Annotated in this window: 54 protein-coding genes (2 of these 54 only partly in view); 38 read left to right on the top strand and 16 right to left on the bottom strand. The window is 71.7% G+C overall.

The window, feature by feature from the left end:
* Positions 1 to 866, top strand: partial view of an ABC transporter ATP-binding protein gene (locus ACFW6B_RS12340; protein ID WP_386594861.1) — the 3' portion only. It extends 121 nt beyond the left edge of the window; only the last 866 of its 987 coding nucleotides appear in the window; its start codon lies off the left edge, out of view; its stop codon occupies positions 864 to 866.
* The gene (locus ACFW6B_RS12345) at positions 847 to 1908 is read left to right on the top strand and encodes an ABC transporter ATP-binding protein (RefSeq protein ID WP_386594864.1); all 1062 of its coding nucleotides are present in this window, start codon (positions 847 to 849) and stop codon (positions 1906 to 1908) included. Before ACFW6B_RS12340 ends, ACFW6B_RS12345 begins: the two co-directional genes overlap by 20 nt.
* Positions 1909 to 2076: 168 nt before the next feature.
* Here the strand turns inward: ACFW6B_RS12345 and ACFW6B_RS12350 are convergent, their stop codons facing one another.
* On the bottom strand, positions 2077 to 4206 hold the full coding sequence (locus ACFW6B_RS12350) for a prolyl oligopeptidase family serine peptidase (protein ID WP_386594866.1): 2130 nt from the start codon (positions 4204 to 4206) through the stop codon (positions 2077 to 2079).
* Positions 4207 to 4392: 186 nt separating this feature from the next.
* Between ACFW6B_RS12350 and ACFW6B_RS12355 the strand changes: the two genes are divergently transcribed.
* The 9 genes from ACFW6B_RS12355 to cas2e all read left to right on the top strand — a co-directional run bounded on the left by ACFW6B_RS12355 (position 4393) and on the right by cas2e (position 14579).
* Positions 4393 to 4587, top strand: a complete 195-nt coding sequence (locus ACFW6B_RS12355) for a hypothetical protein (protein WP_089098958.1) — start codon at positions 4393 to 4395, stop codon at positions 4585 to 4587.
* A gap of 760 nt (positions 4588 to 5347) precedes the next feature.
* A complete protein-coding gene (gene cas3 / locus ACFW6B_RS12360) occupies positions 5348 to 8125 on the top strand; it encodes a CRISPR-associated helicase Cas3' (protein WP_386594868.1) in 2778 nt (925 codons plus the stop codon).
* Entirely contained in the window at positions 8118 to 9857 is a 1740-nt protein-coding gene (gene casA, locus ACFW6B_RS12365; RefSeq protein WP_386594871.1) for a type I-E CRISPR-associated protein Cse1/CasA, read from the top strand. The genes cas3 and casA overlap by 8 nt, the downstream gene beginning before the upstream one ends.
* Entirely contained in the window at positions 9854 to 10543 is a 690-nt protein-coding gene (gene casB / locus ACFW6B_RS12370) for a type I-E CRISPR-associated protein Cse2/CasB (RefSeq protein ID WP_386594873.1), read from the top strand. Before casA ends, casB begins: the two co-directional genes overlap by 4 nt.
* Positions 10540 to 11733 (top strand): type I-E CRISPR-associated protein Cas7/Cse4/CasC, encoded by a 1194-nt coding sequence (gene cas7e / locus ACFW6B_RS12375; protein ID WP_386594875.1) that lies wholly within the window; start codon positions 10540 to 10542, stop codon positions 11731 to 11733. The genes casB and cas7e overlap by 4 nt, the downstream gene beginning before the upstream one ends.
* Entirely contained in the window at positions 11730 to 12452 is a 723-nt protein-coding gene (gene cas5e, locus ACFW6B_RS12380) for a type I-E CRISPR-associated protein Cas5/CasD (RefSeq protein ID WP_386594877.1), read from the top strand. Before cas7e ends, cas5e begins: the two co-directional genes overlap by 4 nt.
* Positions 12452 to 13234, top strand: coding sequence for a type I-E CRISPR-associated protein Cas6/Cse3/CasE (gene cas6e / locus ACFW6B_RS12385; RefSeq protein WP_386594880.1), 783 nt, complete (start codon positions 12452 to 12454; stop codon positions 13232 to 13234). Before cas5e ends, cas6e begins: the two co-directional genes overlap by 1 nt.
* Positions 13231 to 14199, top strand: a complete 969-nt coding sequence (gene cas1e, locus ACFW6B_RS12390; RefSeq protein ID WP_386594882.1) for a type I-E CRISPR-associated endonuclease Cas1e — start codon at positions 13231 to 13233, stop codon at positions 14197 to 14199. The genes cas6e and cas1e overlap by 4 nt, the downstream gene beginning before the upstream one ends.
* Positions 14196 to 14579: a type I-E CRISPR-associated endoribonuclease Cas2e gene (cas2e, locus tag ACFW6B_RS12395; RefSeq protein WP_386594884.1), complete on the top strand. Its 384-nt coding sequence runs from the start codon at positions 14196 to 14198 to the stop codon at positions 14577 to 14579. The genes cas1e and cas2e overlap by 4 nt, the downstream gene beginning before the upstream one ends.
* Positions 14580 to 14816: 237 nt before the next feature.
* Here the strand turns inward: cas2e and ACFW6B_RS12400 are convergent, their stop codons facing one another.
* Positions 14817 to 15014 (bottom strand): DUF397 domain-containing protein, encoded by a 198-nt coding sequence (locus ACFW6B_RS12400; protein WP_386594886.1) that lies wholly within the window; start codon positions 15012 to 15014, stop codon positions 14817 to 14819.
* Complete coding sequence (locus tag ACFW6B_RS12405; protein ID WP_386594888.1) at positions 15011 to 15883, bottom strand: helix-turn-helix domain-containing protein; 873 nt, start codon at positions 15881 to 15883, stop codon at positions 15011 to 15013. The genes ACFW6B_RS12400 and ACFW6B_RS12405 overlap by 4 nt, the downstream gene beginning before the upstream one ends.
* Positions 15884 to 16035: 152 nt before the next feature.
* Between ACFW6B_RS12405 and ACFW6B_RS12410 the strand changes: the two genes are divergently transcribed.
* Together ACFW6B_RS12410 and ACFW6B_RS12415 are read left to right on the top strand one after the other, a co-directional pair.
* A complete protein-coding gene (locus ACFW6B_RS12410; RefSeq protein ID WP_386594890.1) occupies positions 16036 to 16473 on the top strand; it encodes an ATP-binding protein in 438 nt (145 codons plus the stop codon).
* Positions 16474 to 16774: 301 nt separating this feature from the next.
* Complete coding sequence (locus tag ACFW6B_RS12415; protein ID WP_386594893.1) at positions 16775 to 20311, top strand: AAA family ATPase; 3537 nt, start codon at positions 16775 to 16777, stop codon at positions 20309 to 20311.
* A gap of 8 nt (positions 20312 to 20319) precedes the next feature.
* Here ACFW6B_RS12415 and ACFW6B_RS12420 read toward each other — a convergent pair whose 3' ends face one another.
* Positions 20320 to 20619: an NIPSNAP family protein gene (locus ACFW6B_RS12420; protein WP_386594895.1), complete on the bottom strand. Its 300-nt coding sequence runs from the start codon at positions 20617 to 20619 to the stop codon at positions 20320 to 20322.
* A gap of 310 nt (positions 20620 to 20929) precedes the next feature.
* Here ACFW6B_RS12420 and ACFW6B_RS12425 point away from each other — a divergent pair, with 310 nt between their 5' ends.
* The 10 genes from ACFW6B_RS12425 to ACFW6B_RS12470 all read left to right on the top strand — a co-directional run bounded on the left by ACFW6B_RS12425 (position 20930) and on the right by ACFW6B_RS12470 (position 30335).
* Positions 20930 to 21901: a helix-turn-helix domain-containing protein gene (locus tag ACFW6B_RS12425; protein WP_386594897.1), complete on the top strand. Its 972-nt coding sequence runs from the start codon at positions 20930 to 20932 to the stop codon at positions 21899 to 21901.
* A 110-nt stretch (positions 21902 to 22011) separates the two neighbouring features.
* Positions 22012 to 22299, top strand: coding sequence for a type II toxin-antitoxin system Phd/YefM family antitoxin (locus ACFW6B_RS12430; RefSeq protein WP_386594899.1), 288 nt, complete (start codon positions 22012 to 22014; stop codon positions 22297 to 22299).
* Positions 22292 to 22744, top strand: coding sequence for a PIN domain-containing protein (locus ACFW6B_RS12435; RefSeq protein WP_386594901.1), 453 nt, complete (start codon positions 22292 to 22294; stop codon positions 22742 to 22744). Before ACFW6B_RS12430 ends, ACFW6B_RS12435 begins: the two co-directional genes overlap by 8 nt.
* 97 nt (positions 22745 to 22841) lie before the next feature.
* Positions 22842 to 23747, top strand: a complete 906-nt coding sequence (gene mshB, locus ACFW6B_RS12440) for an N-acetyl-1-D-myo-inositol-2-amino-2-deoxy-alpha-D-glucopyranoside deacetylase (protein WP_386594902.1) — start codon at positions 22842 to 22844, stop codon at positions 23745 to 23747.
* Entirely contained in the window at positions 23747 to 24172 is a 426-nt protein-coding gene (locus ACFW6B_RS12445; protein ID WP_386594904.1) for a DUF6113 family protein, read from the top strand. Before mshB ends, ACFW6B_RS12445 begins: the two co-directional genes overlap by 1 nt.
* Before the next feature lie 160 nt (positions 24173 to 24332).
* Positions 24333 to 26513 (top strand): hypothetical protein, encoded by a 2181-nt coding sequence (locus tag ACFW6B_RS12450; protein ID WP_386594905.1) that lies wholly within the window; start codon positions 24333 to 24335, stop codon positions 26511 to 26513.
* A 252-nt stretch (positions 26514 to 26765) separates the two neighbouring features.
* The gene (locus tag ACFW6B_RS12455; protein WP_386594908.1) at positions 26766 to 27761 is read left to right on the top strand and encodes an ABC transporter ATP-binding protein; all 996 of its coding nucleotides are present in this window, start codon (positions 26766 to 26768) and stop codon (positions 27759 to 27761) included.
* Positions 27758 to 28498, top strand: a complete 741-nt coding sequence (locus ACFW6B_RS12460) for an ABC transporter permease (protein WP_386594910.1) — start codon at positions 27758 to 27760, stop codon at positions 28496 to 28498. The genes ACFW6B_RS12455 and ACFW6B_RS12460 overlap by 4 nt, the downstream gene beginning before the upstream one ends.
* Before the next feature lie 5 nt (positions 28499 to 28503).
* Complete coding sequence (locus ACFW6B_RS12465) at positions 28504 to 29724, top strand: sensor histidine kinase (protein ID WP_386595022.1); 1221 nt, start codon at positions 28504 to 28506, stop codon at positions 29722 to 29724.
* Positions 29721 to 30335: a response regulator gene (locus ACFW6B_RS12470; RefSeq protein WP_386594912.1), complete on the top strand. Its 615-nt coding sequence runs from the start codon at positions 29721 to 29723 to the stop codon at positions 30333 to 30335. Before ACFW6B_RS12465 ends, ACFW6B_RS12470 begins: the two co-directional genes overlap by 4 nt.
* Positions 30336 to 30387: 52 nt before the next feature.
* Here the strand turns inward: ACFW6B_RS12470 and ACFW6B_RS12475 are convergent, their stop codons facing one another.
* Together ACFW6B_RS12475 and ACFW6B_RS12480 are read right to left on the bottom strand one after the other, a co-directional pair.
* Positions 30388 to 31239 carry a tetratricopeptide repeat protein gene (locus ACFW6B_RS12475; protein ID WP_386594914.1) on the bottom strand — a complete coding sequence of 284 codons (852 nt, stop codon included), beginning with the start codon at positions 31237 to 31239 and terminating at the stop codon, positions 30388 to 30390.
* A 17-nt stretch (positions 31240 to 31256) separates the two neighbouring features.
* A complete protein-coding gene (locus ACFW6B_RS12480; RefSeq protein WP_386594916.1) occupies positions 31257 to 32288 on the bottom strand; it encodes a GNAT family N-acetyltransferase in 1032 nt (343 codons plus the stop codon).
* 141 nt (positions 32289 to 32429) lie between these two features.
* On the opposite strand from ACFW6B_RS12480, the gene fdxA reads away from it, so the two are divergent.
* Together fdxA and ACFW6B_RS12490 are read left to right on the top strand one after the other, a co-directional pair.
* Entirely contained in the window at positions 32430 to 32750 is a 321-nt protein-coding gene (fdxA, locus tag ACFW6B_RS12485; RefSeq protein WP_019058397.1) for a ferredoxin, read from the top strand.
* A gap of 163 nt (positions 32751 to 32913) precedes the next feature.
* On the top strand, positions 32914 to 34008 hold the full coding sequence (locus ACFW6B_RS12490; RefSeq protein WP_386594918.1) for a bifunctional succinyldiaminopimelate transaminase/glutamate-prephenate aminotransferase: 1095 nt from the start codon (positions 32914 to 32916) through the stop codon (positions 34006 to 34008).
* 341 nt (positions 34009 to 34349) lie between these two features.
* On the opposite strand, the gene ACFW6B_RS12495 is transcribed toward ACFW6B_RS12490, so the two are convergent.
* Both ACFW6B_RS12495 and ACFW6B_RS12500 read right to left on the bottom strand, forming a co-directional pair.
* Entirely contained in the window at positions 34350 to 34796 is a 447-nt protein-coding gene (locus ACFW6B_RS12495) for an ATP-binding protein (protein WP_386594920.1), read from the bottom strand.
* Positions 34797 to 35080: 284 nt separating this feature from the next.
* Positions 35081 to 36109 carry a heavy metal transporter gene (locus tag ACFW6B_RS12500; RefSeq protein WP_386594921.1) on the bottom strand — a complete coding sequence of 343 codons (1029 nt, stop codon included), beginning with the start codon at positions 36107 to 36109 and terminating at the stop codon, positions 35081 to 35083.
* 128 nt (positions 36110 to 36237) lie between these two features.
* Here ACFW6B_RS12500 and dapE point away from each other — a divergent pair, with 128 nt between their 5' ends.
* Both dapE and ACFW6B_RS12510 read left to right on the top strand, forming a co-directional pair.
* Positions 36238 to 37317 (top strand): succinyl-diaminopimelate desuccinylase, encoded by a 1080-nt coding sequence (dapE, locus tag ACFW6B_RS12505; RefSeq protein ID WP_386594923.1) that lies wholly within the window; start codon positions 36238 to 36240, stop codon positions 37315 to 37317.
* A 149-nt stretch (positions 37318 to 37466) separates the two neighbouring features.
* On the top strand, positions 37467 to 38225 hold the full coding sequence (locus ACFW6B_RS12510) for a TIGR00730 family Rossman fold protein (protein WP_386594926.1): 759 nt from the start codon (positions 37467 to 37469) through the stop codon (positions 38223 to 38225).
* An 88-nt stretch (positions 38226 to 38313) separates the two neighbouring features.
* Here ACFW6B_RS12510 and folP read toward each other — a convergent pair whose 3' ends face one another.
* On the bottom strand, positions 38314 to 39174 hold the full coding sequence (gene folP, locus ACFW6B_RS12515) for a dihydropteroate synthase (protein WP_386594928.1): 861 nt from the start codon (positions 39172 to 39174) through the stop codon (positions 38314 to 38316).
* A gap of 185 nt (positions 39175 to 39359) precedes the next feature.
* Between folP and ACFW6B_RS12520 the strand changes: the two genes are divergently transcribed.
* Positions 39360 to 39710: a DivIVA domain-containing protein gene (locus ACFW6B_RS12520; protein ID WP_386594930.1), complete on the top strand. Its 351-nt coding sequence runs from the start codon at positions 39360 to 39362 to the stop codon at positions 39708 to 39710.
* Entirely contained in the window at positions 39707 to 40288 is a 582-nt protein-coding gene (locus tag ACFW6B_RS12525; protein ID WP_386594932.1) for a DNA-3-methyladenine glycosylase I, read from the top strand. Before ACFW6B_RS12520 ends, ACFW6B_RS12525 begins: the two co-directional genes overlap by 4 nt.
* Positions 40289 to 40357: 69 nt before the next feature.
* Here the strand turns inward: ACFW6B_RS12525 and ACFW6B_RS12530 are convergent, their stop codons facing one another.
* Positions 40358 to 41173 carry an enoyl-CoA hydratase/isomerase family protein gene (locus tag ACFW6B_RS12530; RefSeq protein WP_386594934.1) on the bottom strand — a complete coding sequence of 272 codons (816 nt, stop codon included), beginning with the start codon at positions 41171 to 41173 and terminating at the stop codon, positions 40358 to 40360.
* Positions 41174 to 41538: 365 nt separating this feature from the next.
* Here ACFW6B_RS12530 and ACFW6B_RS12535 point away from each other — a divergent pair, with 365 nt between their 5' ends.
* Complete coding sequence (locus ACFW6B_RS12535) at positions 41539 to 41706, top strand: DUF3117 domain-containing protein (protein ID WP_003966491.1); 168 nt, start codon at positions 41539 to 41541, stop codon at positions 41704 to 41706.
* Positions 41707 to 41841: 135 nt separating this feature from the next.
* Here the strand turns inward: ACFW6B_RS12535 and ACFW6B_RS12540 are convergent, their stop codons facing one another.
* Entirely contained in the window at positions 41842 to 42543 is a 702-nt protein-coding gene (locus tag ACFW6B_RS12540; protein WP_386595024.1) for an O-methyltransferase, read from the bottom strand.
* Positions 42544 to 42770: 227 nt separating this feature from the next.
* Here ACFW6B_RS12540 and sigE point away from each other — a divergent pair, with 227 nt between their 5' ends.
* From sigE to ACFW6B_RS12565, 5 genes are all read left to right on the top strand, one after another.
* Positions 42771 to 43469: an RNA polymerase sigma factor SigE gene (gene sigE / locus ACFW6B_RS12545; RefSeq protein WP_386595026.1), complete on the top strand. Its 699-nt coding sequence runs from the start codon at positions 42771 to 42773 to the stop codon at positions 43467 to 43469.
* Positions 43466 to 44380 (top strand): anti-sigma factor family protein, encoded by a 915-nt coding sequence (locus ACFW6B_RS12550; RefSeq protein ID WP_386594936.1) that lies wholly within the window; start codon positions 43466 to 43468, stop codon positions 44378 to 44380. Before sigE ends, ACFW6B_RS12550 begins: the two co-directional genes overlap by 4 nt.
* A gap of 140 nt (positions 44381 to 44520) precedes the next feature.
* Positions 44521 to 46506, top strand: coding sequence for a trypsin-like peptidase domain-containing protein (locus ACFW6B_RS12555; RefSeq protein WP_386594938.1), 1986 nt, complete (start codon positions 44521 to 44523; stop codon positions 46504 to 46506).
* 220 nt (positions 46507 to 46726) lie between these two features.
* On the top strand, positions 46727 to 47173 hold the full coding sequence (locus ACFW6B_RS12560; protein WP_386594940.1) for a sec-independent translocase: 447 nt from the start codon (positions 46727 to 46729) through the stop codon (positions 47171 to 47173).
* Between the two features lie 223 nt (positions 47174 to 47396).
* Positions 47397 to 48059 carry a hypothetical protein gene (locus ACFW6B_RS12565; RefSeq protein ID WP_386594943.1) on the top strand — a complete coding sequence of 221 codons (663 nt, stop codon included), beginning with the start codon at positions 47397 to 47399 and terminating at the stop codon, positions 48057 to 48059.
* A gap of 189 nt (positions 48060 to 48248) precedes the next feature.
* Here the strand turns inward: ACFW6B_RS12565 and ACFW6B_RS12570 are convergent, their stop codons facing one another.
* Genes ACFW6B_RS12570 through ACFW6B_RS12580 form a run of 3 tightly spaced genes read right to left on the bottom strand, consistent with a single transcriptional unit; the run spans position 48249 to position 51458 of the window.
* On the bottom strand, positions 48249 to 49382 hold the full coding sequence (locus ACFW6B_RS12570; protein ID WP_361688763.1) for an Mrp/NBP35 family ATP-binding protein: 1134 nt from the start codon (positions 49380 to 49382) through the stop codon (positions 48249 to 48251).
* 44 nt (positions 49383 to 49426) lie between these two features.
* Positions 49427 to 50023: a DUF1003 domain-containing protein gene (locus tag ACFW6B_RS12575; RefSeq protein ID WP_386594945.1), complete on the bottom strand. Its 597-nt coding sequence runs from the start codon at positions 50021 to 50023 to the stop codon at positions 49427 to 49429.
* Positions 50007 to 51458: a magnesium transporter MgtE N-terminal domain-containing protein gene (locus ACFW6B_RS12580; RefSeq protein WP_386594947.1), complete on the bottom strand. Its 1452-nt coding sequence runs from the start codon at positions 51456 to 51458 to the stop codon at positions 50007 to 50009. Before ACFW6B_RS12580 ends, ACFW6B_RS12575 begins: the two co-directional genes overlap by 17 nt.
* A gap of 187 nt (positions 51459 to 51645) precedes the next feature.
* Between ACFW6B_RS12580 and ACFW6B_RS12585 the strand changes: the two genes are divergently transcribed.
* The gene (locus tag ACFW6B_RS12585; protein WP_386594949.1) at positions 51646 to 52401 is read left to right on the top strand and encodes a hypothetical protein; all 756 of its coding nucleotides are present in this window, start codon (positions 51646 to 51648) and stop codon (positions 52399 to 52401) included.
* Between the two features lie 94 nt (positions 52402 to 52495).
* Here the strand turns inward: ACFW6B_RS12585 and ACFW6B_RS12590 are convergent, their stop codons facing one another.
* Together ACFW6B_RS12590 and ACFW6B_RS12595 are read right to left on the bottom strand one after the other, a co-directional pair.
* Positions 52496 to 53038, bottom strand: coding sequence for a hypothetical protein (locus tag ACFW6B_RS12590; RefSeq protein WP_386594951.1), 543 nt, complete (start codon positions 53036 to 53038; stop codon positions 52496 to 52498).
* A gap of 24 nt (positions 53039 to 53062) precedes the next feature.
* The gene (locus tag ACFW6B_RS12595; protein ID WP_386594953.1) at positions 53063 to 54175 is read right to left on the bottom strand and encodes a magnesium and cobalt transport protein CorA; all 1113 of its coding nucleotides are present in this window, start codon (positions 54173 to 54175) and stop codon (positions 53063 to 53065) included.
* Between the two features lie 615 nt (positions 54176 to 54790).
* Between ACFW6B_RS12595 and ACFW6B_RS12600 the strand changes: the two genes are divergently transcribed.
* Both ACFW6B_RS12600 and ACFW6B_RS12605 read left to right on the top strand, forming a co-directional pair.
* Entirely contained in the window at positions 54791 to 55375 is a 585-nt protein-coding gene (locus ACFW6B_RS12600) for a suppressor of fused domain protein (RefSeq protein WP_386594955.1), read from the top strand.
* A gap of 347 nt (positions 55376 to 55722) precedes the next feature.
* Positions 55723 to 56252, top strand: the 5' portion of a protein-coding gene (locus ACFW6B_RS12605; protein ID WP_386594957.1) for a DUF6758 family protein. Its footprint extends 112 nt past the window's final position; 530 of the gene's 642 nt are visible here — the first part of the coding sequence; its start codon is at positions 55723 to 55725; the stop codon falls past the right edge of the window.

Consider the following 56252-nt stretch of genomic DNA (forward strand, 5'->3'; position numbering starts at 1 on the left):
CCGGCTCCGGCAAGTCGGTGACCGCCCAGGCCGTCATGGGCATCCTCGACATGCCTCCGGGGAAGATCACCGGCGGCGAGATCCTCTTCCAGGGCAAGGACCTGCTGAAGTTCAAGGAGGAGGAGCGGCGCAAGGTGCGCGGCGCCGAGATGGCGATGATCTTCCAGGACGCGCTGTCGTCCCTGAACCCCGTCATCAGCGTCGGCGACCAGCTCGGCGAGATGTTCACCGTGCACCGCGGGATGAAGCGCAAGGAGGCCCGCGCCAAGGCGGTCGAGCTGATGGAGCGCGTGCGCATCCCGGCCGCGGCCGAGCGCGTGCGGGACTATCCGCACCAGTTCTCCGGCGGCATGCGCCAGCGCATCATGATCGCCATGGCGCTGGCCCTGGAACCCGCCCTGATCATCGCCGACGAGCCGACCACCGCGCTCGACGTCACCGTGCAGGCCCAGGTCATGGAGCTGCTCGCGGAACTGCAGCGCGAACTCCACATGGGGCTCATCCTCATCACCCACGACCTCGGCGTGGTCGCGGACGTCGCCGACAAGATCGCCGTGATGTACGCGGGCCGGATCGTCGAGAACGCACCCGTCCACGACATCTACAAGGCGCCCGCCCACCCGTACACCAAGGGGCTGCTGGACTCGATCCCCCGGCTCGACCAGAAGGGCGAGGAGCTGTACGCCATCAAGGGGCTGCCGCCCAACCTGATGCGCATCCCGCCGGGCTGTGCCTTCAACCCGCGCTGCCCGATGGCCCAGGACATCTGCCGCACCGAGGTGCCGCCGCTCTTCGAGGTCGACGAGGACCGCGGGAGCGCCTGCTTCTTCTGGAGGGAGTGCCTCGATGACACAAGCCGCGACTGAACCGCTGCTGGAGGTCAGAGGACTGGTCAAACACTTCCCCCTCACCCAGGGGATCCTGTTCAAGAAGCAGGTCGGGGCCGTCAAGGCGGTCGACGGCGTCGACTTCCACCTCGGCCGCGGCGAGACCCTCGGCATCGTCGGCGAGTCCGGCTGCGGCAAGTCCACGGTCGCCAAGATGCTGGTCAACCTGGAGAAGCCCACCGAGGGGGCGATCAGGTACAAGGGCGAGGACATCACCCGGCTGTCCGGCAAGGCGCTCAAGGCCGTGCGCCGCAACATCCAGATGGTCTTCCAGGACCCGTACACCTCGCTCAACCCGCGCATGACCGTCGGGGACATCATCGGGGAGCCGTACGACATCCACCCCGAGGTCGCCCCGAAGGGCGACCGGCGGCGCAGGGTCCAGGAACTGCTGGACGTGGTCGGGCTCAACCCGGAGTACATCAACCGCTATCCGCACCAGTTCTCCGGCGGCCAGCGCCAGCGCATCGGCATCGCCCGGGGCCTGGCGCTGCGGCCCGAGATCATCGTCGCCGACGAGCCGGTCTCCGCGCTCGACGTCTCCGTGCAGGCGCAGGTGATCAACCTGCTGGACCGGCTCCAGGCCGAGTTCGAGCTCAGTTACGTCTTCATCGCGCACGACCTGTCGATCGTGCGGCACATCTCCGACCGGGTCGGGGTGATGTACCTCGGGCGGATCGTGGAGACCGGCAAGGACGTCGAGATCTACGACCACCCGACGCACCCCTACACCCAGGCGCTGCTGTCCGCCGTGCCCGTGCCGGACCCGGAGGCCCGGGAGCACCGGGAGCGGATCATCCTCCACGGGGACGTGCCCTCGCCCGCGAACGTCCCCTCCGGCTGCCGGTTCCGCACCCGCTGCTGGAAGGCGCAGGAGCGCTGCACGCTGGAGGTGCCGCTGCTCGCGGTGCCGGCCGAGTTCCGGCTCGTCGAGGGTCCGGCCGCCCACGACTCGGCCTGTCACTTCGCGGAGGAGAAGCAGGTCGTGCCTCCGGAGGAGTCGTCCGACGGGCCGGAATAGTGGCACAAATGCGAACGAACTTCGTTAACACACAGGCAACTTGACGGAAGCGGTACCGATATACGGACGCGTCAGGGTGTACAACGTACGGCCGTGCGGGTGCCGTGAACGAGCCGGGGTGTCGCCATGTCACCCCGGCTCGTTGCTTTCCCGGCGGGCCGGGGCGGATCAGCCCAGCCCGAGGGAGCGCTTCAGGAAGTCCACCTGGAGCAGGAGCAGGTTCTCGGCGACCGTCTCCTGCGGGGTCATGTGGGTGACCCCCGACAGCGGCAGCACCTCGTGCGGGCGGCCCGCGGCCAGCAGGGCCGAGGAGAGCCGCAGGGCGTGCGCCACCACCACGTTGTCGTCCGCGAGGCCGTGCACGATCATCAGCGGCCGGTGCGTGTCCGCGGGCGCGGACAGCCCCTCGTCGGTGACCAGTGAACTCCTCGCGTACGCGGCCGGGTTCGTCGACGGGTCGCCGAGGTACCGCTCCGTGTAGTGGGTGTCGTACAGCCGCCAGTCCGCCACCGGGGCCCCCGCGATGCCCGCGTGGAAGACATCGGGGCGGCGCAGCACGGCGAGTCCCGCGAGCCAGCCGCCGTACGACCAGCCGCGGATCGCCACCCGGGACAGGTCGAGCGGGAAGCGCCCGGCGAGCGAGTGCAGCGCCTCCACCTGGTCGTCGAGGGACGGCGTCAGGTCGTCGCGGAGCGCCTTCTCCCAGGCGGGGGAGCGGCCCGGCGTGCCGCGGCCGTCGGCGACGACCACCGCGAAGCCCTGGTCGGCGAACCACTGCGAGGTGAGGTGCGCGTTGTGCGCGGCCAGCACCCGGGGGCCGTGCGGGCCGCCGTAGGGGTCCATGAGGACGGGCAGGGGGTCGTCGCCGTCATAGCCAGTGGGCATGAGCACGGCGCATGGGATTTTCTGTGCGCCCCCCTGTGTGAGCGTCACGCGCGGGGACAAACCAGGATCTTCGGCGTACGAGGGGATGGTCGCCAGACGCTTCCCGTCGCGCAGCACCCGCACCTGGGCTCCAGGCCGGTCGAGCACCGACGACACGAGCACGGTCACGCCCCCGGCGCGCACGGCCGAGTGCACGCCCGGCTCCTGCGAGACGCGCTCCAGGCCGAGTTCGTTCACCCGGTACACGTGCACTTCACCCGTTTCGGGCGAGCTCGCGCCCTCGCCCGCCGAGGCCGCGACCAGCACGTCGCCGGCCGACACGTCGAGCACCGCGCGGACGTGCAACTGGGCTCCCGTCAGCGGACGTTCGCCGAACGCCAGGACCCGCGCGCCGCCCTCGTCGGCGATCCGCACGAGCTGTCCGCCCGGGCTCCAGCACGGCACACCAGGGAAAAGATCAAGCCAATTCGGATCTTGATCAGCATGCACCATCCGGGTCGCCCCGGAATCCGGGTCCACGGCCAGGAAGAGCTGGCTGCGCTGGTCCCTCGCCTGCACGAGAAGCAGTGGCGCACCCCCCGCTGACCAGTGCACATGTGCCAGATACGGGTAGCGCGCCCGGTCCCAGGACACCTCGGTGCGCACCCCGTCGAGCCCGAACACGAAGAGCCGCACCTCCGCGTTGGCGCTGCCCGCCACCGGATAGGCGACCCGCTGCGGATCGGCTTCCGGGCGCGCCGGATCGGAGATCCACCAGCGCTGCACCGGCGTGTCGTCCACCCGCGCGACGAGCAGCCGGTCCCCTTCGGGCGACCACCAGAAGCCGCGCGAACGCCCCATCTCCTCGGCCGCGATGAACTCGGCCAGTCCGTAGGAGACCGTGCCCGGGCCCGCCGGCCGCTCCGGTTCCACGAGGGCCCGGTCGTCCTCGCCCTCGGCCCCGACGACGCGCAGCGCGCCCTGGGAGACGTACGCCACGAGCGTGCCGTCCGGAGAGGGGCGCGGGTCGATCACCGGCCCGGGGACCGGGAGTTCACGTGCCGTGCCGGCCCGCAGCTCGGCCGTGAACAGCCGCCCTGACAAGGTGAAACAGGCCAATTCCGCGGCCGCGTCGGTGGCGTACCCGACGATGCCCGCGCCGTCCTCGCGGCTGCGCTCGCGACGCGCCCGCTCCTGGGGGGAGAGGTGCTCGGCGGCCCCGCCGAGCAGGGCGGACGGGTCGGCCACCACCCGCTCGCGGCCCTCCGGCACGTCGAGGACCCACAGCCGGTTCGCCCGCTCCGTACCGGACGGGGACCGCAGGAAGACCACGCGGGAGCCGTCGGGGGACACGGTGAACGCGCGCGGCGCGCCGGAGGTGAACCGCTGGGTGCGGGCGTACCGTCGCGGGAAGGAGAGGGGCTCGTTCGTCATGGGTCGACCATATTGGCCATGCGCCCCCTTGTGCGGCCGTGCGCCGATCGATGCGCGCGTACGGATAGTTATGATCACTAGCGCAGTGTGGGTAGGGAACAGCTGACTGCTGTTCGGATGTACCGACCCTCGTGTCCGACCCCGTACCGGACCCCAAGTCCCTGGGAACTTTGGAGGTGAGCCGCCGTGGCACTCTCGATTTCGGCGGTGGTGCTGCTGGCGATCATCGTCTTTCTTCTGATCAAGAAGTCAGGACTGAAAGGCGGGCACGCGGTCGTCTGCATGCTGCTCGGCTTCTATCTCGCCTCCTCCACCATCGCGCCCACGATCAGCGATCTGACCACGAACGTGGCGAGCATGATCGGCAGCATCAAGTTCTGATCCGCTGCTGAGCTGCCGCCGGCCTGCGCGGTGACGAGGGCTCAGGGGGCTCCGGGACACGCCTGCCCGGAGCCCGCACCCGCGGCTTGTTTCGGCTCTCTTTCCGGCGCCTGGCTCCCGTCACAGCGCCGGGTGTGTCGGAGCCCCCTCGGCCCGGGGCCGGTCCGCATGCTTCGATCCGGGCCGTGACCCGCTCTGCCCGGCCGACGGCCGTGGAGCATGCCTGAGTCGGCGACTCCGCATGGGGCAGGACCCGCTGTCGGGTGAGCGGACCTCAATGACGGGCGAGCCGGTCGATCCTGACGGTGACGAGCCATGCGGTGGCCGGGGGATCCCCGCGGGTGCGGGGAGCAGCGTGCGTCACCTGCGAGTTTCTCTCAAAGGGGGCAGGTTTTTCGGCACTTTTGTTGACTCTCGCATTCTTCTCAAAGTGTCGCAATCGGTGACACCTGGTCTATAGGCGTCATCGGGTCCGTGCATGCCGGGACCATACCCGCGGACACCGGCACGAGGAGCGGTTGGCAGTCCTTGGAGGCGTGGGCTGGGGCAGGTATGTGTGACGGGGTGGTCAGCGGCAGTCTCGTGGGTTTATGCCGGAACAAGGCACTTCGTGCTGCCAATTGCTGTATTCGTCGAGGCACGACGTACGCAGGGGGCACGTTTGCAGACGGAGTTGAGCAGGCGACTCGCAAGGCCGGCCCGGTCGGTGTGGGCCAAGCATGATCGTGACACCGATGGCTGGCTGCCACTGTGGCGGCACATGGAGGACAGTGCCGCTGTCGCCGGACTGTTGTGGGATGAGTGGCTTCCGGCCGGTGTGCGGCGGTTGATCGCCGAGGCGCTGCCTGCGGGGGAGGCGGATGGGCGGAAGCTGGCTGTATGGCTCGCCGGTGTGCATGACATCGGCAAGGCGACACCGGCTTTCGCCTGTCAGGTGGATCAACTCGCCGACGTGATGCGGACGCAGGGGTTGGAGATGCGGTCCCGTCAGGCGATGGGGCCGGACCGGCGACTGGCACCGCACGGACTGGCCGGTCAGATACTGCTGGGGGAGTGGCTCCAGGAGCGGCACGGGTGGGCGGCGAGGCAGACGGGCCAGTTCACCGTCGCTGTGGGCGGGCATCACGGAGTCCCGCCGGAGAACGGGCAGATCAAGGCGCTTTACGACCATGAGGAGTTGCTGCGCACGCCGGGCCCCAGCAGCGGAGTGTGGCGGCAGGCCCAGACCGAGTTGCTGGACGCTTGCGCTGACGTCTTCGGCGTGCGGGGCAAGCTCCAGTCATGGCAGACGGTGAAGGTGCCGCAGCCGGTGCAGGTGCTGCTGACGGCTTTGGTGATCGTCTCCGATTGGATCGCGAGCAATCCTGATCTCTTTCCGTACTTCCCGGATGCCGGTTCCCGGGACGGCGAGGAGCGGCTGGTCGCGGCGTGGCGTGGGCTGGATCTTCCGCCCGCGTGGCGGGCTGTGGAGCCCGCAGAGGATGCGCAGGAACTGTTCGCGTCCAGGTTCGGGCTTCCGGCGGGGGCGAAGGTCCGCCCGGTGCAGGAGGCAGCGGTGGGGCTGGCGCGGGAGATGGACGCGCCGGGGCTGATGGTCATCGAGGCGCCGATGGGTGAGGGCAAGACGGAGGCGGCGCTTGCCGTGGCGGAGGTTTTCGCAGCACGTTCGGGTGCGGGCGGGGTGTTCTTCGCGTTGCCGACCATGGCGACGGGTAACGCCATGTTTCCGCGGTTGCTGGAGTGGCTGAAGCGGCTGCCCGGTGAGGGCGGTGGGCGGCACTCGGTGCACCTTGCGCATTCCAAGGCGGCGCTGAACGAGGCTTTCGCGGGGCTGCTGGCTGGTGGCGGGCGGGTGGCGGCCGTGGACGTGGATGCGGATGCTCCGGGGCCCGGGGCGGCGGGTGCCGAACTGGTGGCGCACGCCTGGCTGCGGGGCCGTAAGAAGGCGATGCTGGCGTCGTTCGTGGCCGGCACTGTCGATCAGCTGCTGTTCGCGGGGCTGAAGAGCCGCCATCTGGCGCTTCGTCATCTGGCGGTGGCGGGCAAGGTCGTCGTGATCGACGAGGCGCACGCCTACGACACCTACATGAGTGTCTACCTGGACCGGGTGCTGACCTGGCTGGGTGCGTACCGGGTGCCGGTGGTGGTGCTGTCGGCGACGCTGCCTGCCGGGCGCCGACGGCAGCTGGTCGAGGCGTACGCCGGAGTCCGTGACGAGGCGGCCGGGAGCGCGCCGGACGAGGCGGTGTATCCGCTGCTGACTGCTGTGGTGCCGGGAGGCAGGCCCGTGGCGCGCTGTCCGGCCGCGTCGGCCCGCAGCACGGATGTCCGCGTGGAGCGCCTGGCAGACGGGCCGGACGTGCTGGCAGACCGGCTTGAGCGGGAACTGGTGGACGGCGGATGCGTGCTGGTCGTGCGGAACACGGTCAAGCGGGTGCTGGAGACCGCTCGGGTGCTGCGGGAGAAATTTGGCGAGCAGGATGTCACGGTGGCGCACTCGTGCTTCGTCGATGTCGACCGGGCGGCGAAGGACAGCGACTTGCTGCGGCGGTTCGGTCCGCCGGGCAAAGCGACGGCCCGACCCGCAGGGCGGCACATCGTGGTGGCCAGCCAGGTGGCCGAGCAGTCCCTGGACGTGGACTTCGATCTGCTGGTCAGCGATCTGTGCCCGGTGGACCTGCTGCTGCAGCGGATGGGCCGGCTCCACCGGCATCAGCGCGGTGCGGGCCAGTCGGAGCGGCCTGCGCGGCTGCGGACGGCCCGGTGCCTGCTGACCGGGGCGGACTGGGAGGCACCCGTGCCCGTCCCCGTGCGGGGGTCGGTCGCGGTGTACGGGGCGTACGCGCTGCTGCGGTCGGCTGCCGTGCTGTTGCCCCATCTGGAGGGCGGGCCGCGGCGACCGGTGCGGCTGCCTGCCGATATCAGCCCGCTCGTGCAGGGCGCTTACGGGGATGCCCCGGTAGAGCTGGAGGGGTGGGCGCCGACGGTGGAGGAGGCGCGGGAGCGGTTCGAGCGGCACCGTGCCGATCAGGAGGAACGGGCGGCGGCGTTCCGGCTTGGCGAGGTGGGCCGTGCGGGCAGGCCGCTGTTCGGATGGGTGGCGGCCGGGGTGGGCGACACCGATGACACCCGTGCCGGGCGGGCGCAGGTCCGTGACAGCCGGGAGAGCCTGGAGGTCGTGGTCGTGCAGCGGCGCGCAGACGGCACACTCACCACGCTGCCGTGGCTGGGCACCGACACGAGAGGCCGCGAGCGCGGCGGGCTGGAACTGCCCCAGGATCAGACGCCGGGACCGTTCACGGCCCGTGTGGCGGCGAGTTGCGGGCTGAGACTGCCCATCCAGTTCTCCTACGCCGAGACGATGGACCGGGCGATCGGAGAACTGGAGCAGCTGTATGTGTGCGCATGGCAGGGCAAGGACAGCCCATGGCTGTCTGACCAGCTGATTCTTGCGCTCGATGAGGATTGTCAGACCCGACTGGCAGGCTTTGCACTTCACTACAGCCCGCTGGACGGCCTGGAGGTGACCCGTGTCTGAACCGACCGGCAACAGCGCGGCTCCTGCCCCACAGTTCGACCTGACGAGCCGACCGTGGATCGAGGTCCTCGGCCCTGACGGCGTGCAGGAAGAGCTGTCACTGCGTGAGGTGTTCGACCGGGCCGGTGAGGTGCGCCGGATCGTGGGGGAGCTGCCCACCCAGGAGTTCGCTCTGCTGCGGCTGCTGCTGGCCGTTGCTCACGATGCCCTCGACGGCCCGCGCGACATCGAGCACTGGGCGGACCTGTGGGCCGACCAGGATTGCTTCGCCGATGTCGCCGCCTATCTGGACGCCCACCGTGAACGCTTCGATCTGCTTCACCCGGTTCAACCGTTCTTCCAGACGGCCGAGTTGCGCACGGCGAAGGACGAGGTGTTCTCCCTCAACCGGATCGTGGCCGACGTGCCCAACGGTGAGCCGTTCTTCACCGCCCGGATGCCCACTGTGGAGAGGCTCACCTTCGCCGAGGCGGCCCGCTGGGTCGTTCACGCCCATGCCTACGACACCTCCGGGATCAAGTCCGGCGCGGTGGGCGACGACCGGGTCAAGGGCGGCAAGGTGTATCCGCTGGGTACCGGGTGGGCCGGAGGTCTCGGCGGGGTCTTCGTGGAGGGCGACACACTCCGCGAGACGCTGCTGCTGAATCTCGTGGCAGCCGACACCGACGAGATGGAGTTCACGGCTGGCGACCGGCCGGCCTGGCGGCGTGAACCGTGCGGCCCCGGCGGCGGCGAACGCACCCCCACCGGTGTGCGCGACCTGTACACGTGGCAGTCGCGTCGGCTGCGGCTGCACCACGACGAGAGCGGCGTCCACGGAGTGGTCCTCGGCTACGGTGATCCGCTCGCCTCCCGCAACACGCACCGCCGGGAGCCGATGACCGCCTGGCGGCGCAGCCCGGCCCAGGAGAAGAAGCTGCGCCGGTCACCGATCTACCTCCCCCGCGAGCATGATCCGGCCCGCTCCGCCTGGCGGGGCATCGCCTCGCTCGTCGCAGACCGATCGGAGACCACCCAGGGCACGGAAGCCGCCCCGTACCTGCGACCGGGGATTCTGGAGTGGATCGCCAGGCTGGTCACCGACGGGGAACTGCCGCGGGGCTTTCTGGTCAGGGCCCGGATCATCGGCGCCGCGTACGGGACGCAGCAGTCCGTGATCGACGAGGTCGTCGACGACCGGCTGACCATGCCCGTGGTGCTGCTGCACCGGCAGGAGCGTACGTGTGCCCGGCAGGCGATCGGCGCGGCCGAGGACGCCGACCTCGCGGTCCGCGCGCTCGGTGACCTGGCCACCGATCTGGCGCGCGCGGCAGGTTCCGAGGGGGAGGGGCAGCGGTCGGCAGCCCGGGAACTGGGCTTCGCCGCTGTGGAGAACCCCTACCGCGTCTGGCTCGCGGCCCTCGCACCGGACGACGATCCGTTCGAGCGACGTCGTGTCTGGCAGCGCGACGTGCACCGTCTGGTCGGCGAGCTCGGTGAGCGGCTTATCGAGCAGGCGGGGGACGCTGCCTGGCAGGGCAGGACGGTCACCGACAAGAAGAGCACGCAGTGGCTCAACGCTGGCCTGGCCGACCGGTGGTTCCGCGCCCGTCTGGCCCGCGTCCTGCCCGGCGCGTACGCCTCGGGCCCAGAGCCCCAAGGCGGCCCCCTGCCGCCCCGCCCAACCTCTCCCGGCACGTCCGAACCGGTGGAGCCCGGCTCCCCCGTGACCGACCCGAAGGTGCCCGTATGACCACCACCACGACCGCCGTGCCGACTGTTCGTACACGGGTCGCCGAGCTGGCTGCCGCACAGATCACCGGATGGCAGGAGGGCTACCTCGACGACCGGTCCACGGCCGTCGCGGCGCTCGCCCGGCTGCGCCGCGGCGCAGGCCGCGATGCAGCCGACCTGCCCGATCTGTGGACGCTGATCGACACCTCACCCCTGCACACCCGCGTCGAAGGCGTTCGGCCTCTCAGAGAGGAGGAACTCGTGCGGGCGGAGAACGCCGTGCACGTGGCCCTCACCCTGTGGGCGCTGCACCAGCAGTCCCGAGGCGCGCGCATGCACCGCCCGCACTCTCCGCGGCGTCCGGCCGGACTGGGCGCGGCCGCCCGGCGCCTCATGCCGCCGGGCGGCATCGACGAACCCGTACGCAAGCGTCTGGTGCGGGCCGGTACCGCAGCAGACCTGACCACCCTGTCCCAGCGGCTGCGCGAACTCGTCGTCCTGCTGCGCCGCGAGGACATCCCGCTCGACTACGGCCTGCTCGCGGGACAGCTTTACGCGTGGCAGTGGCCCGGCGGCGACGGCGCCGTCCGCCGCGAATGGGGTCGGTCCTTCCACGCCTGGCAGGAAGCGGACGCGAACCCGCCGCGCGAGAACACCGACGACGACACCTCCCGCCCCACGGACCGAGACAAGGACGCCTCGTGAACCGCATCTTCCTCGACGTGCACGCCCTGCAGACCGTCCCGCCCAGCAACCTCAACCGCGATGACACCGGCGCACCGAAGACGGCCGTGTACGGGGGCGTGTCCCGAGCCCGCGTCTCCAGCCAGGCGTGGAAGCGGGCCACCCGCACCTACTTCGACGACGAACGCCTCCTCGACCCGGGCGAACTCGGTGTGCGGACGAAGAAGGTCGTGGAGGTGCTCGCCGAGCGGATCGCCTCGCTGGACGAATCCTTGCGCGGGCAGAGGGCGCTCCAGCTCGCCGACGAGACGGTGAAGGCCACCGGGCTGAAGACGGAGGTGCCCAAGCGGAAGGCCGACGCCGCCAAGGAGAGCGGGGCGGCCGTGGCACCCGAGGCGAAGTACCTGGTCTTCCTCAGCTCCCGTCAGCTCGACGGCCTGGCCCGCCTCGCCGTCGACGGCGCCGCCGACATCACCGCGTACCTGAAAGAGAAGGCGAACAAGGACAAGGCCAAGGAGATCGCGGACAGCCGCCACTCCGTCGACATCGCGCTCTTCGGACGGATGGTCGCCGACGCCGCCGACTTCAACGTCGATGCCGCGGTCCAGGTCGCCCACGCGCTCAGCGTCCACCGGGTGGAGAACGAGTCCGACTACTACACCGCGGTCGACGACGAGAACACCGAGGAGGAGACCGGCGCCGGAATGATCGGCACCGTCGACTTCAACTCCGCCACCCTCTACCGCTACGCCGCCCTGGGCGTACACCAGCTCGCCGCGAACCTCGGCCAGGGACTGCGTGAGGACGAACCTCGCACCGAGCCCGTGCGCCGCGCCGTGGAGGCGTTCGTGCACAGCTTCGTCGCCTCACTGCCCACCGGAAAGATCAACACCTTCGGTCACCACACCTTGCCCGACGCCGTCGTCGTCAAGCTCCGCACCACCCGCCCGATCAGCTTCGTCGCCGCCTTCGAAGAGCCTGTCCGAGGCGACCAGGGCGGCCATGTCCGCGAGGCTTCCGACCGGCTCGCCGCCTACATCCCCGACATCGAACGCGCCTACGGTGACCAGGAATCCACCCTCACCTGGGTCCTGCGCGTCGGCCCCAACACTCTCAAGCTCGCCGGCCTCGGCCCCGAGTCCGACACCCTGGGCGATCTCGTCACCGCCGTCGGCCGCGCCGTCGCCGAACGGCTGGAGCAGCCCGTATGAGTGGTGTGCTCGTCCTGCGTCTGGCAGGCCCCCTGCAGTCCTGGGGGGCCTCCTCCCGTTTCACCCGCCGCACCACCGAGTCCGCCCCCACCAAGAGCGGCGTCATCGGCCTGCTCGCCGCCGCAGCGGGAATCGAACGCGGCGACGACACGGCACTCGCGCCCTTGGCGGCTCTGCGGTTCGGCGTCCGGATCGACCAACCCGGCACCCGCATCAGGGATTTCCACACCGCACACCATGGAGTCAGCGGCAAGTCGATGCCGCTGTCGGAGCGCTTCTACCTCGCGGACGCCGTGTTCGTCGCCGCCCTGGAAGGCGAGCACACACTGCTGGCGCAGTCGTACGCAGCCCTCAAGTCCCCGGTGTACGCGCCGTTCCTCGGCCGTCGCTCCTGCCCACCGGCCGAACGACTCGAACTCGGCCTGTACGAAGACGCCCGGCTGGAGAGCGTGTTGGCACAGGTGCCCTGGCAGGCGTCCTCCTGGTACCGCAGACGGCATCGTCACCAGGCCCCGGAAGGACTGACCGTGCTGCGCGAGGCGGCAGCCTCCGAACACACCGCCGCGGACACCCTGCGCGATCAGCCGCTCAGCTTCACCGCCGCACACCGCCGCCACGCCCTGCGCACCGTCGTCACCACCACAGTGCCCCTGCCCGGCGTTCCGGCCGAAGTCCCGCGCCACGACCCGTTCGATGCTCTGGAGGATGAGAGCAGCTGATGTTCCTCTCCCGCTTCCGCGTGAACACGGCGCGGCCCGGCGCCCGGCGCCTGCTGTCCTCGCCGCAGGTCATGCACGCGGCCGTGATGTCCTCGTTCCCCACGCTGCTGCCCACCGACATCCCCGATCCGGACGTCCCGCGCGTGCTGTGGCGCCTGGACCACCAGGCCCGCGCCGAGGTGATCCTGTACATCGTCAGCCCCGAGCCCCCGGACCTGACCCACCTGGTCGAGCAGGCAGGCTGGCCGGCCGTCGCCGGTCCTGACGCCCCCGGCTGGCAGACCAAGCCCTACGCTCCGCTCCTCGACAAGCTGTCCACGGGCGACCGCTGGGCCTTCCGACTGACCGCCAACCCGGTCCACACCATCCGCCGCAAGGACAACGAACCTCGCAAGGTCACCGCCCACCTCACCCCCGTGCACCAGATGCGATGGCTCCTCGAACGCCAGGAGCGCTGCGGTTTCCGCATCCTGGAGAAGGGCGACGACAAGCGACTGCTGCCGCACGGCACGACCTACCACGGCAAAAACCAGCACCACGGAGACCAGTACGAACTGTCCGTCCGCAACCAGAACAGCCGCTCCTTCGACAAGTCCAGGAGTGCGGAAGGAAGCAGGCGCGGCAAACCCGTCACCCTTGTCGCCATAACCTTCGACGGCCGCCTGGAAGTCACCGACCCCGCTGCCCTGCGCCGTACCCTCACCTACGGCATCGGACGCGCCAAGGCTTACGGCTGCGGCCTCATCACACTCGCCCCCCTTGCCCGACCGGCCACCGCGTGAGCACGGTCTCCCAGCGCCAGGCGCTCACACCCCGACACCTCACCCGGACCGCCGAACGTCTGTCTTTCGTCTATCTGGAACGCTGCATCGTCCACCGTGACGCCAACGCCATCACCGCCCAGGACGCCGAAGGAACCACTCACATCCCCTCCGCCACCATCGGAACCCTCCTCCTGGGCCCTGGCACCCGCATCACCCACCAGGCGATGAGCGTCCTCGGCGAAACCGGCGCCGCCGTCGCCTGGGTGGGTGAACACGGCGTGCGCTACTACGCCTCCGGCCGCGCACTCACCCGCTCCTCCTCCCTGATGGAGGCCCAGGCCCTGCAATGGGCAAACCCCCGCACCCGCCTGGCCGTCGCACGCGAGATGTACCGTCTGCGCTTCCCCGACGAGGACCCCGCCGGCCTCACCCGACGCGAACTCCTCGGCCACGAAGGCAAACGCGTCAAGGACTGCTACCGAGCCCAGGCCGCCCGCACCGGTGTCCCCTGGCACGGCCGCCGCTACACCCCCGGCGACTTCACCAGCGGGGACGCCGTCAACCAGGCCATCACCGCCGCAGCCCAGTGCATGTACGGCATCGCCCACGCCGTCGTCACGTCACTGGGCTGCAGCCCCGCTCTCGGTTTCGTCCACTCCGGCCACGAACTCTCCTTCGTCCTCGACATCGCCGACCTCTACAAGACCCGGATCGGCATTCCCCTCGCCTTCGACGTCGCCGCCCTGGGCGACGAAGACGTCGGCTCCCGCACCCGCCGGGCTCTACGTGACCGCATCAACGAGGCCTCCCTCCTCAACCAGTGCGTCGACGACATCAAGCAGCTCCTGCTGCCGGAGGCGACCGACTCCACTGCCGCAGACGGCGACCGGGACACGGTCACGCTCCAGAGCGACGGCGGCCACCACGTCGCTTCCGGGATCAATTACGACGGGCCCCACGACTACGAGGACAGGCTCTGGTGACCGTCATCGTCCTCACCAACTGCCCCGTCGGCCTCCGGGGTTTCCTCACTCGCTGGCTCCTCGAAATCTCCGCAGGCGTGTTCGTCGGCAACCCCTCCGCCCGCGTCCGCGACGTCCTCTGGGACGAAGTCCGGCAATACTCCGGCCAAGGCCGCGCCCTGCTCGCCCACACCACCAACAACGAACAGGGCTTCACCTTCCGTACCCACGACCACGCCTGGCACCCCACCGACCACGAAGGCATCACCCTGATTCGCCGCCCCGCCCCGAACACCCCCGCGCCCCAACCAGCGCCGGGTACCACCTCACCTGCCAGCGCCCAGAGCCCACCGACCGGCTGGAGCAAAGCCTCCAAACGCCGACGCTTCGGCAGAATCTGACAGCATTTGCCCGCTATGAATCTTTCGCCGGAATCAGAGAAAGTGGTCGGAAAGCAGCGCCGACCACGGTAAAGCTGCAGGTCGTGCAGTCTGCTCCCCGCACCCGCGGGGATGGTCCCTGGACGATCATTTTTCCGATGTCCAGGCCGTACTGCTCCCCGCACCCGCGGGGATGGTCCCGGGGTGGTCCGCGAGTACCACATCGCCGACCCCTGCTCCCCGCACCTGCAGGGATAGTCAGCCCTCGGCCACGTACGACACGAAGTCGGACCAGGACCCCGGCGCCAGAGCCAGCTGAGGGCCAGCGGTGTTCTTGGAGTCGCGAATGTGCACGGTGCCGGGAGTAGTAGCGATCTCGACGCAGGAATCGCCTTCGTTGCCGTCGCTGTAGCTGCTTTTGAACCACGCCAATTCGGAGGAGGCTTTGTAGTTCATGTCTCTCCCAGCAGTTGCTCGATGAAGGCCAGAGACTCTCGTGGTGGAAGAGCCTGTGCCCGGATGGTGCCATAGCGCAGTTCGAGGATGCGGAGCTGCCTAGGGTCGGAGATCGGTCGACCGTTGAACGCTCCGTCGGCGCGCCCCATCGCCGTTCCATCCTCAAACTTCAGCAACTCGATCCTGCCGTCCAGGCCTGGGTGGACCTCACAGCGCGTCGGCATCACCTGAAGCGTGACGTTGCGCAACAAGCCCACCTCCAGCAGCCGTTCGAGCTGCTGCCGCCACACCATTGTGCCTCCGAGCGGACGCCGTAGCGGTGCTTCCTCCAGTACGAAGCTGAGCGAAGGTGCGGGCTTCCTTTCGAAGATGGACTGCCGGGCCACACGAGCAGCCACCATCCGTTCCACTTCATCCTCTGAATAAGGAGGTTGCCGAGACTCGAATACGACCCTGGCATGTCCCGCAGTCTGCAACAAGCCGCTGATGCTGTGGCACACGTACACCCCGAGCTCGACGGACCGCGCCTCCATCTGCGCCAGATCCCGCACTTTCTTCGGATAGCGAACCCTCTTCACGTCCTCCTTCATTGCCGACAGCAACCCACCCGCCCCCAGTACCTCGTCCGCCCTGTCCAGGTACTCGGGTCGAGGGATCCGCTTGCCCGCCTCGATTTTGTAGATCAGGTCCTCGCCGTATCCAACGGCCTCGCCGAAGTCGGCGGCCCGCATCCCCGCCGCCTCCCGCCGTAGTTTCAGTTGACGTCCGACGGTGGTGACAACCGCGACACCCCAGTCGTCGTCCGGGTCCACCTCCCACCCCGGCTCGTCCGCCTTGCTCTTGAGCTGCTCCACGTTGTCCGCCGACATCCCGCACCCCTCCGCCGTACCGTTGTGCCTTACGCGCCTTACCCGTACGACGGTTCCGGACAGCCCGGACACGGCCGGACAACCTCCGGACAGTCACCGTACGCAGTCGCATAGTCACCGTTTACGGTAAGTGTGCCGCCACTCTGAGTGACGTGATCCGCGAAACCTCCACCCCCGAGACCCGACTCGACCACTCCATCCGCAATTTCAGCGTCCGCCTGTCTCCCACGCCCCGCGGTGCCCACCTGCTCGCCGCCGAGCAACTCCATTCCTGGGGAATCCTCTTGGACCCGGCCCGCCAGATCGTTGCCGAGCTCGCGGCGAACGCGGCCGTCCACGGTCGAGTTCCCGGCCGGGACTTCCGTCTCACCCTGTACGTCGTCGCGAACACTCTGCGCATCGAGGTGACCGACACCCACGGTGACCGTCTGCCGTGTCTCGGGGAGGCGGCCCATGATGCCGAGTCCGGTCGGGGCCTGCTTCTCGTCGAGGCGCTCGCCGACCGTTGGGGCGTGATTCCCGGGCTACGCCCGCGCAAGACGGTCTGGGCAGAGGTCGTACTCCCGCCGGAGGGTGCGCCGCACGTCTGACCGATGAGAGGGGCGAGAGGGGAAGCAGTAACGCCCCGTGACCTTGCCCGGTTGCCCACCGTTCTCCGTGCATGCCGGACCGGGAGTGAGCGACGGCCGCGTATGGCCGAAACCCGTACACACCGTTGAATGCCTCCGTGAAGCCTCAGAAGATGGTCATGAGCGTCCGGCCCGACCGGTCGGCGGCGAGGCGGGCGGAAGACACGGTGCCGGTGTTCCACAGTCGGCGGAACGGGGGCTGAGCGGTGTCGACAGGCGGCGACACGGTCGTGAGCGGTGCTGGATGAGGAACCGTTTGCAGGTGGCGCTCCAGATCATGCTGGCGCTGGTCGCCTGCTTACTGGGGATCGCCACCAACTACGCGACCAGTACCGACGAGGCTCCCTGGGTGCTGGAAGCGATTCAGCGGTTCTCCGTTCCGGCCATCGGAGTGCTGATTCTGGCGCTCGTGGTCGGTCAGGCCGTCGTCTATCGGCTGGAGAATCCCGCGCCGCCTCGGATCGAGTGGCCGCGTGATCGGGTTCCGTACCCGGGTCTCGACGCGTTCGACGAGGACGAGGCGCCCGCCTACTTCGGCCGGGAGGCGCAGGCCGCCGAACTGACGCGAAGGCTGCACTCCACCGCGACCCGCCCCGCGGAGCGGTTCCTGGTGCTGGTCGGGGCTTCCGGGAGTGGCAAGTCCTCGCTGGTCAGAGCCGGGGTGATGCCCCGGCTCCGGGAACGTCGCTGGACCGTCGTACCGGCTTTCGCTCCCGGCCCCAGCCCGCTGGGCGCCCTGGCGAGTGCGCTTGCGGCTGCCGCTGGCGGACAGGAAGCGGCGAGCGCCGTACTGCGCAGGCTGCGCCAGGGGCCGGACGCGTTGCGAGCCGAGCTGTCGCGGCTGCGCGGCGGCCGGTTCCGGCGGACTCTTCTCGTGGTCGACCAGTTCGAGGAGATCGTCACGCTGGCAGGTGAGCGTGAACGTGCCCAGTTCCTCGAAGCGTTGCGTACCTGTGTGGAGCAGGAGCCGGCGGTTCGGGTGCTGGTCACCGTCCGTGTGGACCTGCTCGGTCGCCTTCTCGGAACCGGACACGCGGAGCTCCTTCAACAGCCTGTCGTCATCGGCGCGCTGGGCAGGGAGCAGCTTGCCGAAGTCGTGGAGAGACCTGGTGCTCTCGTCGGCCTCCGCTTCGAGCCCGGAGTCGTCGACACCATCGTGAGCGAGACCGGGACGGACGACGCCCTGCCGCTGCTCGCCTACCTCCTCCAGGAGCTGTATTTCGCCTCCGGCCCAGGTGGGACCGTCACCGGGGAGCTGTACAGGCGGCTCGGCGGGGTGCCTGGCGCGCTGGCACGTCAGGCGGACAACACCGTGACCGGGCTCGGTGCGGGCGTGGGCATCGACTTCGTCCTCCGCGTCCTGCTCCGATTCGTCACGATCGAGGGGCAGGACGTGGCCCGCCGCCATGTGCCGCTGTCTGAGATGGATGAAGAGGACCGCCACGTCGTCGACGCCTTTGTCGAGGCGCGGCTGTTGTCCACCGGCGTCAGGGGCGGTGTCACCGCGACGAGCAGCGAGCCCTGCGCGCAGGTGACGCACGAGGCCCTGTTCCGTCAATGGGCCCCGCTGCGGCAGGAGGTCGAGGCGCGGGCCGAACAGCTTCGCGAGCGGGCCGAACTGGAGCGGTGGGCGGCGGACTGGGAGCGAGCCGGACGCAGCGACGACTATCTCCTCACCGGGGAACGCCTCACGGCCGCTCAGCGCTGGCTCGACGCGTTGGAGGAATCCGGGCAGGCGTCCCCACCCGCTCGCGCGCTCGTCGAATCCTCGCAGCGCCGCGACCTGACCTTCCTGAACCGGGTCTCCGACAGTATCGGCCGACAGGTCCTGCTGAGCGCGGAGAGCGAGCCGGAGCGCTCCCTGCTGCTCTCGCTCGCCGCCCTGGGCGAGTGTGCGCCGACCCCCTCGGCCAGGCGCGGGCTGATGGCTGCGCTGGCGGCGAGCCATCTTCGCTCCCGGCTCGACGGACACACCGACACGGTCCGGCACATCGCCTGGTCGCCCGACGGACGCATGCTCGCCACGGCCTCCAGGGACGGTACGGGCCGTGTCTACGACGCGCCGTCCGGACGTCCACTGCTGGTGCTGCCCTGTGACGGCGTCATGGTCGAGTCCATCGCCTGGTCACCCGACTCGGCGAGGCTGGCCACCGTCGGCCGCGACCGTGTCGTACGGATCTGGGACGCCGCCTCCGGAGAGCCGGTCCGGCTGCTCACCGGGGCCGAAGACCTCAACAGGCAGGTGGCGTGGTCGCCGGACGGCCGACATGTCGCGGCGAGTTCCAAGGACCGGACCGTGCGGGTCTGGGAGGCGGACACCGGGCGGCTCGTGCACGCACTGCACGGGCACGAGGAGGACGTATGGGGCGTGGCCTGGTCGCCGGACGGCAACCGTCTCGCCTCCGCCTCCCACGACAAGACCGCGATCGTGTGGGATCTGACGACCGGTACGGCGGCCACCACGCTCACCGGGCATTCGGACTTCGTCGAGGGCATCGCCTGGTCCCCGGACGGGCGGCACATCGCTACGGGCTCCGGGGACCACACCGCGCGCATCTGGGACGCCGGAACCGGTGACCTCCGCCTCCTTCTGCGAGGACACACCGACTATGTGTGGAACCTGGCCTGGTCGCCGGACGGGCGGATGCTGGCCAGTGCCTCGTCCGATCGCACCGTGCGCATCGTCGGCACCGAGGACGCCAAGGTCCTGGCCGTGCTGCGCGGCCACGCGGACACGGTGTGGGGAGTCACCTGGTCGCCCCGCGGGACGATGCTCGCCACCAGCTCCACCGACGGCACCGGCATGGTGTGGGACCTGCGTCCGCGTGGCGCTGAAGCCGTCCTGGCCGACGGACACCGAGGCCCGGTGAATCAGGCCGCGTGGTCCGGCGACGGCAGCCGTTTCGCCACGGCCTCGGACGACGGCACCGTACGGGTGTGGGACGCGGCGACCGGGGTTCCGGCCGGGCCGATGACCGAGTCGGAGGACCGGGTCTGGGCGGTCGCCTGGGCTCCGGAGGGGGAACGGTTCGCGTTCAGCACCAACGACGGTCTGCTCCGGATCGCCGACGGACACGGCGGCACGCTGTTCGAACGCCGGGGTGAGGTCGTCGAGGGATGCGCGTGGTCCCCGGACGGCGGCCGGATCGCCACCGGGGGTCACGACGGCGCCGTACGTATCCTGTCCGCGCGGGACGGGACCGAACTGCTGAAACTGACGGAGCACCAGGACTGGGTGGGACGCGTGGCCTGGTCGCCGAGCGGACGGCTGCTTGCCAGTTGCTCCGACGACCGCACGTGCAGACTGTGGGACGTCGGGGAGGGGCGGCAGTTCACCGTGCTGCGCGGCCACGAGAACTACGTGGAGGACGCGGCCTGGTCCCCGGACGAGACGAGGATCGCCACCGCGTCCGGCGACTGGACGGCCGCCGTGTGGGATGTCGTCACCGGACGGCGTATCGCGGTGCTGAAGGGGCACGAGGGGCGGCTTCGCGCCGTCGCCTGGTCACCCGACGGCCGGCACATCGCCACGGGCGCCGACGACCGCACCGTACGGGTCTGGTCCGCGGCCACGCTCGAAGAAGTCGAGGTGATCGGTGTGCACCAGGACAAGGTGACCTCTGTGGCATGGTCCCCGGACGGCACGCGGCTGCTCACGGCATCGGCCGACGGGACGGCGCGTGTGTGGTGGGCGGAGCCGGACTACGACCGGTTGGAGGCGATCACCCGGGGGCGGGTGTTCCGCACACTGACGCAGGAGGAACGGCGGCACCATCTGCTGCCGATCGACCCCGCGTGACCGTGTGATCAGTAGACGCCCTCGACCGTTCGGTCCCCGGTGTGGACGAGGTAGTCGTCCGGGTTCAGGCCCATGGCCTGGCGCTCGGGCGACGACCAGTACAGCGCGTTGCGCTCGGCGAAGGTCTCCGGGCCCTCGTACGAGATCAGCCAGACGAACTGGTTGAGCTCCCGGTCCACCCAGGCCCCGTCGATCGTGAACCCCAACTCCAGCCGCAACGGAACGATTTCGTCCCGCCAGCGCTTCACCCACTCGTCGAGCAGGCCGTCCCGGACGGTGTACGTGCGCAGTTGCGTGGTCTTCGGCATGGCAGACATCCTCTCCGAGCGGTGAACCCCGCGCACCACCGGAACCCGACTCCGTGCGTTCCGGTGCGAGGGGCGGCCTCTTTTCAAGACACATGACCGCAGAGAAAGAACCCCACCAAGCCCCACCCCTCCCGCCCGCAGCGCAAACTCACTCGGGCGAGTGAACATCGCCGACTTGGCCGGATTCAGGGGTCGTTGCCTGCCCTACGCTCGGCGCAACACAACCGAAGACAGCAGACATGCGACGGCCCCCGCCGGGACGCCAATCCCAGTGCGAGGGCCTGACCACCGAGGAAGAGGAAGCTTCCCGATGGATACGCAGAACCCTAGCGCGCTCCCGCGCGCCCGGGCCCGTGTTGCCGCCAAGAGGCACGCGAATCGGTCCTCCACCCACGCCGGCGGCCTCACGCACGACACCACCCGCCACACCGTCCGCTTCACGGTGATCGGCAACCACCTCGCCCAGCACCCCGAGCTGTCCGGGCTCGCGATCGGGCTGGGAGTGCACATCCAGTCCCTGCCCACCGGCGCCCGCGTCGACATCAAGACCCTCACCGCCCGGTTCCCCGAGGGTTCGACCCGTATCGCCGCGGCGCTGCGCGAGCTCGAAGCCCACGGCTATCTGCGCCGCGCCCGTGAGCGCGTTCCGGGCGGCCGTATCGTCACCCGCACGGTTTTCTGCAATCAGCCCGGCCGCCGCACCGACGCCGAGGCGGCTCCCGAACCCGCCCGGTCGGCACGCTCCACCCCGGCGCACGTCGGGTCGGTACACGCCGGGCCGGGAAACCTCGCTCCGGAACACCCCAGGCCGGAGGACCCCAGGCCAGGGTGCCCCGCCCCGGAGCACCCCCGGCCCCGCGCGCCACGCAAGCCACTCCCCGCGGTGCCGCAGCCCGCCTGCACCGCCCCGGGGCTCCTCCGGGCCGCCACCGACCTCCTCGCGGACCTCCGCCGCCATGACCCCCGCCTGCTGCTCTCCGCCTGCGACACGGCCCATCTCGCCCCCGGTGTCGCCGCCTGGCTGGAGCGAGACGTCAGTCCCGGTGCCGTACGGCATGCGCTGACCGGTGATCTGCCGCCCGAAGGGCTCCGGCGCCCGGCCGCGCTGCTGGCCCACCGCCTCGCCGCCCAGCTGCCGCCTCCGCCGCCGTTCCGCGAGCCCGTACGGACGCCGGGTGTCCTGCACCCGTTCCAGACCTGCGACGGCTGCGAGCGCGCCTTCCGGGCGCCCGCGCCGGGCCGCTGCCGGGACTGCCGGTCCGGCGCACGGGCGGCCGTCTGATGCGACGCGGCCCCCTGTGTCCCGTCCGGACCTGTGTCCCGTCCGGACGGGCATGGCCGCCCGTCGGCCGCTGCCCGGCATCGGTGTAGAACGAGTAGTACAGTCAAAGAATGAGTGAGAGCGCGGAGGTCCCGCTCAGGGAGCTCAATCAGCAGACATCGCGTGTCCTGGCCCGAGTGGCGGCAGGGGAGACGGTGACCATCACCAAGGACGGCGTCCCCATAGGAGACATCGTGCCGCGCGGTGCGCTGACGGGCCGACCCGCGTATCCGTTCCGCACCGATCCCATGGGCGACCTGGACTTCCCGGACCTGGGTGGCCCCGTACTCGACGACGACGAGATCGAGGCGACGCTACGGGGTCTGGGCGAAGACGTCGGCGGGGGAACCGGTGCCTGACATCCAGGTCGCCATCGCCGACACGAACGCCCTGTACCGACTGTTCACGCCGAAGGACCCCGGCCACTCCGCTCACCGGGAAGCTCTGGCACAGACGGGGCACCTCGTCGTGTCACCCATGGTGCTCACCGAACTGGACTACCTGCTGACCTCGCGAGTCGGCACCAGGGCCGCCATGAACGCACTGGACTTCATCACGGGCCAGGCGGAGGCCCGCCGGTTCGAGATTCCCGACACCGCACCGCACCTGAGAACCGCCATGGCGGTGATGCGCGGGTACGTCGACGCGGACGGCGGGGCGGGAGTAGGTCTGGTGGACGCGATGAACGTCGCCCTGGCAGCGGCTTTCCGGACGGCCGACATCTTCACGACGGACAGCCACTTCCGCATGATGCGTCCGCTCACCGGCCAGCCCGCCTTCCGGCTGCTCCCCGACGACTTCTGACGCTGTCGGAGCGCTTCGAGGCCGTCGCCGGCGGGAGCCGAGAGCTGACGGGAGTACGGGGACGCCCGACAGCGAAGCCGCCTCGTAGGGTGGCCCCATGACGGAACTGCCCGATCGGCGTCTGCTCCTGGTGCACGCGCACCCGGACGACGAGTCGATCAACAACGGCGCGACCATGGCCCGCTACGCGGCCGAGGGCGCCCAGGTGACGCTGGTGACCTGCACCCTCGGCGAGGAGGGCGAGGTCATCCCGCCCGAGCTCGCCCACCTCGCCCCCGACCGCGAGGGCGGACTCGGCCCCCACCGGATCGGCGAGCTGAGCGCCGCCATGAAGGAGCTGGGCGTCACCGACCACCGCTTCCTGGGCGGCCCCGGGCGGTTCCGTGACTCCGGGATGATGGGCGTCGAGCAGAACCACCGCCCCGGCGCCTTCTGGGCCGCGGACGTCGACGACGCCGCCGACCACCTCGTGGAAGTGATCCGCGAAGTGCGCCCCCAGGTGCTCGTCACCTACGACCCCGACGGGGGTTACGGGCACCCCGACCACATCCAGGCCCACCGCGTGGCCATGCGCGCGGCCGAGCTGGCCGCGGAGCCCGCCCACCGCCCCGACCTCGGCGGCGCGTGGCGGATCGCCAAGACCTACTGGAACCGGGTGCCGCGCCCGGTCGCCGAGGAGGCGTTCGCCCGGCTGCGCGAGGCCCTGCCCGGCCTGCCCTTCGACAGGGCGGCCACCGTCGGCGACGTACCGGGCGTCGTCGACGAGGCGACCGTCACCACCGAGATCGACGGCACCGCGTACGCGGGCGCCAAGGCCGCCGCGATGCGGGCGCACGCCACCCAGATCACCGTGGACGGGCCCTGGTTCGTCCTCTCGAACGAGCTGGCCCAGCCGCTCTTCACCACCGAGTACTACGAACTGGTCGGTGCCCCGCGCCCCGCGGCGCGCGAGGGGGACCTCTTCGAGGGGGCCGGGACGACGGGGCGGGGGGCGGATCTGTGATGAACGAGAACGGACAGCGCGGCGGGGGAAGCGTGCTCGCCCAGCCGCTGACACGGCCCTCGGGCGGGCGGATCGCCGCCTACCTGGGGCTCTTCCTGCTCGGCGCCCTGGCCGGTGCCGCCGGAGCGCTGGTGCAGCCGGGCTGGTTCCCCCTCGGGCTGCTGCTCGCCCTGGCGGGCGCCGCCGGGCTCTTCCTGGGCGGCGCGCGGGCGGCGGGCACCCGGGCCGGAGCCGTCGCGCCCGCCGCGGGCTGGATGGTCGCCGTCATCCTGCTCACCGCCAGCAGGCCGGAAGGGGACTTCCTCTTCGGCGCGGGAGTCGTCTCGTACCTCTTCCTGCTCGGGGGCATGGCCGTGGCTGTGATGTGCGCCACTCTCGGCCGGGGGCGGCAACCGGGCCCTTCCGGCGCCCGACTTGGCAAGTGACGTACCGCTTCGCCGTATCAGTCCCGTGCCGGTCCCGTGTGAGATTCCTCCATGGGCGAGGTTTGCGGGCCGGACACGGCCAGTATGGTGGTGCGCGCCGCCGAGCTGCCCGAGATGAGGTCGAGTAAACGGGCGGCGGAGCCAACCGGGAGAACCTGCCTTGAGTCGTGAAACTGACAGTTCGTCCTCCGGGCCCAACGGGCGCGGTGGAGCCGCGTACCCGTCGGGGACGCCCCCGTACGGCACCCCCGCGGTCTCCGAGAACGGTGCCGACGCGGGCCGTTCGGCCGCCGGCAAGCCGACGGAGGAGCGCAAGACCGAGACAACCCTGACGACACGGATCCGGATCAACATCCCCGGATCGCGGCCCATCCCGCCCGTGGTCGTCCGCAAACCCGTCGCCGACGCCGACGCCGAGGCGTCGCCCGAGGACGGCGAGGGCACGCAGGCGTCGCAGGGCGCGGGTTCGCCCGCGGACGCGTCGAGCTCCAGCACCACGGTCACCACCCCGGCCCCGCCCGTGCCCGCGGAGCAGTCCGCGCAGGCCGAGACGAGCAACTGGTTCGCGCCCCGCAAGGCCGCGGCGCCCCCCAAGGGCGCGCCGGGCGGCGGCGCGGGCGCGCCGGGCGGCCCGGCTCCCGCGGGCCCCGCGCCTTCCGCGGGCGCACCGGCCACGGGACGGCCGGCGCCGTCCGTCGGCGCCGGTCCGCTGGGCATCACCGGTGGCGTCCGGCCCGGCGGCACGAAGGGTGCCGCGCTCCCCGGTGCCACCGGCGCCGGACCCGTGGCCCCCGGCCACGGCGGCGGCACGGGCTCCTTCGACGTCTCCGGGGCGCTGCGCGACACCGGCTCGTTCCCGGCCATCGGTTCGCCCGGCGCGTCCGGCGCGTCCGAGGGGTCCGGCGAACCGCGCCGCGACGACCTCCCGTACTTCTCCGAGAGCGGCCGCGGCGGCCCGGCCGGTCCGACCGGCGGTCCCGCCACCGGCGACGGCCCGCTGCGGCCCCCGGCCGGCGCGGGCGCGGCCCCCGGCAGCCTGGCCCGGAACCCCGGCAAGTCCGCCGGCAACAGGAACACGGGCGCGGGCCCGGCCCCGGGCGGCCGGAGCACCGGCGCGGGACACACCGGCACGCGCGGCGGCCTGAGCGGCGGTCTCAGCGACGACACCGCGATCCTCACCCCGCAGAAGCCGGCGCCCGACCCGGGACCCGGTGCCTACGGCGCCCCCGCGGAGAACGTCTCCGGGCACACGCTGACCAGCGGCATGCCCGTCGTGTCGCCCACCCAGGACTTCGCGTACGAGGGGGATTTCGACGACCCCCGGCCGCACACGCCCCCGAAGCTCCCCGAGCCGGTCCGGCAGCAGTCCGCCCAGCCGAAGCCGGCGAAGAAGAAGGGCCGCAACAAGCCGGCTCTCCTCGCCGCCCTCGTCGTGGTCCTCGCCGCCGGCGCCTACGGGGCCGGCCTGCTCATGAACCACTCGGACGTGCCCAAGGGCACCACGGTGCTCGGCGTCGACATCGGCGGCGGCACCCGTGACGACGCCGTCAAGAAGCTCGACGACGCCCTCGGCACCCGGACGAACAAGCCGCTCACGCTGTCCGTCGACGGTGACACGGTCCAGCTCAGGCCCGACCAGGCCGGACTCCAGATCGACAGCCAGGCCACCGTCCGCGCCGCCGCCGGCAGCGACTACAACCCGATCTCCGTGATCGGCTCGCTGTTCGGCCAGGGGCGTGTGGTGGAGCCCGTGATGCCGGTCGACAGGGAGAAGCTGCAGGCCGCCCTGGAGCGCGCCGCGAGCGGCGCCGGTTCGGCGAGCGACGGCACGATCAAGTTCCAGTCGGGCAAGGCCGTCGCGGTCTACGGCAAGGAGGGCAAGGGCATCGACGTCGGGCCCTCGCTGCAGGCCGTCCAGGACGCGTACCGGGCCCAGGTGGAGACCAACACGGCCACTCCGGTGAAGGTCGCCACCACGACCCGCCAGCCGACGGTCAGCAAGGCCGAGGTGGACCGGAAGATGTCGACGTTCGCGACGGTCGCCATGTCCGCGAACATCACCGTCCAGACCGACGCGGCCCACTCCGTCTCCTTCAGCCCGCAGAAGTCCATCTGGAAGTTCCTGAGCGTCCAGCCGGTCCAGGGCAAGCTCGTCGAGCACTACGACCTCAAGGCGCTCGAGGAGCTGTACGGCCACGCCTTCGACGGCGTGACGATCACCAAGGGCGACGGCAGCCAGAAGGCCGTGAGCCCGCAGGACGTGGCCTCGGCCGTCGGCAGGGCGCTCGTCGGGAAGACGCCCGCCGAACGCATCATCACCATCTCCACCAACCCCACCTGACGGGCGGGGCGAACGCGCCGAGGGCGCCCGGCCGGTGACATTCCGGCCGGGCGCCCTCGCGCCGTTCCGGCCGCCGGTCCGGAAGCCGTCCGGCCGCCGCCGACCCGGAAGCCGTCCGGCCGTCGCGGCCCCGGAAGCCGTCCGGGGCCGCGGACATGACGGGCGGCGGACCACCGGCATGACATCTGTCATCCGCCCCTCAGGACACACCGCACTGCCGCGCGCACCCCCGTCCCCAGCACGATGGACGGCATGACAACGACTGCGGCGACCACCGTCCCGGTGGTCCGGTTCGAATCGGTGACCAAGAGCTACGGGAACGTCCGGGCCGTGGACGGGCTGACGCTCGAACTCCACCCGGGGGAGACCGTCGCCCTGCTGGGCCCCAACGGCGCGGGCAAGTCGACCACGCTCGACCTGCTGCTCGGCCTCAGGAACGCCGACAGCGGCACGGTCCGGGTGCTGGGCACCGGCCCGCGCGAGGCGATCGTCGCCGGCCGCGTGGGCGCCATGCTCCAGAGCGGCGGGCTGATGAACGAGGTCACCGTCGGCGAACTGGTCGGGCTCGCCTGCGACCTGCACCCGAGGCCGTACCCCGTGAGCGAGGTCCTCGCCCGCGCCGGCCTCGCCCAGATCGCCGACCGCAAGGTCGACAAGCTCTCCGGCGGCCAGGCCCAGCGCGTCCGCTTCGCCCTCGCCACAGCGGGCGACAGCGACCTGATCGTCCTCGACGAGCCCACCACCGGCATGGACGTCTCCGCCCGGCAGGCCTTCTGGGCCACCATGCGCGAGCAGGCCGACCAGGGCCGCACCGTCCTGTTCGCCACGCACTACCTGGAGGAGGCCGACGCCATAGCGGACCGCGTGCTCGTCCTGCACCGGGGGCGGCTGCTGGCCGACGGCACCGCCGCCGAGATCAAGGCCAGGGCCGGGGCGCGCCGCGTCTCCTTCGACCTGGAGGGCGCGATCGACGAGGCCCCGCTGCGCGCCCTGCCGTTCCTCACCTCGGTCACGGTGTCCAAGAGCGGCTCCGCCGCGGGGTCCGGACATACGGTCCGCATCCAGTCCTCCGACGCGGACGCCACCGTCCACGCGCTGTACGGGCTCGGCCTCCACCCCCGCAACCTCGAAGTCGCCGGACTCGGTCTGGAGCAGGCCTTCGTCGCCATCACCGAGGCCGAGGAGGCCACCCGGGCGGCCGCCGAGGACACCACCCGCACCGCCGCCGAGGAGGCCGCGTCCAAGTGAACAGTCTCATCAAGCTGGAGATCACCCGCGCCCTGCGCAACCGCAAGTTCCTGTTCTTCTCGGTGATCTACCCCTCGGCCCTGTTCCTGCTGATCGCGGGCGGCGCCGACAGCACCACCGAGGTGGACGGCACCGGCCTGACCCTGCCGACCTTCTTCATGGTCTCCATGGCCTCCTTCGGCGCCCTGACCGCCGTCCTCATGGGCAACAGCGAGCGCATCGCCAAGGAGCGGGAGAACGGCTGGGTACGGCAGTTGAGGCTCACCCCGCTGCCCGGCCGCGGCTACGTGTTCGCCAAGACGGCCGGCGCCGCCGTGATCAGCCTGCCGTCGATCGTGATCGTCTTCGTGGTCGCCGCCGCGGTGAAGGACGTACGCCTGGACGCCTGGCAGTGGTGCGCGCTCACCGGCGTGATCTGGGCCGGCAGCCTCGTCTTCGCCGCGCTCGGCGTCGCCATCGGCTACCTCGCGAGCGGGGACGCGGTCCGGCCGATCACGATGATCGTCTACTTCGGCCTGTCGATGCTCGGCGGCCTGTGGATGCCGACGACGACCTTCCCCGACTGGCTCCAGAACATCGCGAAATGGCTCCCGACCCACGCGTACGCTGCCCTGGGGCAGGCCATCGAACAGGGGAACGCCCCGCACGCGAAGGACGTCGCCATCCTCGCCGTGTCCTTCGCCCTCTTCGCGGGCGGCGCGGCCTGGCTGTACCGGAAGGACACGCTGAAGGCGTGAACGCCATGACGGAAGACCCGATGCCCGACGCGGCCCGCACGGACCGGATCGTGCGATGGGGACAGTCCCCGCGCAACCTCCGCGAGGCCCTGCGCAAGTCGGTGTGGATCGTCATCTGGCTGGTGTTCCTCAGCTCGCCGGTCCACGACCTCGTCTCGGGCGGCCACAGACCCGCGGCCGCCGCGGCCGGCTGGGTGGGCCTCGCGGCCTTCGTCGCCGTCTATCTGACGCTGGTCTTCCGGCACATGGGCAAGGCCTTCACGGGCACCCTGGCCGTCACCCTCATGGTGATCGCCCTCGGCGCGCTGGCCGTCGTCCTGTGCCTGACGCTCGGCGCGCCCTGGCTCGGCCTGTTCGTGTACGTCTCGGTCGCCTGCGGCACGACGTTCCCACTGCGGGTCTCCTACTGGACGATCCCGCTGACCGCCGTCGTGATGCTGCTCGTCGGCCTGCACGGCGGCGAGGAGGAGGCGCGCAACCTCGTCCTGCTCGTCGTGCTGATCGGCTTCGCCATGACCGGCGTACGGCAGCTCGTGCGCACGACGATCGAGCTGCGCAAGGCGCGGGCCACCGTCGCCCAGCTCGCCGCGAACGAGGAGCGCCTGCGGCTCGCCCGGGACCTGCACGACCTGCTCGGCCACTCCCTCTCGCTGATCACGCTGAAGAGCGAACTGGCCGGGCGGATGCTGCCCGACCACCCCGACAAGGCGGCCCGGCAGGTCGCCGACATCGAACAGGTCAGCCGCCAGGCCCTGGTGGACGTGCGCGCGGCGGTCACCGGCTACCGCAGGCTGCGGCTGGCCGAGGAACTCGCGGGTGCCCAGGTCGCGTTGACCGCCGCCGAGGTGACCGCCGACCTTCCGGCCGAGCCCGGCCTCGACGGCGTTCCCGAGGAGACCGAGTCCGCGCTGGCCTGGGCGCTGCGCGAGGCGGTCACCAACGTCGTACGGCACAGCGGCGCCCGGCGCTGCACCGTCGAACTCGTCCGGCGCCAGACCCTGGACGGTCCCGTCCTCGAACTCTCGGTGGAGGACGACGGTTCGGGCGGCGGCTCGGGCGGACCCGGCAACGGACTGACCGGACTGGCCGAACGCCTGGAGAAGGCGGGCGGATCGATGGAGGCGGGCCGTGCCCGGCACGGATTCCGGCTGGTGGCACGGGCACCCCTGGAAGGAGGCAGGACCTCTGTGGGCGCGGCCGGCGACCCCGTAGGATCCGGTGCATGAGCCGCACGATCAAGGTCCTGCTCGCCGAGGACCAGTCGATGGTCCGCGAGGCGCTGGCCGCGCTGCTGGGGCTGGAGCCGGACATCGAGGTGGTCGCCCAGGTGGCCCGCGGCGACGAGGTGCTGGCGGCGGCCCGCGCCCACGACGTGGACGTGGCGCTCCTCGACATCGAGATGCCGGGCATGACGGGCATAGAGGCGGCGGCCGAGGTCCACAAGGAGCTCCCGGACGTCAAGCTGATCGTCCTGACCACCTTCGGCCGCCCCGGCTATCTGCGCAGCGCCATGGAGTCCGGCGCCGATGCCTTCCTGGTCAAGGACGCCCCGGCCGCCCAACTCGCCGCGGCCGTGCGCAAGGTGCTGGACGGCGAGCGCGTCATCGACCCCACCCTGGCGGCCGCCGCGCTCGCCGAGGGCGCCAATCCCCTGACCGACCGCGAACGCGAGGTCCTGCGCGCCGCCGCCGACGGCTCCACCAACGCCGAACTGGCCAAGGCCCTCCACCTCTCCCAGGGCACGGTCCGCAACTACCTCTCGACCGCCATCCAGAAGCTCGCGGTGCGCAACCGGGCGGAGGCGGTACGGACCGCGCGGGAGAAGGGCTGGCTGTGAACGGTACGGTCGCCGGGTGGACGGGAATCGTCGGACAGGCCCCAGGGGAGCGTCAGTTGAGCATCGCCCGTGCCGCGTGGGCCTGTTGGCGGACCCGGGAGGCGGCCGGTTCGTCGACCGCCGCCACCACGTCCGCGTAGGCGTCGAGTTCGGCGGCCCCGGTCAGGAAGTCGCCCCGCTGCACCAGGAGCTGGGCCCGCTCGTACCGCAGCCGCGCCGGGTGCGAGGGCAGCAGCAGGGAGAGCTCCACCGACCACAGGGCCACGTCGGAGCGCTCGGGCCGGGCGGCGGCCCAGGCCCGGACGTTGTTCAGGACGCGCAGGACGACGTCGAGCGGGTCGGCGGGGGCGAGCATCGACGGGTCGAGCGGGGCACCGGTCGCGCCCGCGACGAGGAGCTCGGCGTCGGAGCCGGTCAGCACGCGCCCGCCCTCGAAGGGATCGGCGAGCACCTGCTCCCCGGGCGGTCCGAAGCCCACCACGAAGTGACCGGGCAGCGCCACCCCGTAGACCGGCGCCCCGGCCCGCCGCGCGACCTCCATCCACACCACCGAGAGCAGGATGGGCAGCCCGCGCCGCCGGCGCAGCACCGCGTGCAGCAGGGAGGACTCCAGCCGCTGGTAGTCGCCCGGTGAGCCGTGGTACCCCAGACGCCCGCCGAGGAGCTCCGCGAGAGCGGTCGCCCAGGCCCGGGGGCCGCCCGGACGGAAGGGCAGCCGGCCCGCCAGCTCGTCCAGCTCGATCTGCGCCGCGTCCATGCCGGCGTCGCCCAGGGAACCGTCGGCCGCGGCGCCCACCAGCAGGCACAGCTCCGCCAGGTCGGGCCGCTCGGCCCGCGCCTCCTCGGCGAACCGCCGCCGTACCTCGGCGGCCCGCTCCGGCTCGGGTGGCTGGGGGGAACGCATAGTCGGCTCGTGCCCCGTCACGTCGATCGATACAGCTCGGCACCCGCACCGATGTCACCGGACGGCCCGCGGTAGTGGTGGTACGCGTGGTGCGGGGCGAAGCCCATCCGGGCGTACAGCTCCCGCGCCCCGGCGTTGTCCGCCTCCACCTGGAGCCAGGCCGCCGAGGCGCCCTCCTCCAGGGCCCGGCCCGCCAGCGCGGCCATGACGGCACCGGCGAGACCGCGGCGGCGCATGTCCGGGGCGACCTCCACGGCGGCGAAACCGGCCCAGCGGCCGTCCACCACGCACCGCCCGATCGCCGCCGGAGGCCCGCCCCCGTCACCGGGCACCGTCGCGAACCACACCGAGGGACCGCCGCCCAGCACCTTCAGGGCCGTCTCGCCGACGCCCTTGCGCTGGTAGCGGCCGAGCCACGCCTCGTCGGCCGTGCGGGAGAGCGTCACCCCGGGTGCCTCCCGGTCCGCGACGGGCGCGAGCGCCCCGGTCCACAGTTCGGCGGTCACCTCGCGCGTCCAGCCGCGCGCCTCCAGCTCCGCGCAGAGCAGTTCCTGCGTGCCCTCGGCGCCGGTCGCGGTCTGGACGAAGGCGGGCAGGCCACGGGCCGCGTACCAGTCCCGTACGTACGCGAGCGCCCGGTCCAGGGGCACGCCGGGGTCGCCCAGCGGCAGCACCGAGTTGGCGCGCCGGGTGAACCCGCCCGCCGCCCGCAGCTCCCAGCCGCCGAGCCGCTCGCTCTCCACCGGCGGCCAGGCCCGCGCGGCGACGCGCACCAGCTCCTCGTAGGACGCCGCGGGACCGCGCCGACGGGCCGGGGCCGAGGGCACGACCTTGGCCGCGACCAGCGAGGACTCCGCGATCCGGATCCGCTCACCGGTCCGTCGTGTGATCAGCAGCACGCCGTCGTCCCATGATGTGAGAACACCAACCGTATCGGTGAACTTCTCCACCGTGTCTCCATCGTCGGTCAGGCGCCGCACGGAGACGCGTTTTCCCACGTCAGCGGCGGTGACACGGACCTCCAGGCGGCCGGCGGCAGAGAATTCCACAGGTCAGTTCACCCCTCCTGTTCGGATCATGCCCAAGAACGGAGATACTAGGGGCGGGCATCGACTACGCCGCGCTCCCGCGCGCCAGGCGGCGGAGCCTACGACAGGCCCGCCAGCGCCCTATCGAGGAGGAACGACAGCGTGACCTACGTCATCGCGCAGCCTTGTGTCGACGTCAAGGACAAGGCGTGCATCGAGGAGTGCCCGGTCGACTGCATCTACGAGGGCTCCCGGTCCTTGTACATCCACCCGGACGAATGCGTCGACTGCGGAGCCTGTGAGCCGGTGTGCCCGGTCGAGGCGATCTTCTACGAGGACGACACTCCGGAGGAGTGGAAGGACTACTACAAGGCGAACGTCGAGTTCTTCGACGAGCTCGGCTCGCCCGGCGGCGCCAGCAAGCTCGGTCTGATCGAGCGCGACCACCCCTTCGTCGCCGCGCTGCCGCCGCAGAACCAGTAAGCGGCCCGCTCCCCGCCCAGCGGTAGCCGGGGAAGCGCCGCCTCGGTCCCGCACGGCCTGATCACCGGTTGCCGTGCGGGACCGAGGCGTTTGCGGTGCCCGCCCGCGCGGCGGCCCGTACCCGGTGCACAGGGCGTACGTACGAGAAAGTGAGCCTGATCCCGTGTCCGCAGTCTCCGACCGGCTTCCCGTCTTCCCCTGGGACAAGCTGGAGCCCTTCAAGGCGACCGCCGCAGCTCACCCGGGCGGCATCGTCGACCTGTCCGTCGGCACCCCGGTCGACCCGGTGCCCGAGCTGATCCAGAAAGCCCTGGTCGCCGCCGCGGACTCGCCCGGCTATCCCACGGTGTGGGGCACGCCCGAGCTGCGGGACGCGCTCACGGGCTGGGTGGAGCGGCGGCTCGGGGCGCGGGACGTCACCCACCGGCACGTCCTGCCGGTCGTCGGCTCCAAGGAACTGGTCGCCTGGCTGCCGACCCAGCTCGGCCTCGGCCCCGGCGACAAGGTCGCCTACCCGCGCCTCGCCTACCCGACGTACGAGGTCGGCGCGCGGCTCGCGCGGGCGGAGCACGTGGTCTACGACGACCCGACGGAGCTGGACCCGACGGGCCTGAAGCTGCTGTGGCTGAACTCGCCGTCGAACCCGACCGGCCGGGTGCTGTCCGCCGCGGAGCTCACCCGGATCGTCGCCTGGGCCCGCGAGCACGGCGTCCTCGTCCTCTCCGACGAGTGCTACATCGAGCTGGGCTGGGAGGCCGACCCGGTCTCGGTGCTGCACCCGGACGTGTGCGGCGGCTCCTACGAGGGGATCGTCTCGGTCCACTCGCTGTCCAAGCGCTCGAACCTGGCCGGCTACCGCGCCGCGTTCCTCGCGGGCGACCCCGCCGTCCTCGGCGAGCTCCTCGCGATCCGCAAGCACGGCGGCATGATGACCTCCGCGCCGACCCAGGCCGCCGTGGTCGCCGCGCTCTCGGACGACGCGCACGTCCACGAACAGCGCGAGCGCTACGCCGCCCGCCGCACCGCCCTGCGCGACGCCCTCCTGGGCCACGGGTTCCGCATCGAGCACAGCGAGGCGAGCCTCTACCTCTGGGCGACCCGGGACGAGTCCTGCTGGTCCACGGTGGCCCACCTGGCCGAGCTGGGCATCCTGGTGGCCCCCGGCGACTTCTACGGCGAGGCGGGCGAGAAGTTCGTCCGCGTGGCCCTCACCGCCTCGGACGAGCGGGTGGCGGCGGCGGTGGAACGCCTGAGGTAGTCCTCCCGTCCCGTGGTGCTGCCGCCGACAGCGGAACGGGGGTCCGGGGAAACGAGTTCCCCGGACCCCCGTCGCCGTACGGCGCGTCCCGGACGACAGGCCGCGGACCCCTGCCGTGAACCACGCTCGGTGCCGCGAGCCGTGTTCCGACGGCAGCCGGCAGGCCCTAGGGCCTGTCGTCAAATTCCCGCCTGCCTCGCGACGCCTGGCACGCACTCTCGCCGCACCGGGCGAAAGCCCCAGTACGTCCAGTACGAGGACTTCCGCCCGGCACGCCGAGAGCACGCACCAGACGCCGCGAGGCCGCCCTTCGGGCGACGACGGGAATTTGACGACAGGCCCTAGCCCAGCGGCAGGCCCTGCGGCGGGATCTGCCCCGTGGGCAGGTGGCCCGTGGCCATGGCATCCGTGGGCAGGCTGCTGCCGGGCGCCTTCTTCGCGGTCGCGCCGAGGAGTCCTCCGGCCCGGCCGGCCGTGTCCACGGCCACCTTGCGTGCGACGGGCGTCGTCTTCCCGGCGACCTTGGCGCCGGCCTTGCCCGCGGACGGCAGGGTCTTCCCGACCGCCGCGCCTCCGGACGCGTCGGCGATCCCGGTGACGTGCCGCGTCGCTCCGTCGAGCGTGCGGCCGGTGCCCGCCCCGTCCAGGGCGGTCAGCCCGCCGAGGCCGGGCGCGGCGGGCAGGCCGGGCGCCGCGCAGGCGGAGCCGGCCGCGGCGACCACGGGTGCCGCCCCGGCCGCGACGAGCAGCGCGACACGGGCGATCCGGCGGGTCAGGGGGAGGGACATGGTGCTCCTTGGGCGGAAGGGAACGGGGAAGCGTCCTGCTCGGACGCAGTGACTACCGCTCGAAGTCCGCGAAGGTTGCGGTGCCCCGACGCAAAGAGTTGGCAATGCGTCGCATTATCGGTTGTGGATAAAAGCGGGCAAAAAATACCCGGCCGGACTGCGGGCGCAAGCCCCCTGCCCCTTTGTTCCCAAGGAATTTCACGCACGGGGGAGTGAGGACCCGAAAGCGCGCGCACATCGCCGGACCGCCGGGCCCGCGTCCTTCCCAGGAGTGAGGTCCCGTACTACTGCCCGGTGACGATCCGGACCTCGGACGCCGCCTCCTCCGCCCCCGGACCGCCCTTGTCGTCGGACGTGTGCCACGAGCCCTCGGAGATCCCCGCCGTCCACTCGCGCCCCGCGTACGAGACCCGGTGGATGTGGAGGGCCGAGGAGTTGGCCACGGCCCAGTGCGCCAGCTCCCAGCCGCGGCGGAGCGTCCCGGCCCCGGAGCCGGACCCCTCGCGCACGGGGACGGTCACGGTCCGGTCGGCGGTCCCCGTGGCGGCGGGGGACGGAGAGACCGGGGAGAGGGACGGTTCCGGGGAGTCCGAGGCGGCCGGCGTCGGCGCCGCGGAGGAACCCTCGGCGGCCACGGTGGCGCCCGCCTCCTGGAACAGATCGCGCCCGAAGTCCCGCGCGAGCGCGGCACGCACCGGCGCCGCACCGCCCGCCAGGGTCGCGGCCGGCCGGCCCTGGCAGGTCAGCGTGGCCGCCGCGCGGCCGGTCAGCGCGGCGGCGAGGAGCGTGGCGTCCGGTTCGTGCTTCGCGTACGCCTGCGGGAAGCCGCTGCGCTGCACCCGCTGCGCGGCGACCGTGAGTGGCAGCCGTGAGTAGCCGGGAACCTTGGCCAGGTGCTCGTAGAAGATGTCCGCCGCGTACGTCGGTTCCATGATCTGCTTCTCCGTGCCCCAGCCCTGCGACGGGCGCTGCTGGAACAGGCCGAGGGAGTCCCGGTCGCCGTGCCGGATGTTGCGCAGCCCCGACTCCTGGAGCGCCGTCGCGAGGGCGATGGCCACCGCGCGCTCGGGCATGCCGCGCGAGGTGCCGACCGCCGAGATCGTCGCCGCGTTCACCGCCTGTTCGGGAGTGAACTCGTACGACGCTCCGTCGCCGTTGGCGGAGACGACCTTGCAGCGGGGCGCGCCCGTGCCGCCCGTGAGGTACTGCACACCGAGGTAGCCCGCGACCGCGAGCAGGACCAGGAGGGCCCCTCCGAAACGCAGGAGGCGACGGCGACGGGGCCGGACAGGAGTGGGGGACGGCTCAGACACGCGTACAAGGTACTGGAGAGCGCTGTGGGCGGACCCCTGGGCTGTGGACAACGCGGTCGCGGCCGGGGGATACGACCGCATCCGGCTGCTTTCGGTACCGGCAGACCGGGCGCGCTAGGGTCGTCGCCATGGCCGACACCCCGCTTGACCTCACCCTCGACGCAGCCGTTCTCACCGCGCGGCTCGTCGACTTCCGCTCGGAGAGCGGCACAGAGAAGCCGCTCGCGGACGCGATCGAGATCGCTCTGCGGGCGCTGCCGCATCTCAGGGTCGACCGGTACGGCAACAACGTCGTGGCCCGCACCGAGCTGGGCCGGGCGGAGCGGGTGATTCTCGCCGGGCATATCGACACCGTGCCGATCGCGGACAACGTGCCCTCCCGCCTCGACGAGGACGGCGTGCTGTGGGGCTGCGGCACCTGCGACATGAAGTCGGGCGTCGCCGTCCAGCTCCGTATCGCGGCCACCGTCCCCGAACCCAACCGGGACCTCACCTTCGTCTTCTACGACAACGAGGAGGTCGCGGCCGATCTGAACGGGCTGAAGCACGTGGCCGAGGCCCACCCCGAGTGGCTGCGGGGTGATTTCGCGGTCCTCCTGGAGCCCTCCGACGGACAGGTCGAGGGCGGCTGCCAGGGCACGCTGCGGATGCTGCTGAAGGTCACCGGCGAGCGTGCCCACTCGGCGCGCAGCTGGATGGGCTCGAACGCGATCCACGCAGCCGCCCCGATCCTCGCCCGGCTCGCCGCCTACGAGCCGCGCCGCCCGGTGATCGACGGTCTGGAATACCGCGAGGGCCTGAACGCGGTGAACATCTCGGGCGGGGTCGCGGGCAACGTCATCCCCGACGAGTGCGTGGTGACGGTCAACTTCCGGTTCGCGCCGGACCGGACCGAGCACGAGGCGGTCCTGCACGTCCTGGAGGTGTTCGAGGATTGCGGGGTGGAGGACTTCACCATCGACGACAACGGCAGCGGCGCGCTCCCCGGCCTCTCCCACCCGGCCGCGGCCGCGTTCATCGAGGCGGTCGGGGGCACCCCGCAGCCCAAGTACGGCTGGACGGACGTCTCCCGCTTCAGCGCCCTCGGCATCCCGGCGGTCAACTACGGCCCGGGCAACCCGCACCTGGCGCACAAGCGGGACGAGCGCGTGGAAACGGCCAAGATCCTCGAGGGCGAGCGGCGGCTGCGCGACTGGCTCACCGCCTGAGGCGCGGCGCGTACCCGTCGGCTGTCCGCAGCGGACATGCCCGCGTCCCCCCGTCGTAACCAGCGGAGATCTACGCTGGGCCGGAACGACCTGTCCCCCGCACCGGTTTCGGCCGGGGCGGGGGAGATCCGTACGCGGAGGGAGTGGACATGGCTACTGGCGACCCGAGGGGCAAGAAGCGGCCACCGGACGAGCAGCGGCTGGGCCCGGTGCTGCGCAGGCGGGACCAGGTTCAGGCGAGCACCACCGACCAGCGGCTGCTGGACGCGGGCGGTCCCTCGGACTGGGTGCACACCGATCCCTGGCGTGTTCTGCGCATCCAGTCGGAGTTCATCGAGGGCTTCGGGACGCTGGCCGAACTCCCGGCCGCGATCAGCGTGTTCGGCTCGGCGCGGACCCCGGTCGACTCGCCCGAGTACGAGGCGGGCGTCGCCCTCGGCCGGGGGCTGGTCGACGCCGGGTTCGCGGTGATCACCGGTGGCGGACCGGGTGCCATGGAGGCGGCCAACAAGGGCGCCCTGGAGGCGAAGGGCATCTCCGTCGGCCTCGGCATCGAGCTCCCCTTCGAGCAGGGGCTGAACCCGTACGTCGACATCGGCCTGAACTTCCGCTACTTCTTCGTCCGGAAGATGATGTTCGTCAAGTACGCGCAGGGGTTCGTGGTCCTGCCCGGCGGCCTCGGCACCCTCGACGAACTCTTCGAGGCGCTCACGCTGGTGCAGACCCAGAAGGTCACCCGCTTCCCCATCGTGCTGTTCGGCACCGAGTACTGGGGCGGGCTCGTGGACTGGCTCAAGAACACCCTCGTCGCCCAGGGCAAGGCCGCCGAGAAGGACCTGCTGCTGTTCCACGTGACCGACGACGTGGACGAGGCGGTCGCCCTGGTGTCGAAGGAGGCCGGCCGCTAGGGCTTCACGAGGGGCACGGGGCGTCACGAGGGGCACGGGAGGGCCGGGGATCCGGTTCCCCTCCCGTGCCCCTCGCGTGCTCCGGGTGCTACGCCAGTCCGCGCCGGGCCACCGTCGGCGGGCGGTGCCCGGCGATCGACGCCACCATGTCCAGCACCTGACGGGTCTCCGCGACCTCGTGGACGCGGTACACCTGCGCGCCCAGCCACGCCGACACGGCGGTCGTCGCCAGCGTCCCGAGGACCCGCTCCTTGACCGGCTTGTCGAGCGTCTCGCCGACGAAGTCCTTGTTGGAGAGGGACACGAGGACCGGCCACCCGGTGGAGACCATCTCCCCGAGCCGCCGCGTCGCCTCCAGGCTGTGCCGGGTGTTCTTCCCGAAGTCGTGTCCCGGATCGATGAGCACCGACTCGCGGGGCACCCCGAGGGCGACCGCGCGCTCCGCGAGCCCGAGCGTGACCCGCAGGATGTCCGCCATCACGTCGTCGTAGGCGACCCGGTGCGGACGCGTCCGCGGCTCGGACTCCCCGGCGTGCGTGCACACGAGCCCCACCCGGTATCGGGCGGCCACCTCGGCCAGCCGGGGATCGACCCCGCCCCAGGCGTCGTTGAGCAGGTCGGCACCGGCCTCGCAGACCGCCTCGCCGACCTCGTGCCGCCAGGTGTCGACGCTGATGACCACGTCGGGGAAGCGGCGGCGCACCTCGGCGACGAAGCCGACCGTCCGGCGCGCCTCCTCCTCGGCGGTGACCTCCTCGCCCGGCCCGGCCTTGACCCCGCCGATGTCGATGATGGCGGCGCCCTCGGCCACCGCCTGCTCCACGCGCGCGAGAGCGGGCTCGTCGCGGAAGGTGGCCCCCTGGTCGTAGAAGGAGTCCGGGGTCCGGTTCACGATCGCCATGATCACCGGCTCGTGCGCGCCGAATTCGCGCCTGCCCAGCCTGAGCATCCCCTGTGACCTCTCCCAGTCAGTCGTACCGACAAGCCGCCTGCGACCTTAGCTGTCACACTCGCATGGCACGATCGGAGCCTGACACCCGGACAGCGTCAGACTGTTTTCGTCAGCACCAGTAAGCACCAGTACTTTCGCGCCGGCGCGACCAGCGCCGGCACCAGAGCGTGGGGACCTCAGCGATGTTCATGTTCTTGTTCCTGGTCGTCGCCCTCGCCGTCGTGGTCGCCGCGGTGACCCTGTCCGTGGTGGGCGGCGGTGAGAGCACGCCACTTCCCGACGCCGAGCCCGAACGGCTGCGCGATCCGCTGCCGTACGACCGTCCGGTGCACAAGGCCGACGTGGACGCCCTGCGCTTCGCCGTCACCGCGCGCGGCTACCGCATGTCGGACGTCGACGACGCGCTGGGCCGTCTGGGCGCCGAGATCGGCGAGCGGGACGCCCGGATCGCCGACCTGGAGGCCGAGCTCGCGGGGGCCCGCGCGGCGAGCGGCACCACCTCGCTGCGCAAGCACCCCGAGGACGAGCGGTGAGCGGCGCCCTGGCCGGACCCGACGGCGTGCTGCGCTGTCCCTGGGCGCTGTCCGCCGAGGACTACGTGACGTACCACGACGAGGAGTGGGGCAGGCCCGTCCGCGGCGACGACGCCCTCTACGAGCGGCTGTGCCTGGAGGCCTTCCAGTCGGGGCTGTCCTGGATCACGATCCTGCGCCGCCGCTCCGGCTTCCGCGCGGCCTTCGCGGACTTCGAGATCGCCAAGGTCGCCCTGTTCACGGAGGCCGACGAGGAACGCCTGCTCGCCGACCCGGGGATCATCCGCAACGGCGCCAAGATCCGGGCGACCGTCGCCAACGCGCGCGTGCTGGCCGAGTGGGCCCCGGGCGAGCTGGACGAGCTCGTCTGGTCCTTCGCCCCCGACCACGCCTCGCGGCCCGCCCCCGAGAAGCTCTCCGACGTACCGGCCGTCACCGACGGGTCGACCGCCCTGTCCAAGGCGCTCAAGAAGCGCGGCATCCACTTCGTGGGCCCGACGACGGCGTACGCCCTGATGCAGGCGTGCGGGCTGGTGAACGACCACCTGGCCGACTGCGCCGCGCGCGACGCCGGCTGACCGGGACGCGCCCGGCGGCCCGGGGGCCCCCGCCGCGGACCGCACGGTCCGCGGCGGGGCCCCGGACGGTCAGCGCCCCAGGTACTTGGGCTTCTCCTTGTTCACGAACGCCTGGACCGCGATGGCGTGGTCCTCGGAGGCACCGGCCCGTCCCTGGAGCTCGTCCTCCTTCTCCAGGGTTTCCTCCAGCGAGTGGGTGAGCCCGAAGGCGACGGACTCCTTCAGCGCGGCGTACGCCAGCGTCGGTCCGGCGGCCAGCGCCCGCGCCACCTTCTCCGCCTCGGCACGCACCTCGCCGACCGGAACCAGCCGGTTCGCGATGCCCAGCTCGTACGCCTCCTGGGCGCTGATGCTGCGCGGGAAGAGCAGCAGGTCGGTGGCACGGCTCGGGCCGATCACCCGGGGCAGCGTCCAGGAGATCCCGGAGTCGGCGGTCAGCGCGACACCGGCGAAGGACGTGTTGAAGGCGGCCGTGTCGGCGACGACGCGGTAGTCCGCGGCGAGCGCGAAACCGAACCCGGCCCCGGCCGCGACACCGTTGACCCCGGCCACCACGGGCTTCGCGGCGCCGGTGAGCGCCCGCACGATGGGGTTGTAGTGCTCGCGCACGGTGCGCATCGTCCCGCCCGACCCCGACCCCGACCCCGACTCGCGGTCGGCGGCCAGCAGTCCGATGTGCTCCTTGAGGTCCTGGCCCACGCAGAACGCCCGGTCGCCGGCCGCGGTCAGCAGGATCGCCCGTACCGCGTCGTCCGAGGCGGCGGCCTGCGCCGCGTCCCGGAGGGCGACCTTGGTCTCGACGTTCATCGCGTTCATCGCCTCGGGGCGGTTCAGGGTGATCGTCGCCAGTCCGTCGCTCACCTCGTAGAGCACGGTGTCGGCCATGGTGGGTTCCTTCCGGGGGTCGCGGCTTGTCGTACCGGCCGGTACGTCCTGTGTCCGATGACAGCATGGCGGAGATCACCGGCGGGGTCGCGGGACATACATGTGACCTGCATCAAAGAATTCCCCGCGACGGGAGTCGATGCGGCGGCGAAGTATCGCAGCCACATCGCCGAATTGGGTGGTTTTGCTCAAGCGCGTTGCGCAAGCGATGCCGACTGATGTTGGTCATCGGGTCCTGAGATGCGAGATAATGGCCTGGAAGCAATGTGTTCGATGCCGGTGACGCGTGTCCTATGAAGGGGACGTGCGTGCCCTCCGAGGGGGCCGTCGGCGACGATGAGCTGGTTTCAGGAAGGGGAACGAGCATGGCGGCCATGAAGCCGCGGACGGGCGATGGCCCGCTCGAGGTGACCAAGGAGGGGCGGGGCATCGTCATGCGCGTTCCGCTCGAAGGCGGCGGTCGGCTCGTCGTCGAGCTGACCCCTGACGAGGCCGACGCGCTCGGCGACGCCCTCAAGAAGGTCGTCGGCTGACGCGGAACGCGACCCATACCTCTTTCGGCTTCCCCGGTACCGCACACGGTGCCGGGGAAGCCGCTTTTCCGGTCGTACGGCAACGCCGCGTCGTACGGCACCGCCGCTCCGGGCGGCCGACGGGGACCTGCGGGGTCAGCGTTTGACCGCGCACAGCAGGCCGTCGCCGACCGGCAGCAGCGACGGCACCAGCTCCTGGCTCTCGCGCACCGCGCGCAGCAGCTCGCGCAGCCGGGCCACCTCGACCGGCTGCGGTCCCGAGTCCACGGTGCGGCCGTCCGCGAAGACGCCCTCGAAGGCGACGAGCCCGCCCGGCCGCAGCAGGCGCAACGATTCAGCGAGGTAGTCCAGGCACTCCAGCCGGTCGCCGTCGCAGAACACGAGGTCGTATCCGGCGTCCGCGAGACGGGGCAGGACCTCCAGCGCGCGGCCCGGGATGAAGCGTGCCCGGTTGCTGGCGAAACCGGCGGCGCGGAAGGCCTGGCGGGCGAACTGCTGGCGCTCCGGTTCCGGATCCACCGTGGTCAGTACCCCGTCCGGCCGCATGCCGTGCAGAAGATGGATTCCGGAGACACCGGTCCCGGTGCCGATCTCGGCGACGGCCTTCGCGTCCACGGTGGCGGCGAGCAGGCGCAGCGCGGCACCCGTGCCGGGCGTGACCGAGCGCAGGCCCACCTCGTGGGCCCGGTCCCGCGCCCAGCGCAGCGCCTCGTCCTCGGCGACAAAGGCGTCGGCGAACGCCGCCCAGCTCGTCTGCCGGTTGCCGGTAATGACCCTCTCCTGTCCCCGTGGTTGCCTGGGCGTGACTGTATCCGCTGGGGCCGGGAACCTGCGGATGGGACCGGGCGTTTAGAGGGGTGGGAGAACCGAGCGGGGGGAAGTCGATGAGCCGGTACACGGAGCGGGGCGGCGGGCGGACGCCGGCGCGGCCATATGGGCCCGTATCAAATTCCCGTAAAACCGCTTATCCGGAGCTAACGGGCGAGGTGGCTATGGTAGGGGCTCCACTGGACACCACCAGAGCCGACAGGGGAGGTGCGGCTGCGCCTGTGGATCGGGGAGGAGTGCTGCGGCGCCTGCTCAGATCGACCGGCGAGCCGAAATCCGTGACCGACAACGCTGACCAGCTTCCCGCTGCCGCCCCGGCGCAGACCGCGACGTTCACCACCGACGCGGAGGCGCAGGCATGGACTCCGCCCACCTGGGAGGAGATCGTCAGCACGCACAGCGGTCGCGTCTACCGTCTCGCCTACCGCCTCACGGGCAACCAGCACGACGCCGAGGACCTCACCCAGGAGGTCTTCGTCCGCGTCTTCCGCTCGCTGTCGACCTACACGCCGGGCACCTTCGAGGGCTGGCTGCACCGCATCACCACGAACCTCTTCCTCGACATGGTGCGGCGCAAGCAGCGCATCCGCTTCGACGCCCTCGGCGACGACGCGGCCGAGCGGCTGCCCAGCCGTGAGCCCTCACCGCAGCAGGTCTTCAACGACGCGCACTTCGACGCCGACGTCCAGCAGGCGCTGGACACCCTCGCGCCCGAGTTCCGCGCCGCCGTCGTCCTGTGCGACATCGAGGGGCTGTCCTACGAGGAGATCGCCGCGACCCTGGGCGTCAAGCTCGGCACGGTCCGCTCCCGGATCCACCGCGGCCGCTCCCAGCTCCGCAAGGCCCTGGCACACCGGTCTCCCGAGGCCCGCGCCGAGCGTCGCTCGTTCGCGGCCCGTGTGCCCGTGCTGGGGGGAGGGGGCGCGAGCACGTGAGTGGAATCCGTCCCACCCCTGCCGAGCAGCACCTCGGGGACCGACTCTCCGCCCTGGTGGACGGAGAGCTCGGTCATGAGTCGCGCGACCGCGTCCTGGCCCACCTCGCCACCTGCGCCAAGTGCAAGGCCGAGGCCGACGCCCAGCGCCGACTGAAGAACGTCTTCGCGGAAGCGGCCCCGCCGCCGCCCTCCGAGAGCTTCCTCGCCCGTCTCCAGGGGCTTCCCGGGGGAGGCGACTCCGACAGCCCGCGACTGAACGGCGGCAGCTTCGGCTCCGGACTGCCCGGCACTTTCGGGGGACGGGGCGAGACCTTCGGTTACGCGCCGGCCGGACCGCACGCCGACGTGCTGCCCTCCGTCCCGGGGCGCGGCTTCCGCATCCATGACGTCAGCCGTCACGACGCCGACCGGCCCGCCTCGCGCGGGCTGCGGTTCGCCTTCGTCGCCGCGGGCGCGGTGTCGCTCGCGGCCGTCGCGCTCGGCGGGGTGACCACCGGTATGCCCGGGGACACGGACGCGCGCGGAGGTAGCGGCTCCGGGAGCAATGTGACGCCGTCCCGGCCCCAGGGCACGGGAGCGACCTCGGCCTCCGAGTCGCAGCGCCGCCGCTCCGTCGGACCGCTGCTCCCCCAGGGCGAGCGGTCGCTCGGCAACGGTCCGGTGGCACCGACCGCGGTGTCCGCCCCGCTGCTGCCCGGAGTCCCCGCTCCGGTGGGCCGCGTCCAGGACGCCGTGCACGCGCTGACGACACCGGTGGTCGCCGGTGCCGCCGCGACGTCCCCGCTCATACGCCCCCTCACCGACGTCCAGCCGCTCGTGCCGACCCCGGCTCCGGGGCTGTCGGCCGCCCCCGCCGTGACACCGTCCCCCTCTTCGTCCCCGTCCTCCGCCCCTCGTCACACCCGCTGACACCGCCCTCTGCGCGCCGGCCCGGGAACCTGGTTGAATCCGGGGTGGGCCGCGTCCGCGGGAGGGATCACGGACGCGGAGTCGACAAGTCCGTGGTGGCTCATCGGCGCGTTGTGCCGCGGGCCAGGTGTGGGGAGAGCATGAACGAGGGCAGGCCCACGAAGGCGAAGTGGTGGAGTCGACCCCGGTCCGAGGCCGTGGGAGCGGACACCGGACCGGCTCACCTCGCGGAAACGGGTCCGGCCCATCCCGCCGACGCTTACCGGAGCACCGAGGGCGGTGCGGAGCCGGGCGTGCCCGGGGCGCGGACGCAGCCGGGAGGAGCCCGCCCGGGCGACACCGGGGGCGACTACGAACTGGAGCGGCCGGCGGCCGTTCCCCGCCCCGCCCGGGCGGACTCCGCCACCGGCCCTGTGCCCGCGTCCCCGGCCGACGGCCGAGCCGGCTCCGAGCCCGCCACCACGGCCGCGCCTCACGTCGGCGCGGGGGCCGAGGACGGCGGGGAACGATCCGCCGACACCGGCGGTGGTGCCGACGGTGCTCGTGATGCCGACGGTGCTCGTGACGCCGACGACGACCGTGACCGCGGCACCGGCAGCGGCCATGGCGCTGGCACCGGCTCCGGCCGTGGCACCGGCAGCGGTCCTGACGGTGACCAGGGTGACGGCGGGGACTTCGTGCTCCAGCGGCCCGGTTCGCCGCGGCCCGAGCCCCTGCACGCCCCCGACCCCTACGGCACGCCGCCCTACGGCCACCCCGGCCCCTGGGCGCCCGCCCCGCCGGTCCAGCACCCCGCCGGGCCCCCCGCCACTCCCGCCCCGGCCGACTCCGCCGCCCCGGCCGATCCCGCCGGGCCCGTCGAGCCGGTCGCGCCCGTGGAGTCACCCGCCCCCGATCCCTGGCGGAACTACGACCCCTGGGCCGTGACCGGAGATCCGCAGCAGCACGGTGACCTCCGGCCAAGCGGCTCCTTCCAGCAGAACGGCATCGCCGTGCCCACCGTGGCGGAGCGGCGCAGGAGGGCGAGGAAGTCCCTGGCGGCCGCCGCCGTCGTGCTCGCGCTGGTGTCCGGGAGCGTGGGCGGCGCCGTGGGGGTGTACCTGGAGCGGAACGGGGGACTGACGGACATCGAGCTGCCCCAGGCCGCCAAGGAGGCCCCGGGACGCGCCCCGGACAGCGTCGCCGGGATCGCGGCGCACGCGCTGCCCAGCGTCGTCACCCTGCACGTCCACGGGAGCGAGGAGGACGGCACCGGCACCGGCTTCGTGCTCGACGGCGACGGACACATCCTCACCAACAACCACGTGATCGAACCCGCCGGCGGCAGCGGCACGATCACCGTGACGTTCAGCGGCGGCGAGACCGCGAAGGCGGAGGTCGTCGGGCACGACAGCGGCTACGACCTCGCCGTGGTCAAGGTCTCGGGGGTGCACGGCCTGTCCCCGATGCCGCTGGGCAACTCGGACAGCGTCCAGGTCGGCGATCCCGTCGTCGCGATCGGCGCGCCCTTCGACCTCGCCAACACGGTCACCTCGGGGATCATCAGCGCCAAGGGCCGGCCCATCACGGCGGGCGGCGAGAAGGGCGACGGCACCGACGTCTCGTACGTGGACGCGCTCCAGACCGACGCGCCGATCAACCCCGGCAACTCGGGCGGGCCACTGCTCGACTCCCGGGCCCGTGTCATCGGCATCAACAGCGCCATCCGCTCCGCCGACAGCGGTTCCGTCCTGGGGACCGGTCAGGCCGGTTCCATAGGGCTCGGCTTCGCCATCCCGGTCAACCAGGCCAAGCGCGTCGCCGAGGAACTCATCAACACCGGCAAGGCCACGCACCCCGTGATCGGTGTCACACTCGACATGAACTACACGGGTGACGGCGCGCGGGTCGGCACCAAGGCCGCCGGGGGCGGCGCGTCCGTCACGGCCGGCGGTCCCGGTGCCAGGGCGGGCATCAGGGCCGGCGACGTCATCACCGAGGTCGACGGCACGCGCGTCCACTCCGGCGAGGAACTCATCGTGAAGACCCGCGCCCACCGGCCCGGCGACCGCCTCCGGCTGACCGTCAGGCGGGGCGGCGCGGACAGGACGATCACCCTGGTCCTCGGCTCGGCGGACGGGGGCTGAGGGGCGCGGACGCCGGGTCCGCGAGTGACGCGAACCTCACAGCCGGGTACGCCGCCGCGGCTCCGGACGGCGGACGCCGGGGAAAACCCGTGGGGCGCCCGGAGCGGGGAACCCCGGGACAGTTCCGGACGGACGGGAACGGCGGGTACGGTTGGACGCGGCCCGGACCGCGGAAGACTCCCGAGGGCCGAGGACCGAGGGCATCGCGAGGAGCTATCAGGTGTTCAATGACGTAGGACTGCTCGAGCTGGTGACGCTGATCGTCCTGGCCGTGCTCGTCTTCGGTCCCGACAAGCTTCCGAAGGTGATCCAGGACGTCACGCGCACGATCCGCAAGATCCGTGATTTCTCGGAGAGCGCCAAGGCGGACATCCGTCATGAACTCGGCCCGGAGTTCAAGGACTTCGAGTTCGAGGACCTCAACCCCAAGACGTTCATCCGCAAGCAGTTGGAGAACGACGAGCTGGGGCTCAAGGAGATCCGCAACGGCTTCGACCTGAAGAAGGAGATGGCCGAGGTCACGGACGCCGTGCACGGCCGCGAGTCGGAGTCCTCCACGGCGGGCGGGTCCGCCAACGGCACGGCCGGCGGTTCCGTCGACATGACGAAGAAGCGCGAGAAGCTCGACGCCGGCGAGCACCCGCCCTACGACGCCGACGCCACCTGATCTCCGCAGGACGCCGTCCGATCCCGTACGGAGTACCGCTCCGCGGTGCCTCGTAGGGGCCCCGCGCGGTCCGAATACGCCGTTCGCGCACCTTACGCGCCGGGCGCTTTCGCCGCCGCCCGGAGCGGGGTGGCTATGCTGCCCAGTTGTTGTGCGGACCGACAAGGTCGCCCGAGGGGGGTGGGCCGCCCGGTCCGACGTAGAGCGAGGAGGCGTCCGGCAGATGGAGACGACAAGTCGGGTAGGCGCGCAGGCGCCGGCCGCGGAGGGCGGACAACAGGTCCCCTCCGCCCGGCGTACGGTCGACGGCTACCTGCTGGCGCCCTTTCCCTGGTACGGCCTCGACGAGGCGTTCACGGGGCCGCGCTGGCTGATGCAGGTGGGCACCTCCGCGGACGGCGTGGTCGAGCACGGTTCGGTGGGGCACGGGGACGAGCCCTCGGTGCGCCCCGAGCCCGGCGAGGACAAGGAGCGGTTCGCGGTGGTGGTCACCGTGGCCGCCAACCCCGACCGGCGCAGCGCGGACGGCACGGGACTGCTGGAGGCCACCTCGGTGTCCTCGGCGGCGTGGCTGGCCGGTGTGGGGCTGCTGTCCTTCACCTGGCCCGGCCAGATGGACCACTCCCTGCGCGACGACTGGCTGGACCAGCAGACCGAGACCGCGTGGGTGCTGGCCGACGACCTGGACGGCCCGGACTGGTCCACCCTGTCCCTGCCCGTGGACGGCGTACCCACGCCCTTCCACTACCGCGAGTCCGAGTTCGGCTGGGTCCTCGCGGGTTCCACCCCGGAGGGCGTCCACGTGGGCGCGTACGGGCGCGGGATGAGCGCGTACGGGCTCGGCTTCGCGACGATCAAGGACATCGCGGCGTACGACAGGCCCTAGGGCCCTGACGGCGGCCGCGAGGCTCCGGGGGCCGTGGTGGGCGTGCGCGCGCCCCACGAGCCCGGCGAGGGGCCCTGGAAGCCGTTACGAGGAAGGGGGCGCCGTCCGTGCGGACGGCGCCCCCTTCCTCGTGCGGACGGCGCCGGAGCCTCCTGCGGGAGGCCCGGAGACCCGGAACGCGTCCGGGTCCTAGAACTTGTTGCGCGGGGTGATGCCCAGCGACATGCCCGACAGACCGCGCTGACGGCCGCCCAGCTTGCCCGCGATGGCGCGCAGGGCCGAACCGGCGGGGGAGTCGGGGTCGGTCAGGACGACCGGCTTGCCCTCGTCGCCGCCCTCGCGCAGACGGACGTCGATCGGGATGGAGCCGAGGACCGGGACGGTCGCGCCGGTGGTGCGGGTCAGGCCGTCGGCGACCGTCTGGCCGCCGCCGGTGCCGAACACGTCGACCATCTCGTCGCAGTGCGGGCAGGGCAGCCCCGACATGTTCTCGACGACGCCCACGATCTTCTGGTGGGTCTGCACGGCGATGGACCCGGCCCGCTCGGCCACCTCGGCCGCCGCCATCTGCGGGGTCGTGACGACCAGGATCTCGGCGTTCGGGACGAGCTGGGCGACGGAGATCGCGATGTCGCCGGTGCCCGGCGGGAGGTCCAGGAGCAGGACGTCCAGGTCGCCCCAGTACACGTCCGCCAGGAACTGCTGGAGTGCGCGGTGGAGCATCGGGCCGCGCCAGACCACCGGCGCGTTGCCCGGGGTGAACATGCCGATGGAGATGACCTTCACGCCGTTCGCGGACGGCGGCATGATCATGTTCTCGACCTGGGTCGGCCGGCCCTCCGCACCGAGCATGCGCGGCACCGAGTGGCCGTAGATGTCGGCGTCCACGACACCGACCTTGAGACCGTCGGCGGCCATCGCGGCGGCCAGGTTCACGGTGACCGAGGACTTGCCGACACCGCCCTTGCCGGACGCCACCGCGTACACACGGGTGAGCGAGCCGGGCTTGGCGAACGGCACCTCGCGTTCGGCGGTGCCGCCCTTCAGCGCGGTCGCCAGCTCACGGCGCTGTTCGTCGCTCATCACGTCGAGTTCGACGTCGACACGGGTGACGCCCTCGACCCGTGAGACCGCCTCCGTCACCCGCTGGGTGATCGTGTCGCGCATCGGGCAGCCGGAGACCGTCAGGTACACCGCGACCGCGACCACGCCGTCCGCGCCGATCTCCACCGATTTGACCATCCCCAGCTCGGTGATGGGTCGGTTGATCTCGGGGTCGTTCACCGTCGCCAGTGCTTCGCGCACCGCGTCTTCCGTAGCCATAGGGACGATGGTACGGCGCGACCCATGTGCCCCGGAAAGCCCTGTCACCGGTCGTCTACGTCACGTCCCTGCGACCGATCCGCCGGGAATACGACCCGCTCGCCCCCGTGGCCGTCGCGGCGGCGGTCCTCCAGCTCCTTGACCAGGTCCTGGAGCTCGTTGCGGATCCAGTCGCGGGTGGCGACCTCGCCCAGGCCCATCCGCAGCGCGGCGATCTCGCGGGTGAGGTACTCGGTGTCGGCGATGGAGCGCTCGTTCTGCTTGCGGTCCTGTTCGAGGTTGACCCGGTCGCGGTCGTCCTGCCGGTTCTGCGCGAGCAGGATCAGCGGGGCGGCGTAGGAGGCCTGGAGCGACAGCATCAGGGTCAGGAAGATGAACGGGTAGTTGTCGAAGCGCAGATCGCCCGGCGCGAAGATGTTCCAGACCACCCACACGATGATGACGACGGTCATCCAGACGATGAACCGTCCGGTGCCCAGGAAGCGGGCGATGCGCTCCGAGAGCCGCCCGAAGGCCTCCGGGTCCCACTCGGGCAGCAGCCTGAGCTTCGGCAGTTTCGGCTGGTCGAGCCGGGCGCGCGGGCGGGAGGCCGCCGTCGCCCCCGTGGTGGCCCGCTCCCGGGCCTCACGGTCGGGCGCCATGGTGTCCCTCTCCGCCCCGCGGGCCGTTCGGCTCCCGGAGCCGGTCCTCGGGGCCGCGTCCGTCCTCGGGGCCGCGTCCGTCCTCGGGGCCGCGTCCGTCCCCGGGAGCGTCCTCGCGGCCGGTCCCGGGCCCGTCGCGGTCGTCGTCGCGCTCCGCGTGCATGCTTTCGTGCACGCCCTCGTCGAGGTGGAACTCCGTCTCCCGCCAGTCCTCGGGCAGCATGTGGTCCAGGACGTCGTCCACGGTCACCGCGCCGAGCAGCGAGCCGCTCTCGTCGACGACGGGGGCCGCGACCATGTCGTACGTCGCGAAGAACCCGGCGACCACCGGCAGCTCGTCCTCCGGGGCCAGCGGGTGGAGGTCGTCGGCGACCAGCGAGCCGACCAGCGTGAACGGAGGGTCGCGCAGCAGCCGCTGGAAGTGCACGGTACCCAGGTACTTGCCCGTCGGCGTCTCGTCCGGCGGGCGGCACACGTACACCTGGGCGGCGAGCGCGGGGGACAGGTCGGGGTCGCGGACCCGGGCGAGCGCTTCGGCGACGGTCGCGTCGGCCCGCAGCACGATGGGCTCGGTGGTCATGAGCCCGCCCGCCGTCCGTTCCGCGTACGCCATCAGCCGCCGGACGTCGGCCGCCTCGCCGGGCCGCATCAGCCTCAGCAGCCGCTCCACGTCCTCGGTGGGCAGCTCCGCGAGCAGGTCGGCCGCGTCGTCGGGGTCCATGGCCTCCAGGACGTCCGCCGCGCGCTCCTCCTTGAGCTTGCCGAGGATCTCGATCTGGTCGTCCTCGGGCAGTTCCTCCAGGACGTCGGCGAGGCGGTCGTCGTCGAGCGCGGCGGCCACCTCGCCGCGCCGCTTGGGCGACAGGTGGTGCAGCACGTTCGCGAGGTCGGCGGGCCGCAGCTGCTCGAAGGTGGCGAGCAGGCTCTCCGCGCCCTGTCCGTGCTCCTCCAGCGAGAAACCGGTGACGGAGGACCAGTCGACCGTCATCGTCTCGCCCTTGGCGCGCCTGAAGGCGCCGGCGCGCCCCTTGCGCACGAAGACCCGGCCGATCTCCCACTCCCTGCGGGCCGGGAGCTGCTGGACCGACACGTCCAGGACCGTCACCTCCTCACCCGTCTCGACGAGGGTCACGAGCCGGTCGAGCAGCTCGCCGAAGACGAGCCGTTCGGTGGGCCGCTGCTCGAAGCGGCGCACGTTCAGGACGCCGGTCGTGATGACCTGGCCGGACTCGACGCCGGTCACCCGGGTCATGGGCAGGAAGATGCGGCGGCGCGTGGACAGTTCGACGACGAGACCGAGCAGGCGCGGCGGACGGCGTCCCACGCGCAGCATGGCGACGAGGTCCCGCACCCGGCCCACCTGGTCGCCGTTCGGGTCGAAGACGGCGACGCCGGACAGGTGCGAGACGAAGATCCGGGGGGCGGCTGCGGCCATGCCCGCGCCTCCTTCGCTTCGATGCGTTCTGTGCCGGTCTGTCCGCTCGGGTGGGCTTCAGGCTAGCCCGTCCCGGTCGGGTACGCCCTGGCGGGCGGTCCGGACGGACTGCCTCCGCCGGGCGGGCACCGCACCGGTACGCTGCCGTACGCCGTTTGAGGACCGCGCACGAGAGGCAGCCCCACCTGTGACCGCAATTCCCCAGGGCCGTACCCGCAGAGCCGTGACGGTGGCCGCGATGTGCGCGCTGGCCGTGACAGGTACGGGACTGACGGGGTGCGGCGGCGAGGATCCGGACGCGGGCACGAACGGGGTCGGCAAGCTGTCCGCGGCCGCCATCCAGACGAAGGCGAGGACGGCGGCCGGGAAGGCGCCGACCGTGCGGCTCTCGGGGACCGTCGTCTCGGGCGGCACCACGTACACCCTCGACATGCGCCTCAAGTCCGACGGCGCCACCGGCTCGGTCACCTCGAAGGGGGCCGGCTTCCACCTGCTGCGGGTCGGCGAGCACCTCTTCCTCAAGGCCGACGCCGCGTTCTGGGCCCATGAGGACGGCAAGGACGGCGGCAAGGCGGACACCGCGGCGGCGGACAAGCTGGAGGGCATGTACGTGAAGGTGCCGACCGGCGACCCCGCCTACAAGCGCTTCATCGTCTTCACCGACAAGAACGTCCTGCTCGAAGGGCTGCTCGGTCTGCACGGCACCCTCGCCAAGGACGGCCACCACGAACAGTCCGGCGTCCGCACGATCCGCATCTCCGGCGACAAGGGCGCGGGCGGCACCCTGGACGTCTCCCTGAAGGGCACCCCGTACCCGGTCCTGCTCGGACGGGCGGGCAACGCCGGCAGCCTCAAGCTGACCGACTGGGGCAAGGACTTCCCGCTGGCGGAACCGCCGAAGAAGGACACGGTCGACTACGGGCAGCAGCTCCCCACGTCATGACCCCGCCCGGCCGCGCACCCGGCCGGGTCACCCCCTCCGGCCCGCGCGCCGCCGCGTGATCCGGGCGACAGGTCCTGGTGCCTGCCGCGGCACACTAGCCGCGCTTGCGCCGCTTCAGCAGGAGGCGGGGCAGCGCGGCCGGAACCGGCCTGCGGGTCGTCACCGGGGTCGGCAGCGGCGGTTCGGCGAGCGAGCCCTCGGGCAGTTCCTCGGTCGCGCCCGTCGGTTCCAGGCGCAGCACCCGGCACTCACGCGCCCAGCGCTCCGGCATGGCCTCGCCGTCCGGGGCGTTCAGCCGCTTGCCCTTGAGCTCCCCGACGGCCGTCTCCCACTCAGGGGTGCCCGAGGCGAGTTCCACGACCGTGGCCGACCAGGTGACGAGCCGTCCGCCCTTGTCCTTGCTGCGCACGGTGACCACCGCGTGCCCCCCGTCGGCCAGGCCCGGCAGCGGCTGCTCGCCGGGCCCGTCGCCGACCAGACAGGCCGCGCCGTCGTGCCACACGTGCCACAGCGCGCGGGTGGGCGCCGCCCCGTCCGGACCGGCCGGCGAGGGCGTGCCGGCGCCCCGTACCCAGATCAGCCCGGACTTCTTGGTGGCCTCCTCGACGAGGGCCTGGTCGAGCAGCTCTTGCGTCATGGGGCCCAGACTATCCAGCCCGTCCTACAGCCAGCCGTTGCGCTTCAGGATGCGGTGGATCGAGAGGCAGAGTCCGACCGTGACGCCCATGACCACGGGGTAGCCGTAGCGCCAGTGCAGCTCGGGCATGTACTCGAAGTTCATGCCGTAGACGCCGCAGACCATCGTCGGCACCGCGACGATCGCGGCCCACGAGGTGATCTTGCGCATGTCCTCGTTCTGCGCGACGGAGGCCTGCGCGAGGTTCGCCTGGAGGATCGAGTTGAGCAGTTCGTCGAAGCCGAGGACCTGCTCCTGCACGCGCGCGAGGTGGTCGGCGACGTCGCGGAAGTACTTCTGGATGTCGGGGTCGATCAACCGCATCGGGCGCTCGCTCAGGAGCTGCATGGGGCGCAGCAGCGGTGACACCGCCCGCTTGAACTCCAGCACCTCGCGCTTGAGCTGGTAGATCTGCCCGGCGTCCGTGCCGCGCGGGGTGCCTCCCCGGCCCGGCGAGAACACCTCGGTCTCGACCTCCTCGATGTCGTCCTGCACGGCGTCCGCGACCGCGATGTAGCCGTCGACGACGTGGTCGGCGATCGCGTGCAGCACCGCCGAGGGGCCCTTGGAGAGCAGCTCGGGGTCGTCCTGGAGGCGGTGCCGCAGCCCGCGCAGCGATCCGTGCCCGCCGTGCCGGACGGTGATGAAGAAGTCCCCTCCGGTGAAGCACATGACCTCGCCGGTCTCGACGATCTCGCTGGTCGCGGTCAGCCGGTCGTGCTCGACGTAGTGGATGGTCTTGAAGACGGTGAACAGGGAGTCGTCGTAGCGCTCCAGCTTGGGCCGCTGGTGGGCCTGGACCGCGTCCTCCACGGCCAGCGGGTGCAGCCCGAACTCGCGGGCGATACCGGCGAATTCGTCCTCGGTGGGCTCGTGCAGGCCGATCCACACGAAGCCGCCGTCGCGCCGTACCTGGCGCATGGCCTCCTGCGGGGTGAGCGGGGTGCGGGTCTCGACGCGGGCGCCGTCGCGGTAGACGGCGCAGTCGACCACGGCCGACGGGGTGCCGGGGTCACGGGTGGTGTCGTACGAGCCACTCTCCTTGCGCAGGGAGGGACGGGGGCGGACCGCGGCGCGCAGGTCACGGATCATCGACATGGCAGGCTCCTTCTCGCGGGCGGAGGCGGCCGGGCGACGGTTGGAACTACCCGGAATGGGGACGTCCTGACTGCGGATGTTTGGCACGTCCACAAAGCGGGGAGCACCGCACCGTCGCGGTGGCAGCTTCGCTACTGATTCAGATCGGACAGATCAGGGGTTCAGATCGGACAGATCAGGCGGAAACGAAGCGCTCTTCCGTGGTGCACCGGGCAACGCTGACACGTGTGCACACGATTGCGGTAAGCGACAGCCGGCGGGCCGGAAGGTCCGGCGGGACCAGCTGGGAACTCAGTGACCGGAAGAGCGGGTGGTACTGCACGATCGACTTCGGTCCATTGCAGCCCCACCTCCTCCGGTCGGTCCCCCGTGGGGGACGATCCATCCCCCGCAGGGGAGTCCGGCTCCCTCCGAAGGGGAGTCAGATCAGTCTCAGTGTGCCGGAGTACGGGAGCAACTCCCGTGGCGCCATGAGGGCCTGGGGCCCTCAGTCATGCACTGCTCCGACCAGCGGCCAAGAGTATCAGCGCACCGATACGTCAAGACCCCGCTTTGCGCGTTGTTGACCGGGGTCCGGTGCTCCATGGCGGAATTGACGCGGCCTATGCTCGATTCATGGCTGATGTTCTTCCTCTGGTCGAGGCCCGTTTGCGCTCCGCGCTGGGCGAACCCGACGCGCGGGCCGCGGTCACCTTCCTGGGCACCGATCGCATCGAGGTGCTGCGCTTCACGGAGGGCGACATCGTCCGCTACGCCACGCTCGGCATGTCCGCCCAGCCGATGACGGACCCCACCGCCGTGCTCGCCGATCCGGTGAAGGGGCCGCGCGCCGAACTGGTCCTCTCGGTCCGTCCGGGCGGGGCCGACACCGACAAGGCGCTCCGCCCGCTGGCCGTGCTCGCCGCCTCCCCTCAGGTCGAGGGTCTGGTCGTGGCCCCCGGCGCCTCGCTCGACGTGGGTGAACCCCTGTGGCCCGGCGCGCCGTTCACCTCCGTCCTGGTCGCCGAGTCCGGCGGTCTGGTGGAGGACCTGGAGCTGGACGCCCCCGCCGATCCCGTACGTTTCCTGCCGCTGCTGCCCATGACGCCCAACGAGGCCGCCTGGAAGCGCGTCCACGGTGCCGGCGCCCTCCAGGAGCGCTGGCTGAACGGCGGGACGGACCTGCGCGATCCGCTGCGCAAGTCCGTTCCCCTGGACTGACCGGTCCCGGGCGGGGGTGCGTGCGGCGGGGCGTCAAGTCCCGCTCGTGGCCGCCCGGTCGGCGAGGGCCGGTTCCGTGCGGACGGTGTCGTTCGCGGGTTCCTCCAGGGTCCCCTCCTCGGTCCCCTCCGTGAGGTCTCTCCCCCGGGGCCTTTCCCCGGGGGCCTCTCCATGGGCCCTCTCCATAGGTTCCTCCGCTGCGCTCCGACCGGATCGTTGCGTTATGCACACAATGGTTCGGGCGGGCTGGTGGATGTGAGCCGCACGTAGTTTTTTGGCGTGGCCGACCGTGCCGGACGGGTGATCGTCCTTGACGCGGGCAAGGACGGGGAGGACCGTTGAGCCCTATGAGGGGCGAACCCAGTTGCCCGAAGTGTGGTGGCCGGGTCAGGGCTCCCGGTCTCTTTGCCGATTCCTGGCAGTGCGATGTCCACGGCACGGTGCATCCGCTGCAGCCTGTGATCCCGCCCAGCGTCGAGGCCCTCGGTGTGGTCGTGCACCGCGCCCGGGTGCCGGTCTGGATGCCCTGGCCGCTTCCGGTCGGCTGGCTGTTCACCGGGGCGGCGTTCGCGGGGGACGACCGCAGCGGGGGCAGGGCCACCGTCATCGCCTGCTCGGGGCCCGGCCCGCTGGGCGGCATGGGTGAGCTGATCCTCGTCGCCGAGGAGCTGGGCGTCGGTCTCGGCGCGCGGTACGCGGGCATGGACGGACCGGACCCCGGCCCGTACATGGACGTCGAGAAGCCGCCCCAGGCGAAGGTCCTCGCGGCGGGCCGGCCCACCCCGCTCTGGCACGTCTCCGGCTCCCCCGACGACCGCGCCGTCTTCGCGGGCGAGGCGCGGGGGCTGTGGCTGTGGGCCGTCGTCTGGCCCGAGCA

The sequence above is a fragment of the Streptomyces sp. NPDC058751 genome, from assembly GCF_042746485.1.
Lineage (GTDB): Bacteria > Actinomycetota > Actinomycetes > Streptomycetales > Streptomycetaceae > Streptomyces.

Bases quoted from the DNA above. Each gene is read 5' to 3' on its own strand.
- ACFW6B_RS12495 (WP_386594920.1), bottom strand. From the start codon at position 34,796: ATGTCCCTCCCCCTGACCCGCCGGATCGCCCGTGTCGCGCTGCTCGTC.
- ACFW6B_RS12475 (WP_386594914.1), bottom strand. From the start codon at position 31,239: ATGCGTTCCCCCCAGCCACCCGAGCCGGAGCGGGCCGCCGAGGTACGG.
- mshB (WP_386594902.1), top strand. From the start codon at position 22,842: ATGACGGAACTGCCCGATCGGCGTCTGCTCCTGGTGCACGCGCACCCG.
- ACFW6B_RS12600 (WP_386594955.1), top strand. From the start codon at position 54,791: ATGGCTGATGTTCTTCCTCTGGTCGAGGCCCGTTTGCGCTCCGCGCTG.
- dapE (WP_386594923.1), top strand. From the start codon at position 36,238: ATGGCCGACACCCCGCTTGACCTCACCCTCGACGCAGCCGTTCTCACC.
- ACFW6B_RS12510 (WP_386594926.1), top strand. From the start codon at position 37,467: ATGGCTACTGGCGACCCGAGGGGCAAGAAGCGGCCACCGGACGAGCAG.
- ACFW6B_RS12425 (WP_386594897.1), top strand. From the start codon at position 20,930: ATGGATACGCAGAACCCTAGCGCGCTCCCGCGCGCCCGGGCCCGTGTT.
- ACFW6B_RS12350 (WP_386594866.1), bottom strand. From the start codon at position 4,206: ATGACGAACGAGCCCCTCTCCTTCCCGCGACGGTACGCCCGCACCCAG.
- cas5e (WP_386594877.1), top strand. From the start codon at position 11,730: ATGAGTGGTGTGCTCGTCCTGCGTCTGGCAGGCCCCCTGCAGTCCTGG.
- casB (WP_386594873.1), top strand. From the start codon at position 9,854: ATGACCACCACCACGACCGCCGTGCCGACTGTTCGTACACGGGTCGCC.
- ACFW6B_RS12570 (WP_361688763.1), bottom strand. From the start codon at position 49,382: ATGGCTACGGAAGACGCGGTGCGCGAAGCACTGGCGACGGTGAACGAC.
- cas3 (WP_386594868.1), top strand. From the start codon at position 5,348: ATGGAGGACAGTGCCGCTGTCGCCGGACTGTTGTGGGATGAGTGGCTT.
- ACFW6B_RS12590 (WP_386594951.1), bottom strand. From the start codon at position 53,038: ATGACGCAAGAGCTGCTCGACCAGGCCCTCGTCGAGGAGGCCACCAAG.
- ACFW6B_RS12455 (WP_386594908.1), top strand. From the start codon at position 26,766: ATGACAACGACTGCGGCGACCACCGTCCCGGTGGTCCGGTTCGAATCG.
- ACFW6B_RS12520 (WP_386594930.1), top strand. From the start codon at position 39,360: ATGTTCATGTTCTTGTTCCTGGTCGTCGCCCTCGCCGTCGTGGTCGCC.
- ACFW6B_RS12565 (WP_386594943.1), top strand. From the start codon at position 47,397: ATGGAGACGACAAGTCGGGTAGGCGCGCAGGCGCCGGCCGCGGAGGGC.
- ACFW6B_RS12445 (WP_386594904.1), top strand. From the start codon at position 23,747: ATGAACGAGAACGGACAGCGCGGCGGGGGAAGCGTGCTCGCCCAGCCG.
- ACFW6B_RS12420 (WP_386594895.1), bottom strand. From the start codon at position 20,619: ATGCCGAAGACCACGCAACTGCGCACGTACACCGTCCGGGACGGCCTG.
- ACFW6B_RS12470 (WP_386594912.1), top strand. From the start codon at position 29,721: ATGAGCCGCACGATCAAGGTCCTGCTCGCCGAGGACCAGTCGATGGTC.
- ACFW6B_RS12345 (WP_386594864.1), top strand. From the start codon at position 847: ATGACACAAGCCGCGACTGAACCGCTGCTGGAGGTCAGAGGACTGGTC.
- ACFW6B_RS12595 (WP_386594953.1), bottom strand. From the start codon at position 54,175: ATGTCGATGATCCGTGACCTGCGCGCCGCGGTCCGCCCCCGTCCCTCC.
- ACFW6B_RS12580 (WP_386594947.1), bottom strand. From the start codon at position 51,458: ATGGCCGCAGCCGCCCCCCGGATCTTCGTCTCGCACCTGTCCGGCGTC.
- ACFW6B_RS12465 (WP_386595022.1), top strand. From the start codon at position 28,504: ATGACGGAAGACCCGATGCCCGACGCGGCCCGCACGGACCGGATCGTG.
- ACFW6B_RS12575 (WP_386594945.1), bottom strand. From the start codon at position 50,023: ATGGCGCCCGACCGTGAGGCCCGGGAGCGGGCCACCACGGGGGCGACG.
- ACFW6B_RS12400 (WP_386594886.1), bottom strand. From the start codon at position 15,014: ATGAACTACAAAGCCTCCTCCGAATTGGCGTGGTTCAAAAGCAGCTAC.
- ACFW6B_RS12535 (WP_003966491.1), top strand. From the start codon at position 41,539: ATGGCGGCCATGAAGCCGCGGACGGGCGATGGCCCGCTCGAGGTGACC.
- folP (WP_386594928.1), bottom strand. From the start codon at position 39,174: ATGCTCAGGCTGGGCAGGCGCGAATTCGGCGCGCACGAGCCGGTGATC.
- ACFW6B_RS12530 (WP_386594934.1), bottom strand. From the start codon at position 41,173: ATGGCCGACACCGTGCTCTACGAGGTGAGCGACGGACTGGCGACGATC.
- ACFW6B_RS12555 (WP_386594938.1), top strand. From the start codon at position 44,521: ATGAACGAGGGCAGGCCCACGAAGGCGAAGTGGTGGAGTCGACCCCGG.
- ACFW6B_RS12430 (WP_386594899.1), top strand. From the start codon at position 22,012: ATGAGTGAGAGCGCGGAGGTCCCGCTCAGGGAGCTCAATCAGCAGACA.
- ACFW6B_RS12405 (WP_386594888.1), bottom strand. From the start codon at position 15,883: ATGTCGGCGGACAACGTGGAGCAGCTCAAGAGCAAGGCGGACGAGCCG.
- cas6e (WP_386594880.1), top strand. From the start codon at position 12,452: ATGTTCCTCTCCCGCTTCCGCGTGAACACGGCGCGGCCCGGCGCCCGG.